Genomic DNA, 56,864 nt, shown 5'->3' on the forward strand with positions numbered 1-56,864 from the left:
GGAATAGCTCAGTTGGTAGAGCACGACCTTGCCAAGGTCGGGGTCGCGAGTTCGAGTCTCGTTTCCCGCTCCAGTTTTCTTATTCACGATTGTTTCCTGCCTGCGGGCGTCATCAGACATTAAGCACTGCTTTTGCTCTTTCTGCAGTCTGCGTTGTTCTGAACATTACACACGCTGTGTCAGCGTCGATATTGCCGATGGTTTGCTGCATACCGCTGCAAGTTATCCACAATTAGCCCGCGCCTGAAAGGCGGCGTTATACCCATCATGCAAAACCCTTTTAAACAGAGTTATCCACAGGCTCTGGCTCGACGCCTGCGCATTATTCAGCAAATATAAGTTTACAAATCACAGTTAACTTACTGGTATTTATATATAAATTAGTATTTCATTATGTTAATGGCCCCTATAGACCACTTGCGCCATTGCGTCACTGTTTTTGTGAAAAAATCTTATGCACAGCGTGTGGACAAGCCTGTGTGCAGCAGATGCGCTCAATCATGCATCACGTGTCAGACCCTTTTCCACGGCGCGGACTAAACGCAGCGTTTTCGCAGGCTGCACCTCAACAACCTCAGCTGCGCGCTTCTGCTGCTGCTGATTCAGCGCCCAGTCAATATGCTCATCCAGCAGCGGATCTTCACCGCGCCGCTGCTGCAGCGCCGCCACGCATTCAGCTGACCAGGGGGCGTTACCCAGCGCTACGGCAATGTTGCGCAGCCAGCGCAGATGACCAATCCGCCGAATCGCCGAGCCTTCCGTCACGCGCAGAAAACGCGCTTCGTCCCAGCCAAACAGCGCGGTCAGCTCTGGCGCATGCAGAACCGCACGCGGTGAAAAGTCCGCTTCATCCGTCAGCTGGCTGTAGCGGTTCCAGGGACAGATCAGCTGGCAGTCATCACAGCCATAAATACGGTTGCCGATTAGCGGACGCAGCGCTTCTGGGATGGCGCCTTCCAGCTCAATGGTGAGATAGGAGATACAGCGCCGTGCATCCACAACATAGGGCTCCACAATGGCCCCGGTCGGGCAGATCGTCATGCAGGCGACGCAGCGGCCACACTGCTCCTCCTGGGGAGCATCCACTGGCAGCGGCAGATCGATCAGCAGTTCACCAAGGAAAAACCATGAGCCCGCTTCACGATTCAGAATCAGTGAATGTTTTCCGGTCCAGCCGAGGCCCGCTTTCGCCGCCAGCTGCCGCTCCATGACGGGAGCGGAATCGACAAACGGGCGAAAATTGAGTTCACTGCAGTGCGCCTGGATCATTTCTCCGAGCTTTTTCAGACGATTGCGCAATACTTTGTGATAGTCGCGACCCAGCGCATAGCGGCTGACGTAGCCAAGCTGAGGATTTTTCAGGGTTTGGGCAAAGGCCGCTTTTGCGGGCAGATAGTTCATGCGGACGCTGATCACCCGCAGCGTGCCGGGCAACAGTTCATGCGGACGCGCACGCATCATGCCGTGGCGCGCCATCCATGCCATCTCACCGTGATACTGCTTGTCCAGCCACGCCTGTAGCTTTGGCTCTTCGGCACGTAAATCGGTATCGCAGATGCCGACCTGCTGAAAGCCGAGGTCGCGCCCCCACTGTTTAATCTGTTGAGCAAGCTGTTGAAGATCGAGAGGGTATGACATGAGAAACCAGGCAGTTGATGCAAACGCGCGCAGTTTACCACACTCTGTCTGGCCTGCGCAGGCCATGGCGCAGCTGGAGCAGGATGCAGCAGACAGCCTGGGGCTGACGCTTTATGAACTGATGCAGCGCGCCGGTCAGGCGAGCTTTACCCTGGCGCGTCAGAGCTGGCCAGAGGCCGGACACTGGCTGATCCTGTGCGGCCACGGCAACAACGGCGGTGATGGCTACGTCATTGCGCGGCTGGCTCAGGCAGCCGGTATGGCGGTCACGCTGCTGGCGTGTGAGGGCAGCAGGCCGCTGCCTGATGAAGCACGGCAGGCGCGTGAAGCCTGGCTGGACGCAGGCGGCGAGATCCATGCCGCAGACAGCCCGTGGCCGGAGCAGGTCGATTTGATTGTGGACGCGCTGCTGGGCACCGGCCTCAGTCGCGCGCCCGCGGCACCTTATGCACCCCTGATTGAAGCGATCAATCAGCACACCGCGCCGGTACTGGCTATCGATGTGCCGTCCGGCTTACTGGCGACGACCGGTGCCACGCCAGGCGCAGCGGTTGTCGCCAGTCGCACGCTGAGCATGATTGCGCTGAAGCCGGGTCTGCTGACGGGGAAAGCACGCGATCATGTCGGTGAGCTGCACTGCGATACGCTGGGCCTTGATGCCTGGCTCAGCGGGCAACAGGCGCCTGTCCGGCGCTATGCAGCGGAGCACCTGACGCGCTGGCTTAAACCGCGCCAGGCGACCTCACATAAAGGCGATCACGGACAGCTGCTGATTATTGGCGGCGACAGCGGTACCGCCGGCGCCATCCGTATGACCGGCGAGGCGGCACTCCGCAGCGGTGCCGGACTGGTGCGCGTGCTGACGCAGGCTGATAATATCGGTCCGCTTATTACCGCACGCCCCGAGCTGATGGCTGATGCATTTACGCGCGAAAAACTGCATAACGCGCTGGCGTGGGCGGACGTCGTGGCGATTGGGCCGGGTATGGGACAACGCGACTGGGCACAGCAGGCGCTGCAGCAGGTCACGGCCTGTGAAAAGCCCATGCTTTGGGATGCAGATGCGCTTAACCTGCTGGCAATCAATCCGGATAACCGTCAGAATCGCATCATTACGCCGCATCCTGGCGAAGCGGCCCGGCTGCTTGGGGTAAAAACCAGTGAAATCGAGCACGATCGCCTGCAGGCCGCGCAGACCCTGGCCCGGCGTTATGGCGGAGTTGTGGTTCTGAAAGGCGCCGGTACGGTCATTGCCAGCGCCGCGGGCGAGATCGCTATTGCTGATGTGGGTAACGCCGGTATGGCGTCGGGCGGCATGGGCGATACGCTGAGCGGTATCATTGCGGCCCTGCTGGGCCAGCAGCTTTCGCTGTTTGAAGCCGCCTGTGCGGGCTGCGTGGTACACGGCGCAGCGGCCGATGCAGTTGCCCGCCAGCACGGAACGCGCGGTATGTTAGCCACTGATTTGTTTGAGCAACTGTGGCAGTTTGTTAATCCAGAGATGATGCAATAATAACGCATGAAAACCTGTGTAATTTCTTTGCCCGATGAGGCGGCAACCCTGAAAATGGGTGCGGAACTGGCTCGCGTTTGCAGCAGCGCGGCGGTTATTTATCTGTATGGCGATCTGGGCGCCGGTAAAACGACGTTCAGCCGCGGCTTTCTGCAGGCGCTCGGTCATCAGGGCAACGTTAAAAGCCCGACCTATACGCTGGTTGAGCCCTATGAAATTGGCGATCGTACCCTCTATCATTTCGACCTCTATCGCCTGGCCGATCCGGAAGAGCTGGAGTTTATGGGTATCCGCGACTATTTCAGCGGTGAGGCGCTCTGTCTGGTTGAATGGCCGCAGCAGGGCGCCGGCTTTCTGCCCGAGCCCGATCTGTCACTGACACTGCGTTATGCAGAAACGGGGCGTGAAGCAGAAATCACGGCGGTTTCTGCGCACGGTGCCGTGCTGCTGGAGCAGATGCAGCAGGGAGATCCGGCATGAAGCCACGGATAAAAAGCATCGTGCTGGCCGTGCTCTGCCTGTTTTCCGCTACGTCATTTGCCGCCACGCTTTCAGATATTAAAGTTGAGAACGGGGCGAATCAGGCAACGGTGACGCTCAGCTTCAACGGCCAGCCGGTATACGGTTTTTTCCCGCTCCATAACCCTGACCGGGTGGTGCTGGATATTCGCCAGAGCGGCACGATCAAAGGGCTGCCGCTCAGCTTCAGCGGTGAAAACATCGTGCAGCGCATTCGCAATAGCCAGCCTAAAGATGCCCAGAGCATCCGGCTGGTGTTTGATTTAAACCAGTCCACCAAAACGCGCGCGGCGACGCAGCGTGACGGCAATAACTATCGCGTGGTGTTTACTCTGCGCGGCACCCGGCCGGTAAACCGCAGCAGTGCCGCAGTCGCGCCGGTTACCGCTGCGCGCCAGAGCGCCAGCGTCGCCAGCAGCCAGGGCAATCCGTTTGATGGCAATCCGGTCACCGCGGTGACCAACAGCAACACCACGATACGTCCGGGCGGTGCAGTTACCCTGAACGATGCGGTGATTGTAGCCATTGACGCCGGTCATGGCGGGCAGGATCCGGGCGCGATGGGGCAGCGCGGGCTGCGGGAAAAAAACGTTACTATCGCCATTGCACGCAAGCTCAAAGCGCTGCTGGATCGGGATCCGATGTTTAAACCGGTGCTGACGCGCAACGGCGATTACTTTATCTCGGTGATGGGACGTTCAGAGGTGGCCCGCAAAGAGAACGCCAATCTGCTGGTCTCTATTCACGCCGATGCTGCGCCAAACCACTCGGCAACCGGCGCTTCCGTCTGGGTGCTGTCAAACCGGCGCGCCAATAATGAAATGGCAAACTGGCTGGAGCAGAAAGAGAAACAGTCTGAGCTGCTGGGCGGAGCGGGCGATCTGCTGGCGAACAGCCAGGCCGATCCCTATCTCAGCCAGGCAGTGCTGGATCTGCAGTTCGGCCACTCACAGCGCGTCGGTTATGACGTAGCGGTCAAAGTTCTGCAGCAGTTACGCGGCATCACGCCGCTGCATAAACGGTTGCCGGAGCACGCCAGCCTTGGCGTATTGCGTTCACCCGATATTCCATCTTTACTGGTTGAAACCGGCTTTATCAGTAACGCCGGGGAGGAGCGGCTGCTTGGCAGCAGTGCGTACCAGGAAAAAATTGCGCTGGCGATCCATAAAGGCCTGCGCAGTTATTTCCTCGCACATCCGTTACAGTCCGTCCCAAAGCAGGAAAACCGGCCGCTGGACAGCGCACCAGCGGTTAGCGTCGCCAGCAATCCGGCCAGCGGAACCGTGCAGTATACGGGCGTGACGCAGCGCCACACGGTCACGCGCGGCGAAACGCTGTCGGGAATTGCCGCCAGGTATGGGGTCAGCATGGCGACGCTGCGCGATCTCAACAACCTGAAGCGCGACGTGGTCTGGGTGGGGCAGCGCCTGAAAGTACCGGCCGGCAGTCGCGTCAGCACCACGGCTGCACGCCCGGCGCGCCACAAAGTGGTTCGTGGTGATTCGCTGACGGCCATTGCCGTGCGTTACGGCGTGAGTCCGAAAGCGATTATGCAGGCCAATAATATGAAGTCAGACAATGTAATGCTGGGGCAGAATTTAAAAATTCCTCAATCCTGATCGCTGGCCTTCGGGCCAGCAAGCTACAAGGATCACCACCATGCCTATACAGATTTTACCGCCGCAGCTGGCAAACCAGATTGCCGCTGGCGAAGTGGTTGAGCGTCCGGCATCGGTTGTAAAAGAGCTGGTGGAGAACAGCCTCGATGCCGGCGCAACGCGTATCGATATCGATATTGAAAAAGGCGGAGCCCGGCTGATTCGCATCCGCGATAACGGCTGCGGTATTCCCAAAGCAGAGCTGGCGATGGCGCTGGCGCGCCACGCCACCAGTAAAATTGCGTCGCTGGACGATCTCGAAGCGATAGCCAGCCTCGGCTTTCGCGGTGAAGCGCTGGCCAGCATCAGTTCGGTTTCCCGTCTGACGCTGACCTCACGCACCGCCGATCAGCAGGAAGCGTGGCAGGCGTATGCCGAAGGGCGTGATATGCAGGTCACCGTTAAGCCGGCGGCCCATCCGGTGGGAACCTCGCTGGAGGTACTGGATCTGTTCTACAACACGCCGGCCCGGCGCAAATTTATGCGCACGGAAAAAACGGAGTTCACCCATATTGATGAAGTGATCCGTCGCATTGCGCTGGCGCGTTTTGACGTCGCGATTTCGCTGACGCACAACGGTAAACTGGTGCGTCAGTACCGCGGCGTGACGCAGACGTCGCAACAGGAACGCCGTCTGGGGGCGATCTGCGGTACGGCATTTATGCAGCATGCGCTGCGTATCGACTGGCAGCATGACGATCTGGCGCTGCGCGGCTGGGTAGCCGATCCGGCTGGCGCGCGGCAAACCCCGGATCTGCAATATTGCTACGTCAACGGGCGTATGATGCGCGACAAGCTGATCAACCATGCTATCCGTCAGGCCTGGCAGGACCAGGGGGGCGACGATCAGCAGCCTGCCTATGTACTCTATCTGGAGATCGACCCGCATCAGGTTGATGTCAACGTTCATCCTGCCAAGCATGAAGTGCGCTTTCACCAGTCGCGACTGGTGCATGACTTTATCTGGCAGGGCGTGATGAGCGTGCTGCAGGCGAGCCGCAGTGCGGAACTGCCGGAAGTCGCGGCAAGAGAGCCTGCTGCACCGTGGCAGCCAGAGAACCGCCAGGCTGCCGGCGGTAACCATTTTGCTCAGCCTGCCGCTGCGCCATCCCGACATGATGACGAAGCCGCCAGCTCGCGCGATCGTGCGCCCGCCCGCAGCGGAAACGCGGGCGCAGGCTGGCAGCATAAAGAACCCGCGTACCGCGCCCGTGAGGGCGCTGCGTATCAGCAGCTGCTGAAAACGCCCTCCGCCGCGCCTGCAGCACCGGCTCCGGCAGCACCACAGAAAACACGCGAGCCTGCAGATGCACCGCTGGCCGCGCACGCGCAGAGTTTTGGTCGCGTGCTCAGCGTCATCCGCGAGCGCTATGCGCTGCTGGAGCGGGGCGCAGTGCTCCAGCTGCTCTCGCTGCCCGTCGCTTCGCGCTGGCTGAAACAGGCGCAGCTTCAGCCGGGGGAGGAGGGGCTGCGGCCGCAGCCGCTGCTGATACCGGTACGCCTGAAAATTGCCGCCAGTGAGCAGGAAGTCATTACCACCCGGACTGCGCTGCTACAGCAGATGGGCATTGATTTACAGCGGGATGGGCAGCATGTCACCCTGCGTGCGGTGCCTTTACCGTTAAGAACACAAAATTTACAAATCTTGATTCCAGAACTGTTAGGCTACCTGGCCCGGCAGCAAGAGGTTTCTGCGTCCATGCTGGCCCAGTGGCTGGCACGTCGTGAGGATGCAGAAGAGCCACACTGGAATCACTCGCAGGCGATTGCGCTACTGGCGGAGCTGGAACGGCTCTGTCCGCAGCTGCTGAAGTCGCCGCCTTCAGGTCTGTTACAGACCTTGGATATTGAGAGCGCTATTAACACGTTGAAGCATGAGTGAACTAAACCAGGCTGGCTGGCCAAAGGCTATTTTTTTGATGGGGCCAACCGCCTCCGGCAAAACCGCGCTGGCCATTGCATTACGTCAGCAGCTGCCGGTAGAGCTGATTAGCGTTGACTCCGCCCTGATCTATCGCGGGATGGATATAGGAACGGCAAAACCTTCAGCTGAGGAGCAGGCGCTGGCTCCTCACCGTCTGCTGGACATACGCGATCCGGCGGAGAGTTATTCTGCCGCTGAATTTCGTCGCGATGCGCTGGCAGAAATGGCGGAGATTACCCGGGAAGGTAAAATTCCGCTGCTTGTTGGTGGAACCATGCTCTACTTTAAGGCGTTGCTTGAAGGATTGTCGCCGCTGCCCCCGGCCGATCCGCAAATACGTCAGCAGATAGAGCAAACGGCGGCTGAACAAGGGTGGGAAACCCTGCACCGCCAGCTGTGTGAAATCGATCCGGTCGCCGGCAGTCGTATTCATCCGAATGATCCGCAGAGACTTTCGCGAGCACTGGAAGTTTTTTTTATTTCGGGTAAAACTTTAACGGAACTGACAAAAACGTCCGGTGAAGCGCTACCCTACGATGTGCACCAGTTTGCGATCGCTCCGGCGCATCGTGAAATGCTGCACCAGCGCATTGCATTGCGTTACGACCAGATGTTAGCGTCAGGCTTTGAGGCGGAGGCTCGTGCCCTTTTTGCGCGAGGTGATTTGCATACGGATATGCCTTCCATTCGTTGTGTCGGTTATCGCCAGATGTGGTCTTATCTTTCAGGCGAAATCAGCTATGACGATATGGTTTATCGGGGAATTTGCGCCACCCGGCAGTTAGCCAAGCGCCAGATGACCTGGTTACGAGGCTGGGAAGGTGTGCACTGGTTAGACAGTGATGCGCCTGAAACAGCTCGCGACACGGTACTTCAGGTAGTTAGTGCTAAGCAGGGCTGATTGTGTACAATTGATCGGTTAGCGTGCGCAAATTTTTACGCAGTTTTTCTGAACCACGGTTCTTAAGTAACAAACAACAAGCATATAAGGAAAAGATAGAATGGCTAAGGGGCAATCATTACAAGACCCGTTTCTGAACGCACTGCGTCGTGAACGTGTTCCGGTTTCGATTTATCTGGTGAACGGCATTAAGCTGCAGGGACAAATTGAGTCTTTCGATCAGTTCGTTATTTTACTGAAAAATACAGTGAGCCAGATGGTGTATAAGCATGCCATTTCTACCGTGGTTCCTTCACGTCCGGTTTCGCATCACAGCAATAATGCGGGCGGCAGCGGTGGCAGCAACTACCACCACGGCGGAAGCAATCAGAGCGCTCAATCGCAGCCACAACAAGACGGCGATAGCGCAGAGTAATTTTGCGTAGCCGTAAAGCCAGGGTCGGGGAGCAGTCGGATTTTCCCGTCCTGGTTATTTTATTTTAGCGAGGTTATAGCTTGTTTGACCGTTATGATGCCGGTGAGCAGGCCGTACTGGTACACATCTGGTTCTCCCAAGACAAAGAGCTGGAAGATTTGCAGGAGTTTGAAACTCTTGTCTCTTCTGCGGGCGTCGATGCACTGCAGGTAATTACCGGCAGTCGTAAAGCGCCACATCCCAAATATTTTGTCGGTGAAGGAAAGGCAGTTGAAATTGCCGATGCGGTAAAAGCGAGTGGAGCATCGGTCGTATTATTCGATCATGCCTTATCTCCTGCTCAGGAACGTAATCTCGAGCGTCTGTGCGAATGTCGTGTTATCGATCGCACCGGCTTAATTCTCGATATCTTTGCCCAGCGCGCCCGTACCCATGAAGGGAAATTACAGGTCGAGCTGGCGCAGTTGCGCCATCTGGCTACCCGCCTGGTGCGCGGCTGGACACACCTTGAACGTCAGAAAGGCGGTATCGGACTGCGCGGACCCGGTGAAACACAGCTGGAAACCGACCGGCGCTTGCTGCGCGGTCGCATCAGTCAGATCCTGTCACGGCTTGAGCGCGTTGAGAAGCAGCGTGAACAGGGGCGTCAGGCGCGTGCTAAAGCCGATGTGCCGACTGTTTCGCTGGTGGGCTACACCAACGCCGGAAAATCTACCCTGTTTAATGCGGTAACCTCTGCCAATGTGTATGCAGCGGATCAGCTGTTTGCCACGCTCGATCCAACCCTGCGCCGTCTTAATGTCGCCGACGTAGGCGAAGTGGTGCTGGCCGATACCGTCGGTTTTATCCGCCATCTTCCGCACGATCTGGTCGCGGCGTTTAAAGCAACGCTGCAGGAGACCCGCCAGGCAACTCTGCTGCTGCACGTCATTGATGCAGCTGATTTACGCGTTACCGACAACATTGACGCCGTAAATGAAGTGCTGGCTGAAATTGAGGCGGATGAGATCCCCTCGCTGCTGGTTATGAACAAAATCGATATGCTGGACGGGTTTGAACCCCGTATCGACCGCGATGAAGAGCAGCGCCCGACGCGCGTGTGGCTCTCAGCGCAAAACGGAGCCGGTCTGGAGCTACTGTGGCAGGCGCTCTCAGAACGGCTGGCAGGTGAGATTGCGCAGTATGAACTGCGTTTGCCGCCTGAAGCAGGACGTCTGCGTAGCCGCTTTTACCAGCTGCAGGCGATAGAAAAAGAGTGGAATGAAGAAGATGGCAGTACGGGTTTGCAGGTGCGTATGCCGATTGTTGACTGGCATCGTTTATGCAAACAGGAGCCGTTGCTAACCAGTTATATTGTTTGATATTGCCCAAACGCCTTTATCTGACACATGAGAATGGTGCTGTAAGTATGACTGCAGGCTGTCTGCGCCGGAACAGAGTTTCGCGGGCGCAACGTCAACTGCGCGCATGACCGGATGCTTACCTCTGTAGCGAATCCGGCGGCGGGCAGGCAGTTCACTACGCGGCGGCAGGCGACGTGAAAGGTAAAACACGTAAATACAATAAATGGAGTAGAAACATGGCGTGGAATCAGCCCGGAAATAACGGACAGGACCGCGACCCGTGGGGAAGCAGCAATAATCAAGGCGGCAACTCTGGGGGGAATAAAGGAGGGCGCGAGCAGGGGCCTCCCGATCTGGATGATATCTTCCGTAAGCTGAGTAAAAAACTCGGCGGACTGGGCGGTGGCAAACAGAACGATAACGGTCAGCGCAGCGGCGGTAGCGGTGGCAAACTGGTTGGCATTGTAGGCGCAGCCGTAGTGATTATCTGGGCGGCGAGCGGGTTCTACACCATCAAAGAGGCAGAACGCGGCGTTGTAACCCGTTTTGGCAAATTCAGTCATCTGGTTGAGCCTGGTCTCAACTGGAAGCCGACATTTATTGATAACGTACGCGCTGTCAACGTTGAAGCCGTGCGCGAGCTGGCTGCATCAGGTGTGATGCTGACATCCGATGAAAACGTGGTACGCGTTGAGATGAACGTCCAGTATCGCGTAACCGATCCGGAGCGCTATCTCTATGCAGTGACCAGCGCCGATGACAGCCTGCGTCAGGCCACTGACAGCGCGCTGCGCGGCGTAATTGGTCGCTCCACTATGGATCGCATTCTGACCGAAGGGCGTACCGTGGTGCGCAGCGATACACAGCGTGAGATTGACGAAACGATTCGTCCCTACAATATGGGGATTACGCTGCTTGACGTAAACTTCCAGGCGGCGCGTCCACCGGAAGAGGTAAAAGCCGCGTTTGACGATGCGATCGCCGCACGTGAAAACCGTGAGCAGTATGTGCGTGAAGCAGAAGCCTATGCCAACGAAGTGCAGCCGCGTGCTAACGGTCAGGCGCAGCGTATTCTGGAAGAAGCGCGAGCGTACAAAGAGCGTACCGTACTGGAAGCGCAGGGTGAGGTTGCCCGTTTTGCGCGTCTGCTGCCGGAATATAAGGCGGCTCCGCAAATCACCAAAGAGCGTCTCTATATCGAAACCATGGAGCGCGTGCTGAGTCATACGCGTAAAGTGCTGGTTAACGATCGCAGCAACAATCTGATGGTACTGCCGCTCGACCAGCTGCTGCGCAACGGCCAGTCAGGCAGCCAGAGCGGTCAGAACAACACTAACCTGATGAAATTGCCTTCGTCGCCAGGCAGCAGTGCCGATCGCAACAGTAACTCATCATATAGTCCGGACAGCGTCATGGACCAGCGTCGCGCAAACGCGCTGCGCAACGATACCCAGCGCGAAGGGAGGGAGTAACCGATGCGTAAGCCAATCATCGCCGTAATTATCGTAGTGCTGGTGGTGCTCTACGCGTCACTGTTTGTTGTGCAGGAAGGCCAGCGCGGTATCGTGCTGCGTTTTGGTAAAGTCCTGCGCGACGACGAGAACAAGCCACAGGTTTATTCGCCGGGTCTGCACTTTAAAATTCCATTCATTGAAACCGTGAAATCGCTGGATGCGCGTATTCAGGCCATGGATAACCAGGCCGATCGCTTTGTCACTAAAGAGAAGAAAGATCTGATCGTTGACTCTTATATCAAGTGGCGTATCAGCGACTTCAGCCGCTACTATCTGGCAACGGGCGGTGGCGATATCTCTCAGGCTGAGGTGCTGCTGAAACGTAAGTTCAGCGACCGTCTGCGTTCAGAAATGGGTCGCCTTGATGTGAAAGATATTGTGACCGATTCGCGTGGCCGTCTGACCACTGACGTGCGCGATGCGCTGAACACGGGCAGCGCGGGTAACGATGATGAAGTCCAGACGCCGGCAGCAGATGATGCCATCGCCAGCGCTGCCGCACGCGTTGAGCGCGAGACCAACAGCAGCGAGCCTGCGCCAAATCCAAACAGTATGGCGGCGCTGGGTATTCAGGTTGTTGATGTGCGTATTAAGCAGATCAACCTGCCAACCGAAGTCTCTGACGCTATCTACAACCGTATGCGCGCCGAGCGTGAAGCGGTTGCGCGTAGCCAGCGTTCGCAGGGGCAGGAAGAGGCAGAAAAGCTGCGTGCGCAGGCTGATTACCAGGTAACCCGTACGCTGGCTGAAGCGCAGCGTCAGGCGCTGATTTCGCGCGGTGAAGGGGATGGTGAAGCCGCCAAGCTGTTTGCGGATGCTTTCAGCCAGGATCCTGACTTCTACGCGTTCATTCGCAGTCTGCGGGCGTATGAAAGCAGCTTTGCAGATAATCAGGATGTCATGGTGCTGAGCCCGGATAGCGATTTCTTCCGCTATATGAAAGCACCGACTAACGTTTCACGATAAGCGCTTATAAAGGCAGGGCCGACACTGATGTCGGCCCTTTTTTTTGGATAACGTATGAATTCAACCATCTGGATGGCGCTTGCGCTGGTGCTGATACTGGAAGGCGCAGGGCCGATGTTAATGCCGCGACTCTGGCGGCGCATGATCCTTTCTCTGACGCAGCTGCCTGACCGTCTGCTGCATCGCTTTGGCGGTGGACTGGTTGTAGCAGGCGTGGTGATTTACTGCCTGTTCAGCCGGCATATGCAGGGATAATCGCGCCGCTTACCGGTTAAATTGTGCCTGCCAGGCTGCGCCTCCCCAACATGTTGTGAGCTGAACAAAAGGCAGGCAAAAAACAGCGCAAACGTGTGCTAAAAGTGCTGAAACTGTGAAAAACCGATGGTAGAATCCATTTTTAAGCAATCGGTGATTTTAGAAATGGGTAAGAACGTCGTCGTACTGGGCACCCAATGGGGTGACGAAGGTAAAGGTAAAATCGTAGACCTTCTGACTGAACGCGCTAATTATGTGGTGCGTTACCAGGGTGGCCACAATGCAGGCCATACACTTGTCATCAACGGTGAAAAAACCGTCCTCCACTTAATTCCTTCTGGCATCCTGCGTGAAAATGTTACCAGCATCATTGGTAACGGAGTTGTACTGTCACCTGAAGCGCTGATGAAAGAGATGAATGGCCTGGAAGCGCGCGGTGTGCCGGTACGTGAACGTCTGCTGATTTCTGAAGCCTGCCCGCTGATTCTGCAATATCACGTTGCAATGGATCTGGCACGCGAAAAAGCGCGCGGTGCCAAAGCGATCGGTACAACGGGCCGCGGTATCGGGCCTGCCTATGAAGATAAAGTGGCGCGTCGCGGCCTGCGGGTCAGCGATCTGTTCAACAAAGAGACCTTTGCAGCCAAGCTGAAAGAGATCGTTGATTTCTACAACTTCCAGCTGGTGAACTACTACAAAACTGACGCCGTTGACTACGAAAAAGTGCTGAGCGATGTGATGGCCGTAGCGGACATCCTGACCAGCATGGTGGTGGACGTGTCTGACCTGCTGGATGGCGCGCGCAAGCGTGGCGATCTGATCATGTTTGAAGGTGCGCAGGGTACGCTGCTGGATATCGACCACGGTACCTACCCCTATGTGACCTCCTCCAACACCACCGCAGGTGGCGTGGCAACCGGCTCCGGTATCGGTCCGCGCTATGTCGACTACGTGCTGGGTATCGTGAAAGCCTACTCTACCCGCGTCGGAGCGGGTCCGTTCCCGACCGAGCTGTTTGATGAGACCGGTGAGTTTCTGTGCAAGCAGGGCAATGAGTTTGGTGCCACTACCGGCCGCCGTCGCCGTACCGGCTGGCTTGATGCGGTCGCTGTACGCCGTGCTGTACAGATTAACTCGCTTTCCGGCTTCTGCATGACCAAACTGGACGTGCTGGATGGCCTGAAAGAGGTTAAAATCTGTGTCGGCTACCGTATGCCGGATGGCCGTGAAATGACCACCACCCCGCTGGCAGCTGAAGGCTGGGAAGGTATCGAACCGATTTACGAAACCCTGCCTGGCTGGAGCGAGACTACCTTTGGTGTTAAAACCGTAGAGGGTCTGCCGCAGGCCGCACGCGATTACATCAAGCGTGTCGAAGAAGTAACCGGTGTGCCGGTTGATATTATCTCAACGGGCCCGGACCGTAGTGAGACCATGATTCTGCGCGATCCGTTCGACGCATAATCTTCTCAGGCCGGACATGTTCCGGCCTCTGTTTATCCGCTGTCTGCTTCCGCTCACTCTGTTTTTTTCGGCTCAGGACCACACGGGCATGAAAAAAGCGCTCCGGGTTTTTCCGCACTGGTTTATCATCATTGTTAATCGAAGCGCGCACCTGGCGCTAAAACTAAAAAATCTGATGGTTTACTGAGGTATATGTGCAGCTAACAAGTTTTACCGATTATGGTCTGCGCGCACTGATCTACATGGCTACGCTGCCTGAGGGCAGGCAGACTAATATTAGTGAAGTCACCGATACTTACGGCGTATCGCGTAACCATATGGTAAAAATCATCAATCAACTGAGCCGGGCCGGCTTTGTAGCTGCTACACGCGGCAAAAACGGCGGAATTCGTTTAGGTATGGACCCGGAAAAAATTATTATTGGCGACGTTGTCAGAAAGATGGAGCCGCTGCAGTTAGTTAACTGTGCCACCTGCGCCATCACCCCGGCCTGCCGCTTACGTAAGGCGCTTAATGACGCCGTGCAGTTATTTTTGCAGGAGCTGGATAACTATACGCTGGCCGATCTGGTAAGAAATAACGATTCGCTCTACCACATCCTATTGTCCGAACCGCCGGTGGCAATCCACTCCAAATGACATCGGAGGAACCTAATGTCAAAAGATCCTTTTCAGGACAGAGAAGCTGAAAAATATGATAACCCGATTCCCAGCCGCGAATTTATTCTCGGGCTGCTGGAGCAGCGGGAAAAACCAGCCAGCCGCGAAGAGATTGCGGGGGCGTTAAACATTACCAGCGAAGAGCAGCTGGAAGCGCTGCGCCGTCGTCTGCGCGCAATGGAGCGTGACGGTCAGCTGGTCTTTACCCGCCGTCAGTGCTATGCGCTGCCGGAACGCCTCGACCTGCTGCGCGGCAAAGTGATTGGTCATCGTGACGGCTACGGCTTTTTACGCGCTGAAGGGCAAAAAGATGACTTCTATCTTTCCGCCGAGCAGATGAAATTTTGCCTGCATGGCGATGTGATCCTGGCGCAGCCAGGCGGAGCCGATCGTAAAGGTCGCCGTGAAGCACGCGTAGTGCGGGTGCTTGAACCGCGCAACAGCCAGATTGTCGGCCGCTACTTTACCGATGCCGGCACGGGCTTCGTGGTGCCGGACGATAGCCGCCTGAGCTTTGATATTCTTATTCCGCAGGACGCAACGCTTGACGCCCGGATGGGCTCTGTTGTCGTGGTCGAGATTGTACAGCGCGCCACGCGCCGCACCAAAGCTATCGGTAAAGTTACCGAAATCCTCGGCGACAATATGGGTACCGGTCTGGCAGTTGATATGGCGCTGCGTACGCATGAAATTCCGCACACCTGGCCGGAAGAGGTCGAAAAAGAGATTGCGAAGCTGAAAGAAGAGGTGCCGGAAGCGGCGAAGCAGGGACGTATCGATCTGCGTCAGCTGCCGCTGGTTACCATTGATGGCGAAGATGCACGCGACTTCGATGATGCTGTCTACTGCGAGAAAAAGCGCGGCGGTGGCTGGCGCCTGTGGGTAGCGATCGCTGACGTAAGTTACTACGTGCGGCCGGGTACGGCGCTGGATGACGAAGCGCATCAGCGCGGAACATCAGTCTACTTCCCGTCGCAGGTCGTGCCGATGCTCCCTGAGATCCTCTCCAACGGCCTCTGCTCGCTGAATCCGCAGGTTGACCGCCTCTGCATGGTCTGTGAGATGACTATCTCTGCCAGCGGTAAACTGACCGGCTATAAGCATTATGAAGCGGTGATGAACTCACACGCGCGACTGACCTATAACAAAGTCTGGAATATTCTGCAGGGGAATCCCGAGCTGCGTGAGCAGTATGCGGCGCAGGTAAAACATCTCGAAGAGCTGCACGCTATGTATGAGGTGCTGGAAACCGCACGCGAGCAGCGCGGTGGCATCTCATTCGAAACGGAAGAAGCGAAATTTATCTTCAACGCTGAGCGCCGTATTGAGCGCGTTGAGCGCACGGTACGTAACGACGCGCATAAACTGATTGAAGAGTGCATGATCCTCGCTAACATCGCGTCTGCCCGCTTTGTGGAGAAACATCAGGAGCCGGCGCTGTTCCGCGATCACGATCGTCCAAGTGAAGACAGCATTACCAGTTTCCGCACCGTACTGAGCGAGCTGGGACTGAGCCTGCCGGGCGGCGCAAAACCGCAGCCTGTGGACTACGCCGAACTGCTGGATCAGATCGCCGAGCGTCCGGATGCTGAGATGCTGCAGACCATGCTGCTGCGCTCCATGAAACAGGCGGTCTACGATCCGGAAAACCGCGGACACTTTGGTCTGGCGCTGGCTTCTTACGCCCACTTTACTTCGCCGATCCGCCGCTATCCGGATCTGCTGCTGCACCGTGCGATTAAATATCTGCTGGCAAAAGAGCAGGGCATGGAAAACGGTATCACTACGCCGAACGGCGGCTACCACTATGATATGCAGCAGATGCTGCAGCTGGGTCAGCACTGTTCGATGACCGAGCGCCGCGCTGATGAAGCGACGCGCGACGTTGCTGACTGGCTGAAGTGCGACTTCATGCAGGATCAGGTGGGCAATGTGTTTAACGGCGTGATCTCCAGCGTGACCGGCTTTGGCTTCTTTGTGCGGCTGAATGATCTGTTCATCGATGGCCTGGTGCATGTCTCCACGCTGGATAACGACTACTATCGCTTTGATGCCGTCGGACAGCGTCTGATCGGCGAATCGGGCGGCCGTACCTATCGTCTTGGCGATGCGGTGGAAGTGCGCGTGGATGCGGTGCACATGGATGAGCGTAAAATCGATTTCGCCCTGATCTCCAGCAAGCGCGTGCCGCGTGGCGAAGGTAAAACCGCGCGGGAACGCGAGAAGCGCAGCGGCAAGCCTGCCACAAAGCGCCGTCGCGACGCGGGTAAAAAAGGTAACTTTGAACCGGATGCGGCTTTCCGCGGTGAAAAGAAACCGGCTGCTGCGCAGAAAAGTGAGAAAAAAGGCAATAAAGTCTCTGAGAAAACCCGTAAAATCGCCGCCGCCACTAAGGCTAAGCGGGCATCAAAGAAAAGCAGCGCGACCTGATGGTCACCGGATTGTCCTGACGGGCAATCCGGGTATGCTTTACGCGCTATACCGGATGCGCCGCCGCGCGCATCCTGAACCCGGATCTCAGCGATCGCTGTTCTAACCCAATCTTGAGCAAAATAATGAGCGAAATAGTTTTTGGCATTCATGCCGTGCAGGCGCTGCTGGAGCGCGACCCCCAGCGTTTTCAGGAAGTTTTCATTCTCAAAGGGCGCGACGATCGCCGCCTGCAGCCGCTGATTGCCGCACTGGAAGCTCAGGGTATTGTGATCCAGCTGGCTAACCGCCAGTGGCTCGATGCTCAGGTAGAGGGCGGCGTGCATCAGGGCATCGTGGCACGTATCAAACCAGGTAAAAATTACCAGGAAGGCGATCTGCCCGATCTGCTGCAGTCGCTGGAGAAACCGTTTCTGCTGATCCTCGACGGCGTAACCGATCCACACAACCTGGGCGCCTGTCTGCGCACTGCTGACGCGGCGGGTGTTCATGCGGTCATCGTGCCGAAAGATCGTGCTGCACCGCTTAACGCCACGGCAAAAAAAGTCGCCAGCGGCGCTGCGGAAAACGTGCCGCTCATTCGTGTCACCAACCTGGCGCGCACGATGCGACTGCTGCAGGAATACAACATCTGGGTGGTTGGCACTGCCGGTGAGGCGGATCATACGGTTTATCAGAGCAAAATGACCGGTCCGCTGGCGCTGGTGATGGGGGCGGAGGGCGAAGGTATGCGCCGCCTGACGCGCGAACACTGCGATGAGCTGATCAGCATTCCGATGGCAGGCAGCGTCTCTTCGCTGAACGTCTCGGTGGCGACCGGCGTCTGCCTGTTTGAAGCCGTGCGTCAGCGCCAGGCGTGATCGGCACCGCAAAATATCAACAAGCGCTTTTCCCTCCTGTACGGCTCTCCTGAATAATTCAGACAGAGCAGGCTGCCAGACGGTTACTCTGCCTGGCAGCCTCGTCGCTATGATGCGTTATCATCAGGAGGCGCTATGTTTCATACCACTCATCACGTATTCAACCAGCCTCATCCTCTCTGCAACAGTAATCTGTTCACCCGCGACAGCGCGCTGTGCGATGCCGTGGTGCGCGAAGGCGCGGCCTGGGACCAGGCGTGGCTGGCGTCGGTTGGTCTGCAGCTTGGCAGCGCGGAATCGCTGGAGCTGGGACGGCTGGCCAATAGTGAACCGCCGGTACTGCAGCGCTATGATGCGCGCGGCGAGCGCATTGACGAGGTGCGGTTTCATCCCGCCTGGCACCTGCTGATGCAGGGCGTCTGTGCCAGCCGCTTACACAATCTCAGCTGGCAGCCTGATGCCCCGGCTCATGCCATGGTAGCGCGTGCGGCGCGCTTTATTCTGCATGCCCAGGCGGAAGCGGGTTCCCTCTGTCCGGTCACCATGACGCACGCCGCACTTTCTCTGCTGCAGGCGCATCTGCCCGCAGCCTATGTGGACTGGCGCGCTGGCCTGCTGAGCGACCGCTACGACGCCCATCACCTGCCAGGCGGTCAAAAGCGCGGGCTGCTGATTGGCATGGGGATGACTGAAAAGCAGGGCGGTACTGACGTGCTGACTAACACCACGCGCGCTGAACCACTCGGGGAGCGTGCGCCGGGCGAGCCCTGGCGCATTACCGGTCATAAATGGTTTTTCTCTGTGCCGCAAAGCGATGCGCATCTGATCCTGGCTCATACCTCACGCGGTCTGAGCTGTTTTTTTCTGCCGCGACTGCTGCCTGACGGCACGCGCAATGCGCTGCGCATTGAGCAGCTCAAGGAGAAGCTGGGCAATCGCTCCAATGCCAGCGCTGAAGTGGAGTTTCAGGATGCCACCGGCTGGCTGATGGGCGAAGAGGGTGAAGGCGTCCGGCTGCTGTTACGCATGGGCGGCATGACGCGCTTCGACTGCGCGCTCGGCAGCCACGGCCTGATGCGCCGTGCGCTGTCGGTGGCGCTGCATCATGCACAGCAGCGACAGGTTATGGGCAAACCGCTCAGCGAGCAGCCGCTGATGCGCCTCCAGCTGGCACGACAGGCGCTGCAGCTTGAAGCGCAGACTGCACTGCTGCTGCGGCTCGCCCGGGCGTGGTCAGCGCCAGCCAGCGAGGCGGAGCGGCTCTATGCCCGGCTGTTTACGCCGGTAGCGAAGTTTGCCATCTGCCGGGCTGGTATGCCGTTTGTCGCGGAGAGTATGGAGGTGCTGGGCGGCATCGGCTACTGCGAACAGAGTGAACTGCCGCGGCTGTATCGCGAAATGCCGGTTAACAGCATCTGGGAAGGATCGGGCAATGTTATGTGTCTGGATATTCTGCGTGTACTGCAGCGCTATCCCGCATGCCATGCGCTGCTGCAGCAGGAGTTTGAGGCGGTGAGAGGCGCTAATCGGCATGTTGACCGCAGCTGGCGTCAGCTGCGTCTGCGGCTGCGTCATCCGCATGAAGCGCAGGCGCGTGACCTGGCGCAGGAGCTTTTCTGGCTGGCGAGCGCGGCGATACTGCTGAAAGTCGCAGAACCGCCGCTGGCCGATGCGTGGTGTGCGCTTGCGCTTGACGGGCGCGGCGCACGTGGCCCGGATGAGACGCTGGCCGCGCGTCTGCTACTGCGCGCCGGCGCTGCCTGAAGGCGCGCCGTAGAGAATCGCAGTGGCGTACCACAGGCCGGGAAAGGAGGTTTCATCCAGCATCACAATCTGATAATAGACAGCCCCCGCCTGGCTGGCGCGTGCGGCGATCGCGCGCTGTGCATCATCCGGTGAACCGCGCGTCGACGCGCTGATATTGCCCAGCTTCGGCAGCCCGGCGCTCTGCGCGCGCGAAATCTCCTGGGGCTGTGAGGCGGGCGGCGGCGGCGCCTGCGGGGTCGACTGCAGCGTTGAACATCCACACAGCACCAGACTCAACAGCAGTAACAGACGGGACATAACGGCTCCGGAAGTGCAGGGAAGATAGCTAAAGTGTAAGCCATCTTCCCGCAATCATCAGCTGTTGAGCCTGAACAGGCTGACCAGCGCCGTAAGATGATGCCCTTTCTCGCTCAGATGCCGGGCGGTGCTCTCGGACTGCATAACCATATCGCTGCTCTGATGCGTCGCCTGACCAATATGGTTCATCGCCAGATTAACCTGACCGATACCCGCCGCCTGCTCCTGCGCCGCGATATTGATCTCATCCATCAGCGTTTTGACCTGCTCAAAATGCGTCACAATGTGGCTCATATTATCGCGCGTCTGCTCAGAGAGCGCATGGCCCGCCGCCACCCGCTCAATGGATCGGGCGATCAGCGTATCGATCTCTTTTGCTGCGCTGGCGCTGCGTTGCGCCAGCGCCCGCACTTCGGCGGCGACCACGGCAAAGCCGCGCCCGTGTTCGCCGGCGCGCGCGGCTTCTACGGCCGCGTTCAGCGCCAGAATATTGGTCTGGAACGCTATTGACTCGATCACATGCGTGATATCGGCAATACTCTGCGACGCAACCCGGATCTCCGCCATGGTTTCCGCTGAGCGTGCGACAGTGGCACCGCCCTGACTGACGGTACCGGCAGCTTCGCTCATCAACGCCATCGCCTGACGTACGTTAGCCGCGGTCTGTGCCACCGTGGCGCCAAACTGCTCCATGCTGGCGGAAGTCTCTTCCACGCTGCTCGCCTGACGGCCAATCTGCTCGCTGATGGTCGCGCTGCCGGCCGCAATCGTATCGGTGCCGTCACTGATCTCCTGAGCGGCGCCCCGCACCTGGCGCACCACTTTTTCCAGCCCGTCGCCAATGCCGTTGATGGCAGCCACCAGCTGGCCAACCTCATCGCGTCGCGCTGAGTTAAGATGCGCCTGCAGGTTACCCGCCGCATACTCTTCGGCCAGATGGATCACCTGCTGCAGCGGGCGGGTAAGGGCGTGACGACAGTAAAAAACAAAGCCGGCAGCAAACAGCAGCACCAGCGCCAGGCCGATAGCCATAAACAGGTTGCGACTCTGCGTAACCGGCGCCAGCAGCGCGGCACGGCTGACCTCACCGGCAATAACCCAGTCCCAGCCCGGCAGCTGCTGCCACGCCAGCAGCCGGGTCTCACCGGCGTCCTCAAAGCTGAGCAGCCCGGCGGGCTGAGTCAGCAGCCGCTGCTGTACCGCCTCACTCCAGCGCGGCTGCTGACCCTCAGCGTGGCGGTCAAACAGGTAGGTGCCCTGTTTGCTGCCCGGCGTACCGTTCAGCACAAAGAAACTGCCGCTGTCACCGAGATGGCGCGCCAGCACTTTGTCGCGCATCAGCGCATACTGGGTATCGATTTTTACGCCGACAAATAGAATCGCAATGACGCTGCCGCTTTCATCACGCACCGGCTCATACTGGGTGATATAGCGATGCCCGAACAGCGTAGCCAGCCCGCGCCATGTGGTGCCTTGCTGCACGCTGCGCCAGGCGGCGCTGCTGCGATCCAGCCGGGTGCCAATGGCGCGGCTGCCATCCTCTTTTTTCAGCGACGTCGCGATACGCACGTAGTCATCGCCGTCGCGGACAAAGATGGTTGTCACCGCGCCGGTGCGCTCAAAAAAGTCATCCACGGCAAGCTGATCGAGATTGAGCGTTTTCAGACCGGCACGCAGCACCGGCGTGCTCAGCTCGCCGGTCTGAACGCGGGTGCTCTCGTCACGGCTGAAACGTTTAGGTAAAAAGCTCTGGAACAGTCTGGTGTAGTTTGCCACCTCTTCGGAGAGCGTAGCGTTAAACAGCGTGGCCATTTCACTGATGCCCTGCACCTGATTGGTCATATCGTCGGTTGCCAGCTGTTCCAGCTGACGGGCGGCGTTATGGCTCAGGGTGAATGTCAGGACAAACAGTACGACGGCGACGCTGAAAGACGTCAATACAGACAGCCTGACGCCAAGGCTCAGGGCGCTGAGAGAAAGACGCTTCATAAAATACCTGTTATTTAGAATGGGGGAGAACGATCAACGGCAAAAACCGGCAAAGGTTTAGGGTGAAAAAGCAGCGACGTTAATCTGCTAACGCGCCGGCAGAGAACAGGTACACTCGGTATCAGATGCACGCTATTCAGGAGCGCTACCGTGATTGAACTGACAACAGAGACTCTGGCAGGAATCGAGTGTATTCATGCCGCACCCGCCGGTCAGCGGCAGACTCCGCTGCCCACCATTCTCTTTTACCATGGCTTTACCTCATCAAAAGAGGTTTACAGCTACTTTGCTGTGGCGCTGGCGCAGGCAGGATTTCGCGTTATCATGCCCGATGCAGAGATGCACGGGGCGCGTTATCAGGGCGACAGCGCGCTGCGCATGACGCGCTTCTGGGAAATTTTGCGTCAGAATATTGATGAGCTGCCGCAGCTGGAGCGCGCGCTGCGTGACAACCGCTGGATTGCCGGTGAACGTTTTGCGGTGGCGGGGGCCTCAATGGGCGGGATGACGGCGCTGGGAGCCATGGCGCGCTACCCGCATATTCAGAGTGTCGGCTGTCTGATGGGATCCGGCTATTTCCGGCAGCTCAGCGAGCAGCTCTTCCCGCCGCTGGTGCCGAAAACCGCTGAGCAGCAGCTGCTGCTTGCCGCGCGCCTGGCGCCGCTGAGCGCTTACGATCCCGCCACAAAGCTGGCCCGGCTTGCCAGCCGGCCGCTGCTGCTCTGGCACGGCGAAGCGGATGAGGTGGTGCCCTTTGCTGAGACGCAGCGCCTTGCAGAGGCGCTACGCGCCACAGAGCAGGATGGTCAGCTTACATTTTTGTCTGAACCGCAAATCGGGCATAAAATTACGCCCGCCGCGCTGACCGCGCTGGTGGCGTTTTTTACGCGTTCCTTCTGAGCAGCCGCCAGCGGTGGCTTCAGCGCTGCCCGGAGAGTCGATCGGCGGGGCGCTGCGCAGCGGTAAATGGGTTATCAGCCGGCGCATCCAGCCGGTTAACATAGATATAGCCTGAAGCCGCTTTGCTGCTGCTTCTCATCTGCTGCGCAGAGTCAGTAACGCTGGCCATGGCGGGGGAAGAGAGAAAGAGACTCAGTAAAGTGGCGACAATGACAGCTTTCATGATCGACTCCTCACCTGTGATACTTCATCAATCGCGCGCCCGGTGCATTGTTCAGGGTGCTTTTACAGAGTTTAGTTTTTAACCAGCGCAGCGCCAGCACGGCTTTTTGAACGCGTAGCTCAATATTTTTGAAAAAACCCACGTAACAGGCTGAAGTGGCACGCTTAGCACAAAAAGGCGCGCTGGCTGGCACGCCTGCGCAAAACAGGCGAAATGTGCGCTTGTGTTTAGCCCCTGAGGCCAGTATGATTACGCGTCAATTTTTCAGCTGCATTCAGAGGTGTGTGTCATTTAACGATGATATGCAACCTATAACGTTCCTTGCTTCCATGGGCCGCAGCTGACCCTGACAGGAGGCTGAATAATCCGTAAGGAGCTATCGATGCGTCATTACGAAATCGTATTTATGGTCCATCCTGACCAGAGCGAACAGGTTCCGGGCATGATCGAGCGTTACACTGGTGCTATCACTGGTGCACAGGGCACGATCCACCGTCTGGAAGACTGGGGCCGCCGTCAGCTGGCTTACCCGATCAACAAACTGCACAAAGCTCACTATGTTCTGCTGAACGTAGAAGCGCCGCAGGAAGTGATCGACGAGCTGGAAACTAACTTCCGCTTCAACGACGCCGTTATCCGCAGCATGGTTATGCGCGTTAAGCACGCGGTAACTGAAGCTTCTCCGATGGTTAAAGCGAAAGACGAGCGTCGTGAGCGCCGCGAAGATTTCGCTAACGAATCGGCAGAAGAGTCAGATGCTGGGGATTCTGAAGAGTAATTCCCGATGACGGCAAATCAGCTGCGTCTGTCTGGCACTGTGTGCAAGACGCCAGTTAGAAAAGTCAGTCCGTCAGGGATCCCACACTGCCAGTTCATGCTTGAGCATCGTTCTGTGCAGGAGGAGGCCGGGTTTCACCGGCAAGCCTGGTGTCAGATGCCGGTGATTATCAGCGGCAGCGCCCATCAGGCGATTACTCAACATATAACGGTCGGCACGCAACTCACGCTCTCAGGTTTTATTAGCTGCCATCAGGCACGCAATGGCCAGAGCAAACTTGTGTTACATGCCGAGCAGATTGAATTGATAGATTCTGGAGACTAGCCAAATGGCACGTTATTTCCGTCGTCGCAAGTTCTGCCGTTTCACCGCGGAAGGCGTTCAAGAGATCGATTATAAAGATATCGCAACGCTGAAAAACTACATCACTGAAAGCGGCAAGATTGTTCCAAGCCGTATCACCGGTACTCGTGCTAAATACCAGCGTCAGCTGGCTCGTGCTATCAAGCGCGCGCGTTACCTGTCTCTGCTGCCGTACACTGATCGTCATCAGTAATCGGCAACTGTCCATTAACGACTTTAAGAGGATAAGGTAATGCAAGTTATTCTGCTTGATAAAGTAGCAAACCTGGGCAGCCTGGGTGACCAGGTTAACGTTAAAGCGGGCTACGCTCGTAACTTCCTGGTACCACAGGGCAAAGCTGTTCCTGCTACCAAGAAAAACGTTGAGTTCTTTGAAACTCGTCGTGCTGAACTGGAAGCCAAACTGGCTGACGTTCTGGCAGCTGCCAACGCACGCGCTGAGAAAATCAGCGGCCTGGGCACCGTTACCATCGCGTCTAAAGCAGGCGACGAAGGTAAACTGTTCGGTTCTATCGGTACCCGCGACATCGCTGATGCAGTTTCTGCAGCAGGTGTTGAGGTGTCTAAGAGCGAAGTTCGCCTGCCGAACGGCGTTCTGCGCACCACCGGTGAGCATGAAGTTGACTTCCAGGTTCATAGCGAAGTTTTCGCTAAACTGGTTGTGAATGTAGTTGCTGCATAATCTTATGCAGTGATGCGAAAACGCCGGCCCTGTGCCGGCGTTTTTGTTTCCGGCGCTTACTGAGCGCGGATAAAGGTGCCGTCGGGCTGACGGGTAAAGAGCACCGGACCGTTACTGCCATCAACGGTAAGACCGGTCACCACGCCATCACCATTCTGCCGAATTTTCACCTGCTGACCGCTCTGCAGCGAGCTCAGCGGCGAGCCTTCACCCTCTACGCGCGCCATAGCGAACACATCATTAACCGGCAGATTATTGTCCCGGAACAGCTGCGCCAGCGTCTGACCCGAGGCTACGCTGTAGCTGCGCCAGGTGCCCTGCGCATCAATAGCCGGCTGGCGGTTTTGCGGCGCAGAAGCGCTATCCTGATTACCAGAAAGCTCCGCCTGCATTGGCACCTCTTTCGGCTGACTCTCAACCGAACGTTCAACCGGATATTTTCCGTTGCTGGTCGGCCAGAGAAACGCCAGCAGCACAATGATCAGGGCAATAACGATGCCGCGGCGATGAAGCGGCGGCAGGGGATCCATCCAGCGTACATCATCCAGCAGGTGCCAGACGCGCTGCAGGGCAGCAGGCATGCGGGACGGGGTATCTGTGGCCATAGGTGAATCCTCCTCGCCAGCGGTTTTATGCATTCTGGCTGGCAGCCAGCGTTGCAGCCAGGGTAACAGCGTTCGCGTGGTGCGCGTCCGGCGACGTCGCGGGGCAATCTGGCCCATGTTATCTCTCTTGTTTTACAGTATGGGCAATGACAGCAGGAAGTGCCCGCCAGCATTGAAAAATTTGACCTGCGTATTGTTTCTGTTTCGTCGCCAAATGTCATCACGCACCGCGTGAGATTTTACGCCAGCCGCGTGCGCTGCTATGCTGCCGGTTCACTTTTATCCGGGATTAAGGAATCAAGATGACGACCCCTTCATTTGACAGCGTCGAATCACAAGCAAGTTACGGTATCGGTTTACAGGTTGGTCAGCAGCTGCAGGAGTCTGGACTGCAGGGTCTGCAGCCTGAAGCACTGCTGGCAGGTCTGCGCGACGCGCTGGAAGGGAACTCACCGGCGGTTCCGGTTGATGTGGTACACCGCGCGCTGCGCGAAGTACACGAGCGTGCAGAAGGCGTGCGCCGCGAGCGCACCGAAGCGATGGCCGCACAGGGTCAGCAGTTCCTGGAGCAGAATGCTCAGCGCGAAGGCGTGAGCACGACGGAGTCAGGTCTGCAGTTTAGCGTAATCAAGCAGGGCGATGGCCCAATCCCGTCACGTCAGGATCGCGTACGCGTGCACTACACCGGTAAGCTGATCGACGGCAGCGTGTTCGACAGCTCCGTTGCCCGCGGTGAGCCAGCAGAGTTTCCGGTTACCGGTGTTATCGCTGGCTGGATCGAAGCATTAACGCTGATGCCGGTTGGCTCAAAATGGGAGCTGACTATCCCGCACAACCTCGCCTACGGTGAGCGTGGTGCCGGCGCCTCAATCCCGCCATTCAGCACCCTGATTTTTGAAGTTGAGCTGCTGGAAATCCTGTAACAGCTCCGCCGCCAGGGGCGCCATTTATGGCGCCCTTGTTGCGTGCGGGATTGAAACCAGGGGCGCATTAATGCGCCCCCTACGGGCGGGCCGATGCAGGGGCGCCATTAATGGCGCCCTGGTTACGTGCGGGGCTGGAACCAGGGGCGCATAAATGCGCCCCCTACGGGTAGGCCGATGTAGGGGCGCCATTAATGGCGCCCTTATTGCGTACAGGGGCTGGAACCAGGGACGCATTAATGCGCCCCCTACGGGTGGGCCGGTGTAGGGGCTGAAACCAGGGGCGCATTAATGCGCCCCTTACGGGTAGGCCGATGCAGGGGCGCCATTAATGGCGCCCTGGTGACAGGCGGGGTCAGGGATGCTGCAGGTTGACCTGCCAGATAGCAAAGCCCGTCGCGTCTGTGCTCACCGGCTTCATCGGATAGTCAGCATACTGGTTTATAAACTGCGTTGCTTTACTGCCCGGTGCCGTTTCAAAACGAATATCCAGCGGCGTCTCGCTCTTTATGGGCGCTAAACGCCAGTTATGATCTGCCTGCGGCTGCACGGCGCCCTGTTGCTTGCTTTGGCTGCTGATATAGGCTGCCACCACGGCGCGATTCTCATCCGGTGAGGCAAAGGCGACAAACGGTTCGCCGGTACCAGCAAACTTACCGCCCCAGGCGCGATAATTATTGGTTGCCACAAGGAAGGTTGCCGCGGGATCAACCGGTTTACCCTGCCACGTAAGCTGGCGGATACGTGACGCATTTTGATTAATCAGGGCACATTCGCTGTCATAGCGGGCGGGCTGCGTCACGTCAATCTGATAATTCACACCATCTATCACGTCAAAATTGTAGGTGCGAAAATCCCAGTTAATCAGCGACTGCGGCTTGCTGCTGTGCGGGTCAATCTGATTAAACTGCCCGGCTGAGCACTCCAGCCACTCTTTAACCTGAGCGCCACTCACCTTCATTACAACCAGCGTATTGGGGTAGAGATACAGATCGGCGGCGTTGCGAAACGTCAGCTCACCTTTCTCAACCTCTACATAGCTTGCGGGATCGTTTTTGCGGCCGCCGACTTTAAACGGAGCGGCTGCCGACAGCACCGGCAGATCTCCCAGATCGGGATCGCCCTGAATAAAGCGTTCGGTATAGGCGCGCTGCGCGTTATTCACAATCTGCACGGTAGGATCGTCCTGCACCAGCGCCAGATAGCTGTACATCACATCGGCCGATTTGCCGATCGGTTTGGCGACAAACTCGCGCGTGGCGCGATGATCTTCCGCCAGTACCGCCACCAGCGCGGGATCTTCTGCCGCCAGCGATCGCTTCGCCGCTGCGTCATAAATCGGCCGGGCAGCGGCGTTTCCCTGCGTCACCTGCCACGGCCCGCGATCGTTGCTCAGCACCAGATCGACGACGCCAAGATGATCGCCCCACATCCCCGGCATCACCGCGGGGATGCCGTTCAGCGTCCCCTGAGTGATATCCGCGCCTTTAATGGCAGCAAACTCTTTAGAGGGAAATATGGCATGTGCATGACCGAACATAATCGCGTTGATACCCGGTACCTGGCTCAGATACCACACCGAGTTTTCCGCCATCGCATGATAGGGCTCACTGCTCAGGCCGGAGTGGGGAATGGCAACAATAATGTCAGCACCTTTAGCGCGCATTTCCGGCACATAGCGTTTGGCGGTTGCGGTAATGTCATCAACCCGCACTTTACCCTGCAGATTATTGCGATCCCATACCATAATCTGCGGAGGCACAAAGCCGATATAGCCAATTTTAAGCGTGTGCTGAGCGCCGCTGCGATCGGTTACCAGGGTCTCTTTAATCAGATAGGGCGTAAACAGAGGCTTACCGCTGGCTTCATCAATGATATTGGCATTGACGTAAGGAAACCGTGCGCCTGCCAGCGCGCGCTGCAGATAAGGGAGGCCGTAGTTGAACTCGTGGTTACCCAGATTACCGACCGCATAATCGAGCGTGTTCAGCGCCTTATAAACCGGATGCACTTCACCCGGCTGCAGCCCTTTTGCCGCCATATAATCGCCAAGCGGGCTGCCCTGGATGATATCGCCATTATCGACCAGCACGCTGTTTTTGCGCTCGGTGCGCGCCTGCTGAATCAGCGTGGCGGTACGCACCAGGCCAAACTTCTCCGTGGATTTATCTTTGTAATAATCAAAATCCATCATATTGCTGTGCAGATCGGTGGTTTCCAGAATACGCAGATCCACAGTTGCAGCCTGAGCGGTAGCGGCTGCCAGACACAGCGCCAGTAACGACATGTTCATTCTGAACACGGCTCTCTCCTTGTTTATCTAATAGGCTTCTCAAAATAATGTAAAACCGTGACAAATTATCAGTTCAATTTGTGATAGATATCGGGGTTTTACTTTTTTTCCGCCACCGCAGGCGATTCAGCAATGCGCCATAGTTACCCTTTGCAATCTATGGTATTGATAATACGATCTATTATTGAATACGATGCCGGCAACAGACAGGCGGGTCTTTACCTGCCAGACTCTGAAGAGCAGCACTCCGGGTCGGAAAGCGCATTTCTGCGAAAATGAGGTGAAGCATGTTAGATAAAATTTGCCAGCTGGCGCGCGAAGCAGGCGATGCAATTATGCAGGTCTATGATGGCGCACAGCCGATGGACGTGACCCGTAAAGCGGATGATTCACCCGTTACCGCGGCGGATCTGGCCGCACATGATGTGATCATGCAGGGCTTAAAAACGATCGCGCCCGATCTGCCGGTCCTGTCTGAAGAGGATCCGCCAGCCTGGACGATCCGCCAGCAGTGGCAGCGCTACTGGCTGGTCGATCCGCTGGATGGCACCAAAGAGTTTATCAAGCGTAACGGCGAATTTACCGTCAACATTGCCCTGATCGACCAGGGTAAGCCGGTGATGGGTGTCGTCTATGCGCCAGCGCTGGGCGTGCTCTATTCAGCGGCAGAGGGTAAAGCGTGGAAAGAGGAGGCGGGGCAGACTACCCGCATTCACGTACTGGATGCGCGGCCACCGCTGGTCGTCGTCAGCCGCTCGCACGCTGACAACGATCCGGAGCTGAAGGAGTACCTGACGCAGCTGGGCGAACACCAGACTACGGCTATCGGCTCATCGCTAAAGTTCTGCCTTGTGGCTGAAGGTAAAGCGCAGCTCTATCCGCGCTTCGGGCCTACCAATATCTGGGATACCGGCGCAGGCCATGCGGTTGCGCTGGCGGCGGGAGCCCACGTGCATGACTGGCAGGGGCGTACGCTTGACTATACGCCGCGCGAATCCTTCCTGAATCCCGGTTTCCGCGTTTCTCTGTTTTAATGCATCGGGAGGCGCACGCCTCCCGTTCTTTACGGCTGCAGCAGAGAGCGAAGCAGCGTTATCACCTCTTTAACTTCATCCTGCGTCAGCGCGCCCTCTTTTGCAAAACGGATATGTGCCGTTTTATCCAGCACCACTACGGTCGAGCCCCCTTTTCCCAGCTGCCAGGCTTTTCGCGCGCTGCCGTTGCTGTCGATAATGAACTGCGACCACGGGAACTGCGCTTTGTTACTTTCAATGCTATTGCGCACAAACATACCGGTCCCCGGAATGGCATCGTCGGTATCGACCAGCGTGGTGGTCTGATAGCGATCGTGCGGTAGCTGGGCTGCCTTGATCGCCTCAATCAGCGCCGCATTTTGCTCTTTAGCTGAGATGCGTCCGGCGAGATGCAGGATCACCCGTACTTTGCCGCTGAGCTGAGCGCTGTTCCACGGCTGATAGCTGAACTTATCCTGCTGATAGATCAGCTCGCCCCGGTCGGCAATGCCGACCGGCGGCACGCGTTCGCCGGTTTTAAAAGCGTGTGCTGCTGCCAGGCCAGGCAACAGCAGGGCGATCGCAAGCAGAGGAAGGGCCAGACGCATAGAGTGCTCCTTAGTGATCAGACCAGTTGGTCATATTTTTGTCATGGTAAGCGCGGATGATGCGCCTGTCGCGAAAACCTGGCAGCTTTGCAACCTGCGCCACAAATCTGTAACCAACAAAGGTTTATACTGGATTTTGTGAGCTGAATGACAGAGTTGTCTGTAATGATGTGTCAATTCAGTAAAAAATTCATGTTTCCGGAACCCGGATCAAAAATCCTGTTCTATATTTAGGCCTCATTTGCGCTTCATGAGTTCGTACCCATTTGGCAACGGCGAAGCGTATTACATCTGTTCAGGAGTTAAACAGCATGAAGATCTTCCAGCGATATAATCCGCTGCAAATTGCGAAATATGTGAAAACGCTATTTAAAGGAAGGTTGTATATCAAGGATGTTGGCGCGTTTGAGTTTGATAAAGGCAAAGTGATTTTGCCACGCGTTAAAGATAAACAGCACCTCAGCGTGATGTCAGAAATCAATCGTCAGGTGCTGCGACTGCAGGCTGAGTATAACTAAACGTTAAAATCAGGCAGTAAAAAGGGCGCCGCTGGCGCCCTTGATGTTTCTGTTTTAGCGCTGCGGCTTCATGGCCATGCGCTTATCGATCAGGAGAGGGATGGATTTTCATCATCGCTGGTTTTCACGCTGAGCGCCGGCGGGCGTTCGTCAATACGCGTTACCAGCAGCTGGTCGATACGGTAACTGTCGATATCCACTACCTCAAACTTATAGCCGGAGAACTTCACAAAGTCGGTGCGCTTCGGGATTTTGCGCAGCATATACATCATAAAACCACCGATGGTCTCATAGTTGCCGGACTGCGGAAATTCATCGATATCCAGCACGCGCATAACATCATCAATCGGGGTGCCCCCTTCGACCAGCCAGGAGTTCTCGTCGCGCGCGACAATCTGTTCTTCCAGCCCCTGACCCACCAGGTCACCCATCAGCGTGGTCATCACGTCATTCAGCGTGATGATACCTACCACCAGCGCATACTCATTCATGATCACAGCAAAGTCTTCGCCGGCGGTTTTAAAACTCTCCAGCGCTTCCGACAGCGTCAGCGTATCCGGCACAATCAGCGCCGAGCGGATCTGGACACCGCTGTTGAGCGCCATGCTCTGATTACCCAGCACGCGCAGCAGCAGCTCTTTGGAGTCAACGTAGCCGACGATATGATCGATATCGCCGTCGCACACCAGGAACTTTGAGTGCGGATGCTGGGCGATTTTGGTTTTCAGGCTCAGTTCATCTTCACGCAGATCGAACCAGACGATGTTCTCGCGTGAGGTCATGGAAGAGGGAACGGTGCGCGACTCCAGCTCAAACACATTCTCAATCAGCTCATGCTCCTGCTTGCGCAGCACGCCAGCCAGCGCACCCGCCTCTACCACCGCATAGATATCGTCAGAGGTAATATCATCTTTGCGTACCATCGGCAGCTTGAAGAGACGGAAAAAGACGTTGGCGAGGCCGTTGAACAGCCAGACCAGCGGCCGCATGACCAGCAGGCAAAAGCGCATCGGATTGATGATACGCAGCGCGACGGCTTCCGGAGCGATCATGCCGACGCGCTTGGGCGTCAGGTCAGCAAACAGAATGAACAGGCTGGTCACGATGGTAAAGGAGCAGATAAAGCTGAGCTTCTCTGCCAGCTCAGGCTCCACAAAGCGGTTGAACAGGCTGCTGAAAGCGGGGGAGAACGCAGCGTCGCCAACGATACCGCCCAGAATCGCGACCGCGTTCAGGCCGATCTGCACCACGGTAAAGAACATGCCGGGCTGTTCCTGCATCTTCAGCACGCGCTGCGCGTTGATATTGCCTTCATCAGCCAGCAGTTTGAGTTTGATCTTACGGGCGGCCGCCAGCGAGATCTCCGAAAGAGAAAAAAAGGAACTGATGACAATCAGTAAAAGTATGACAAGCAGGCTATCTAGCATAAAAGATCCGTTGAGTTAATCACTTGTCATTTTTGGCCTGGGCAGCGCGAAGAGGGGTACGTCCGGTACACACCAGTCTGACAGGGCTATCCGTGCCAAAAATGTCTGCGCCAGTTCGACAATAGAAAGTAACGTCGGGGCAGAATTGAACGCAGGCAGGGCCTGCTGGTCGGTGATTATAGCAGCAGCGCCTGTCATGCCGCCAGAGGCACGATCGGTGACATCAGATTTATCCGACAGCAGCGCAGCGGTGCACAGAAGCACGGCATCCCGGTTGTATCACCGCGACCAATTACCGACAATAGCTATCAATTTGGCTTAGTCGTGGGTTTAACGTAGCCGCTTGTCCTAAAAGATGGCTATGCTGATGGGTAAATGGGGGAAGTGAAACCCTGCCTGACTGATTAACGCCCCTGCGGAAGGGGGGCAGGCATTGATAACAGGAGTACGCGTGCCGCGATTTCATGCTTATTGTTTGGCCAGCCTGCTGCTTGCTGCGCCTGCCGTTGAGGCAGCGAAAGTGCGACTGCAGGTAGAAGGTCTTACCGGGGATTTAGAAAAAAATGTCAGGGCGCGCCTGTCCACCATTGGCAGCGATGAAGTCTCCAGTGACGGGCGCTTTCAGGCGCGGGTCTCAAATGCCATTAAAGAGGGACTGCGCGCGCTCGGCTACTATGAACCGCAGATTGACTTTGAATCACGTCCGCCCCCGCCACAGGGCGGTCGTCCGGTTCTGATTGCCCATGTGACAGCCGGCGAACCGGTGAAAATTGGCGGCAGCACCATTGTGATCGAGGGCGAAGCGAAAGACGATCCGGACTACCAGGCGTGGGTAAAGCAGGGCAGGCCAAAAGTGGGATCGCAGCTGAACCACGGCACCTACGATAAATTCAAAAGCGGTTTCTCTAACCTGGCGCTGCGTAACGGCTATTTTGATGGTGATTTCAAAAAGAGCCAGCTCGGCGTCTCTGCAGAGCGGCGGCTGGCTTTCTGGGATATCGATTACGACAGCGGCCCGCGCTACCGCTTTGGCGACGTCAGCTTTGAAGGCTCGCAGATAGATGAAGCCTACCTCCATAATCTGGTGCCGTTTAAGAAAGGCGATCCCTACAGTTCACGCGAGCTGGCCGAGCTGAACCGCCGGCTTTCCGCCACCGGCTGGTTTAACTCTGTCGTGGTGGCACCGGAGTTTGATAAAGGGCGTAAAACCAAAGTGCTGCCGCTCAGCGCTGCACTTTCGCCGCGCGTGGAAAATACCATCGAAACCGGCGTAGGCTACTCCACTGACGTCGGCCCGCGCCTGAAAGGCACCTGGCGAAAACCCTGGGTTAACGATCGCGGCCACAGTCTTGCGGCCAGCGCCTATATCTCCGCGCCGGAGCAGCAGCTCGATCTCAGCTATAAAGTGCCGCTGCTGAAAAGTCCGCTGGAGCAGTACTACACCTTTTCCGGCGGCCTGAAGCGTACCGACCTCAACGATACGAAATCGGATACCACAACGCTGGCGATGTCGCGTAACTGGGACAGCAGCTCCGGCTGGCAGAAAGCGGTTAACCTGCGCTGGAGTCTCGATCACTTTACCCAGGGTAACGTGACCAACACCACCATGCTGCTCTATCCGGGCCTGAGCCTGAACCGCACGCGGTCGCGCGGCGGGCTGATGCCCACGTGGGGCGATTCACAGCGCTATTCGGTCGACGTTTCTGACACCACCTGGGGTTCCGATGTCGACTTCCTGATCCTGCAGGCGCAGAACGTCTGGATCCGTACGCTGGCGGATAAACACCGCTTTGTCGCACGCGGCAACCTGGGCTGGATTGAAACCAATAATTTTGAAAAAGTGCCGCCCGACCTGCGTTTCTTTGCCGGCGGAGACCGCAGCATCCGCGGCTATAAATATAAAAATATTTCACCGCGCGATGAAGAGGGCAAGCTGACCGGTGCCTCGAAACTGGCAACCGGATCGCTGGAGTATCAGTACAACGTTTCCGGCAAGTGGTGGGGCGCGGTATTTATCGACTCCGGGGAAGCGGTTAATGATATTAAGCAGAGCAACTTCAAGACGGGTGCAGGCGTAGGCGTGCGCTGGTCTTCGCCGGTCGGGCCCATTAAGTTTGATATCGCCCGGCCTGTTGGCGATGACAAGGAGCATGGATTGCAATTTTATGTCGGACTGGGGCCGGAACTATGAAGCTGTGGAAAAAGGTCCTGATTGGCCTGATTATTTTTCTGGTCGTTCTGCTGGGCAGCGTGGCGCTGCTGGTTGGCACGACGCCGGGTCTGCATCTGCTGCTGAAAGGGGCTGACCGCTGGGTGCCTGGTCTCTCAATCGGCAAGGTTGACGGCGGCTGGCGCAATCTGACGCTGAATAATGTGAAATATGAGATGCCGGGCGTCAGCGTGGATGCCGGGCGCTTTCATCTCGCACTGGATCTCAACTGCCTGCTGCACTCGTCGGTCTGCGTCAACGCACTCGCGCTGCAGGATGTCAGTGTGGTGGTCGACAGCAAAAAAATGACGCCGGCCAGCGAGCCGCCGCCAGAGGAGTCGGGCAGTACCAATCTCAGCACGCCTTACCCGATCGCGCTGCGGAATGTCGCGCTGCACAATATCAACGTTAAGGTTGATGATACGGCGATTTCACTGCTCGATTTCAGCACCGGTCTGCAGTGGCAGGATCGGGCGCTGACGCTCTATCCTACCCGTATCCAGAGCCTGCTGATTGCGCTGCCAAAAGCGGCTCAGGTGGCGAATGAAGAGATTGTTCAGCCGAAAGTTCAGCAGCCGCAGCCGGATGAAAAACCGCTGGGCGAAACGCTGCAGGCGCTGTTTGCCAAACCGCTGCTGCCGGAGCTGCCTGACTTCCGCCTGCCGCTGGATATCACCATCCAGTCGCTGCTCGGCGAGCAGCTGCGCATTACCGGGGATACGGATCTCACCCTCTCGCGCCTGCTGGTAAAAGCCAAAACGGCAGATACGCATCTGCAGCTGGAGACGTTTGATATCGATTCACCCCAGGGCCAGGTGAGCGCCCGCGGTGACGCGCAGCTGGCGGGCAACTGGCCGGTTAACTTCACGCTGAACGGCGCGCTGAATATCGATCCGGTTAAAGGCGAAAAAGTGAAGCTGACGCTGGGCGGTGAAATGCGCGACGAGCTGCAGCTGGGGCTGAACCTCTCCGGACCGGTGCGCGCACAGCTTGCGGCGACGGCACAACCTGCCGTCGCTGAACTGCCGCTGTCGCTGACGCTGACCAGCCCGCAGCTGCGCTGGCCGCTGACCGGACCGGTGCAGTACCAGGCAGATAATTTCGACTATCAGTTCAAAGGCAAAGCTACCGACTATGTGATGTCGCTGCGTACGGCGGTAAAAGGCGAGGCGATCCCACCGGCAACGATTACGCTTGATGGCAACGGCAATGAGCAGCAGTTTACGCTGGATAAACTGCGCGTTGCCGCGCTGCAGGGCAACATCGATCTCTCGGCGCTGGTGGACTGGCGCAAAGCGATCAGCTGGCGCAGCGAGCTGACGCTGGCCGGTATCAATACCGCGAAGCAGTATCCTGACTGGCCTGCGAAGCTGGATGGCAAAATCACCACGCGCGGCAGCCTTTACGGCGGCAGCTGGCAGCTGCGCGTACCGCAGCTGGAGCTTAACGGTAACGTGAAGCAGAATGCCGTACGCGCGCAAGGCTCCCTGAGCGGTAATAGCTACAACCAGTGGAAAATTCCGGGCCTGAATGTGGCGCTGGGACGTAACTATCTGGATGTAAAAGGCGAGCTGGGCGATACGCTGAATCTGGATGCAATTGTGGATGCACCGCGTCTCGACAATGCGCTGCCGGGCCTTGGCGGCGTCGTCAAAGGGGCTATCAACGCGCGCGGCACGCTGCAGGCGCCGCAGCTGCTGGCCGATCTTACCGCTACCGGCCTGCGCTGGCAGCAGCTGCTGATTCGCCGCGCCACGCTGCAGAGCGACATTAAATCGGGTGAGCAGGTGGCCGGCAAGCTGCAGCTGCGCGTGGAACAGCTGCAGCAGGAGGCGCTGAAAATCAACCTGCTGACGCTGAACGCCGACGGCAGCGAGAAACAGCATCAGCTGAAACTCAATGTTCAGGGTGAGCCGGTTTCAGGTCAGCTGGCGCTGAACGGCAGCTTTGATCGCCAGGCTGGCCGCTGGCAGGGGTCGCTGAATAATACCCGCTTTGATACGCCGGTCGGTGAGTGGCGCCTGACGCGCGCTATGGCAATTGACTATCTCAACAGCAAGCAGAGCGCAACCATTGGCCCGCACTGCTGGCAAAACCCCAATGCGCAGCTCTGCGTACCGGAACCGATTGAGGCGGGCGCGAGCGGCCGGGCGCACGTTGTGCTGAATCGCTTTGATCTGGCGATGGTGAAGCCGTTTCTGACCGATGCCACCCGGCTTAGCGGTCTGTTCAGCGGAGATGTGCGCGTTAACTGGAGTGCGGACGGCGCGCTGCCAACCGGCACCGTGGCGCTGAAAGGCAGTGGCGTAAAAGTGGTGCAGGATGTGCAGGGCAATGCGCTGCCGATAGCGTTCGATACGCTGAACCTCAACGCGGCACTGCGTGACGGACGCGCGCAGCTCGACTGGCTGATCCGTATTGCTAACAATGGCCAGCTTAACGGCAACGTGCAGATCAACGATCCGCAGAACCGTAGACAGCTCTCCGGTAACATCGGCATCAGCAACATCTCCCTGGCGATGCTGAATCCGGCGCTGTCGCAGGGCGAGAAAGTGCAGGGCAGGCTCAACAGCAATCTGCGGCTGGGCGGGACGCTGCAGCGTCCGCAGGTGTTTGGCCAGCTCGGCCTGAGCGATGTCAACGCTCAGGCAAGCTTTATGCCGGTGACGCTGACGTCAGCTAACCTGAACATGGTATTCAACGGCATGAGCTCTACGCTGAATGGTCTGATTCAGACGCAGCAGGGCAGCCTGAATCTGGGCGGGAACGCTGACTGGAGCCAGCTCGATAACTGGCGTGCGCGTGTCACAGCGCAGGGCAGCCGCATTCGCGTTACCGTGCCGCCGATGGTGCGCATGGATGTCTCGCCGGATCTGGTTTTTGAGGCGACGCCTGCCGCGTTCAGCCTGGACGGGAAAGTGGATGTGCCGTGGGCGCGTATCACCGTACAGGAGGTGCCGGCGAGCGCTACCGGCGTCTCATCAGATGAGGTGATGCTGGATGAGAACCTCAAACCCATAGCGCCAAAAACGGCCGCTATCCCGATCAACAGTAATCTGGTGATCCACGTCGGTAATGATGTGCGCCTCTCCGCGTTTGGCCTGAAAGCGCGCCTCAGCGGCGACCTGAAGCTGGTACAGGATAAAACCGGGCTCGGCCTTAACGGGCAGATCAATATTCCGTCAGGCCGTTTCCACGCCTACGGGCAGGATCTGATCGTCCGCAAAGGTGAGCTGCAGTTTGCCGGCCCGCCGGATCAGCCGTATGTTAATCTGGAAGCGATCCGCAACCCGGATGCCACTGAAGATGACGTCACGGCGGGTCTGCGCGTGACCGGTCTGGCGGATGAGCCGAAAGTGGAAGTGTTCTCCGATCCGGCCATGTCGCAGCAGGAAGCACTTTCTTACCTGTTACGCGGTCAGGGACTGAACAGCGACGGCGACAGCAACGCATTAACCTCCGCGCTGGTGGGTCTGGGGGTTGCACAAAGTGGGCAGGTTGTGGGTAAAATCGGTGAGACGTTTGGCGTCAGTAATCTTGCGCTTGATACCACAGGCGTAGGTGACAGCCAGCAGGTTCAGGTCAGCGGCTATGTGCTACCGGGACTGCAGGTGAAATATGGCGTAGGTATCTTTGACTCACTGGCGACCCTGACCCTGCGTTATCGCCTGATGCCAAAACTCTATTTGGAAGCCGTGTCTGGTCTCGATCAGGCGCTGGATTTGCTCTATCAGTTTGAGTTCTAGCAATGCGAATAATTGTCTACGGCAGTTTACGGCGCAAGCAGGGAAATAGTCACTGGATGACCAATGCGCAGTGGCTCGGCGAGCACCAGATTAAGGGGTTTGACCTCTATAATCTGGGGCTTTACCCGGGTGTGGTGGAGGGCGACGGAACCGTCCTGGGTGAGGTATACCGCATTGATGCCAGCACGCTCGGTGAGCTGGATGCCCTGCGCTGCAAGAACGGCGAGTATAAGCGTCAGCTTATTCAGACGCCTTACGGCAGCGCCTGGCTGTACGTCTACCAGCGCTCAGTCGCGGGGCGACCGCACATTGCCAGCGGCGACTGGCTGCAACGCGATAACGTTGCAGATGCATAAATAAAAACACCGCCGTAAAGGCGGTGTTTTTTTATCGGTAACGCGCATCTCTGCCGGTCTGCCCGGCAAAGATTATTTCTGCTGCGCGCGCTCGAAAGAGGTGATGATTTCAGCTTTAGCCGCTTCTGCGTTATCCCAGCCGTCAACCTTCACCCATTTGCCTTTTTCCAGATCTTTGTAGTGCTCAAAGAAGTGGGTGATCTGCGCTTTCAGCAGCTCTGGCAGGTCGTTCACATCTTTAATGTGATCGTACTCTTTGCTCAGTTTGGTATGCGGCACCGCCACCAGTTTGGCATCTTCGCCAGACTCATCGGTCATCTTCAGAACGCCAACCGGACGGCAGCGGATCACTGAACCCGGCACCAGCGGATAAGGGGTTGGCACCAGCACGTCAACCGGGTCACCATCCAGTGACAGCGTGTTGTTGATGTAGCCGTAGTTGCACGGATAGAACATGGCGGTAGACATAAAGCGGTCTACAAACAGGGCGCCAGACTCTTTATCCACTTCATATTTGATCGGATCGGCATTCGCCGGGATCTCAATAATTACATAGATATCTTCTGGCAGATCTTTACCTGCAGGCACCTGGTTCAGACTCATCTGGCTTTCCTTCATTAGTCGTATGTTGAGTGACGGCTATTATAGCCAACTGACTCTGAAAGTATGCCCCCTTTTTGGCGTTTCGGAATGCTCCAAGCCCGCTACTTCGCCGTCACAAATAGCGAGACAATGCCTGCCGCAATCAGCGGCCCTACCGGCACGCCGCGAAAGAACGCCACGCCAATCACGGTGCCAATCAGCAGCCCGGCAACCACCGATGGCTGAATGCTCATAAAGCTGACGCCGCGCCCGCCGAGCCACGCAACAAATACACCAACCAGAATCGCCACGATGGACTGCCAGCTGGCAAATGATTTCAGCAGGGCGCTCACCGGCAGAGTGCCGCTCGCCAGCGGGGCCATGACGGCGACGGTCAGAATAATAATCCCCATCTGAATACCCTGTTTCTCCACGTAAGGAAAAAACTGCGCCAGCGGCGTGAGCTTGATGGCCAGCAGGATCAGAATCGAAATCGTCACAGCGCTGTTATGAACAAAATAACTCAGTATGGCGAGACAGATAAGGATCAGCGTTGAGGCGTAGGGGGCCATGATTTCTCCATAAATAATCAGCAGGCTGACAATGAGCCGTGCAACGGTTTGTCCGCTTTCCTTTATCAACCATCAGAAAAAATGGCGCAACCGGCTTATGCATAATTATCTCTGCTGCAGTAAAGAAAATTCACAGCATGAGCGATCATCATTCGCCCGATCGTCAGGCACCGGTAAAGTTTCCGCACGTCACAGCCGATAATTTCTTCGTTTAGGGTCACTGGATTCTCCCTTTTTTACCGCATACGGGAATTATCATGATTGCTCAGCTCTCGCTTCGCACTGCCTTACTTTCGCTGCTTATCTGCATGACGCTGCTGCTGCTGGCCGTCAGCGGCATGGGCATTTACGCCATCAATGCCGGTAATCAGTCGCTTAATGCCATCAATCGTATTCAGGGAATTGAACTGAACAGCCTTTATCAGAGCAACGCCGACCTGATGCGCGCACGCGCCAGCGCCGCGCTGGCGGTGCGTAAAATTGAGATTGGTCTGCTGGATGAGGGGACGGCCGTCACGAAGCAGGCCGCCGCGGACGTCGCCAGCTCGCAACGGCATCTGCAGGCGTTTATCGACGCCGGCACGGTGACGGCTCACGGCAAAACGCTGGCGGAGGCGATCGCCGCCGCCTATAAAGCGTATCAGCAGGGTGCGGTTGCGCCGATGATGGCCGCGCTGGAAAAGCAGTATACCGATGAATATTACCAGGTACTGGAGGGCAATGTATCGCAGCTTGCTACCCGCTATGCCGGCGCGGTTAACGCATTCAGCCTCTATGCCGATGAGGTCTCTGCCGCACGGCTGGCGCAGGCGGCGCATAATGAGTGGCAGATGAAAATCCTGATCGGCATTGCGGTGGCGCTCACCCTGCTGCTGACCGGCCTGGCCTGGCTGCTGCTGCGTCAGGCGCTGCTGCGTCCGCTGGAGAGCGCCGTCCGGCATCTGGAGCAGGTGGCAGCAGGCGATCTCTCGCAGCCGCTGCCGGCTGCCGGGCACAATGAGATTGGCCGTCTGAATCAGGCGCTGGCCGCTATGCAGCGCGCGCTGCGCCACTCGGTGAGTCAGGTGCGCGAAGCGAGCCTGCAGATCGATACCGGCAGCCGCGAACTGACGGCCGGTACGGTGCATCTCTCACAGCGTACCGAGGAGTCTGCCGCCTCACTGGAGCAGACTGCTGCCAGCATGGAACAGCTCACCGCCACCGTGCGGCTCAACGCCGTTAATGCGCAGCAGGCAAATCAGCTCGCCAGCAGCGTCTCTGACACCGCCGGCCGCGGTGCCGAAGTGGTCTGCTACGTCATGGAGAAGATGCAGGAGATCACGCAGAGTTCCAACCGCATCGCGGATATCCTCAGCGTGATTGACGGTATTGCCTTTCAGACTAATATTCTGGCGCTTAACGCCTCGGTAGAAGCGGCGCGCGCTGGCGAGCAGGGCCGGGGCTTTGCCGTAGTGGCGAATGAAGTACGTACGCTGGCAGGACGCAGCGCCAGCGCGGCGAAAGAGATCCGGACATTGATCAGCGAGTCGCAGACGCGAGTGAAAGAGGGCAGTGAAATGGCGACGCGCGCGGGGGCGACCATGGATGAGATCGCCGGTGAAGTGATGCGCGTAACGACACTGATGAAAGAGATCTCCGGTGCATCTGACGAGCAGAGTCGCGGTATTGAGCAGGTCAATATGGCGGTAACGCAGATGGATGAAGCGGCGCAGCAGAACGCGGCGCTGGTGGAGCAGGCGGGAGCCGCCACCCGCCTGCTGGAAGCGCAATCGCAGCAGCTGCAGGCCTCAATGGCGCAGTTCCGCATCGCTGCGGCGTAAGCGCAAACCATAAAAAACCCGCTCAGCGGCGGGTTTTTTTATGGTCCGGCACGGCTCAGGCGCCGTGGTTATCCGGGTATTCGCGGATAAAGCGCTCAACATCATCGACCATCGCTTCGTTACCACAGAAGAACGGGCAGCGCTGGTGCAGCGTTTCAGGCTGCAGGTCAAGGATACGGTTTTTACCGTCGCTGGCTTTACCGCCCGCCTGCTCGGCGAGAAACGCCATCGGGTTGCACTCATACAGCAGGCGCAGCTTGCCGTTGGGATGGCTGGCGGTGCTTGGGTAGAGGTAGATGCCGCCTTTCAGCAGGTTACGGTGGAAGTCTGCCACCAGCGAACCGATATAGCGCGAGGTATAAGGACGATGCGTGTCGATATCCTCTTCCTGGCAAAACTTCAGGTATTTCTTCACGCCCTGCGGGAAGCGAATGTAGTTACCTTCGTTAATGGAGTAGGTGTAGCCCTTTGCCGGATAGGTCATGCGCTCGTGACTCAGGCAGAAAACGCCGAGCGACGGGTCATAGGTAAAGGCGTGCACGCCGACGCCGGTGGTATAGACCATCATGGTTGAGGAGCCATATACCACATAACCTGCAGCCACCTGCTGATTCCCCGGCTGCATAAAGTCCGCTTCCGTGATCGGCGTACCGGGTTCACTGATGCGGTGATAGATAGAGAAAATGGTGCCGACAGAAACGTTTACGTCGATGTTGGATGAGCCATCCAGCGGATCCATCAGTACCACATATTTGCCATCTTCTGAGCCTTCAAAGATAACAAACTCATCCTCTTCTTCAGAGGCGATGCCGGCAACCACACCACGCGCTTTCAGGGCAGCTTTCAGTTTTTCATTCGCGAAGAGGTCCAGCTTCATCTGCTGTTCGCCCTGCACGTTTTCCACGCCGCTGGCACCCAGAATATCCACCAGACCCGCTTTATTGATATCGCGGTGAATGATTTTAGCGCCCAGCTTGATGGAGGAAATCAGCGCCGTCAGTTCACCTGTGGCGTGAGGAAAGTCGTGTTGCTTCTCGACGATGAATTCGCCTAACGTTTTCATAACACATTCCCTGAATCTACGATGGAGTGGCAGCAGCTGTAACAAACTGCCAACGTATGCGTACGCAGTTTAGCCGATTGAACTTTAAAAACCATAGTCCTAATCCGTTTCTTCCCTTCAGACTCGGGGTTACACTGTGCGCCGAACTTTCAGTTAATGGATCTATTTATGCGCATTCACATCCTCGGCATTTGTGGCACTTTTATGGGCGGCCTGGCTATGCTGGCGCGTTCGCTGGGACATCAGGTAACCGGCTCGGACGCAAATGTTTACCCGCCGATGAGTACGCTGCTTGAGCAGCAAGGCATTGAATTAACTGAGGGTTACGAGGCGTCGCAGCTCGATCCGGCGCCAGACCTGGTGATTATCGGTAACGCCATGACGCGCGGTAATCCCTGTGTTGAAGCCGTGCTGGAGCGCAACATTCCCTACCTCTCCGGGCCGCAGTGGCTGCACGATTTTGTACTGCGCGATCGCTGGGTGCTGGCCGTAGCCGGAACGCACGGTAAAACCACCACGGCCGGCATGGCAGCGTGGATCCTTGAGGCGTGCGGCCTCGAACCAGGCTTTATTATCGGTGGCGTGCCGGGTAACTTCGACGTCTCGGCAAAATTAGGAAAAAGCCCATTCTTTGTCATTGAAGCGGATGAGTATGACAGCGCCTTCTTCGACAAGCGCTCCAAATTTGTGCACTACTGCCCGCGTACGCTGATCCTCAATAACCTTGAGTTTGATCACGCAGATATCTTCGACGACCTGCGCGCTATCCAGAAGCAGTTTCATCATCTGATCCGCATCATACCCGGTCAGGGCAAAATCCTGCTGCCGGAACACGATCATAACCTGAAGCAGGTGATGGCGATGGGCTGCTGGAGCGAGCAGGAGACCACAGGCGAACATGGCCACTGGCAGGCGAAAAAGCTGACGCCAGACGCCGCCCGCTGGGAAGTCTGGCTGGAGGGGGAGAAAGTGGCCGAGGTGAACTGGGGACTGGTCGGCGAACACAATATGCATAACGGCCTGATGGCGATTGCCGCCGCGCGTCACGTGGGTGTCAAACCGGCAGATGCGGGCGAGGCGCTCAGCAGCTTTATCAATGCGCGCCGCCGCCTGGAGCTGCGCGGTGAGGTCAACGGTATCAAGGTCTATGACGATTTTGCCCACCACCCGACGGCGATACACGCCACGCTGGCGGCGCTGCGCAGTAAAGTGGGCGGCAGGGCGCGCATCCTCGCGGTACTGGAGCCCCGCTCCAACACCATGAAAATGGGCGTCAGTAAAAACGATCTGGCGCCGTCGCTGGGCCGGGCAGACAAGGTCTTTCTGCTCCAGCCGCACCATATTCCGTGGCAGGTCTCCGACGTGGCAGACGCCTGTATTCCGCCTGCGCAGTGGAGTGCGGACGTCGATACGCTGACGGAAATGATTGTGAAAGAGGCGCAGCCAGGCGACTCAATTCTGGTGATGAGCAACGGCGGTTTTGGCGGGATCCATCAGAAACTGCTGGAGCGACTGGGACGCTAAGGCCGTGGCGTCCTGCAGGACGCCTCCGGAGAGAGTGCGGCCGGCAGGCCGCCTCTTACGCTTCAGCCAGCTCGCGCAGATACTGGAAGATCTGCCGGGCTGCTTTTGGCGTTTTATTCGCCGCCTTCTCTTTCTGCGCGTTGCGGATCATACTGCGCAGCTGCTGCCGATCGGCCTGCGGATAGAGCGTGATCACCTCGGTCATCGCGTCGTCACCCTGATCGATCAGGCGATCGCGCAGATGCTCCAGCTTGTGGAACAGCGCCACCTGCTGGTTGTGACGGTTTTTTAGCTTATCCAGCGCCTGACGGATCGGATCTTCATCGCGCTGGCGCAGCATTTTACCAATCAGCTGCAGCTGGCGACGGCGACCCTCTTTCTTAATACGCTGCGCCAGCTCAATCGCGTTGCGCAGATCCTCATCGAGCGGGATCTTATCCAGGGAGTTTTTCCCCAGATCAACCAGCTCGGCACCGAGGCGTTTCAGCTCTTCGGCGTCACGTTTAATTTCACTTTTGCTGACCCAGATAATCTCTTCATCTTCTTCTTCCTGATTATCCGGTACATCGTCGAGCCAGTCTTCGGGCTGCCTGGTCATCTCTTGGCTCCTTAAAAAAAGAGGCTAATCCTACCAGTTTATCGGGCGACTGCGAAATTGTTCTCTGAGTCTGATAGACTCAACAGATTCATACTTAAGATTAGACGGCAGGTCGATGAACGTATCTACTCAGGTTGCAGAACAACGTAAAGCGCTGGAACAGGCTGTCGCCCAGGCGCTGGAACTCGCTAAAGCCCACACCGATGGTGCTGAAGTTGCGGTGACAAAAACCACCGGCATCGGCGTCAGCACGCGCTATGGTGAAGTGGAAAACGTCGAATTCAACAGCGACGGTGCGCTTGGTATCACCGTCTATCATCAAAACCGCAAAGGCAGCGCCTCATCGACCGATCTCAGTCCCGATGCCATAAAAAGCACCGTGCAGGCAGCGATCGACATTGCGCGCTACACCTCACCCGATCCTTACGCTGCACCGGCAGAGCGTGAACTGCTGGCGTTTGATGCGCCCGATCTTGATCTCTACCATCCGTGGGAGCTCGATGCCGATCGCGCCATCGAGCTGGCCGCGCGTGCTGAACAGGCGTCGCTGCAGGCGGACAAGCGCATCACCAATACGGAAGGTGGCAGCTTCAACAGCCACGTTGGCATCAAAGTGTTTGGTAACAGTCACGGCATGCTGCAGAGCTACTGCTCCAGCCGCCATTCGCTGTCGAGCTGTGTCATTGCCGAGCAGGATGGCGATATGGAGCGTGACTACGCCTACACCATCGGCCGCTCGATAGACGATCTGCAGAGCGCAGAGTGGGTCGGTAACGAGTGCGCCCGCCGCGTGCTGGCCCGCCTTGCCCCGCGCAAGCTGCCAACCATGAAAGCACCGGTGCTGTTTGCACCTGAGGTCGCCACCGGATTGTTTGGTCATCTGGTTGGTATGATTAGCGGCAGCAGCGTCTATCGCAAATCGACGTTTCTGCTCGACTCGCTGGGCCAGCAGATCCTGCCCTCATGGCTGACGATTCAGGAGCAGCCGCATCTGCTGAAAGGGCTCGCCTCGACGCCGTTTGACAGTGAAGGCGTGCGAACCGAAGCGCGCGATATTATCAAAGAGGGTGTGCTGCAGAACTGGCTGCTGACCAGCTATTCAGCGCGCAAGCTTGGCCTGCAGAGCACCGGCCACGCGGGCGGCATCCATAACTGGCGTATCGCTGGTCAGGGCCACAGCTTTGATGACCTCGTTAAACAGATGGGACGCGGCCTGATTGTCACTGAACTGATGGGCCAGAGCGTCAGCGCCATGACCGGCGACTACTCGCGCGGCGCGGCGGGCTTCTGGGTTGAAAACGGCGAAATTCAGTATCCTGTGAGCGAAGTCACAATTGCAGGAAACCTTAAAGAGATGTGGCGCAATATGGTTACGGTCGGTAACGACATTGAAACCCGCAGCAATATACAATGCGGATCGGTGCTGCTACCGGAGATGAAAATCGCCGGACAATAACGACATCGCTTCCAGAAAGCAGCCGGCAAGGCTGCTTTTTTTTGCCCGATAATAATTAAAAGGAACACGTCATGCGTAAGCATTTGATTGCAATGTTGTCTCTGTCGTTACTGCTCTCCTCTGCCAGCGTGCTGGCAGCAGATCTTGAACAGGATATGGATACGCTGAAAGAGAACCTGAGCGTAGTGAAGAAAACGGATGACGCGCAGGAGATGCATACTGCGCTCGGTAAAATGCGCCAGGCCGCGCAGGATGCCAAACAGTCAACGCCGGACAAGCTGGAAGGGCAGCCGGCGGATAGCGCACAGATCAAAGATTATCACGCCGGCCTTGACGCGCTGATTGCGCAGATTGACGTGGTCGACAAGCTCGCTCAGGCCAGCAAGCTGGATGAGGCAAAAGCCGAAGCGAAAAAACTGGAAGATATCCGCAACGCCAACCATAAGAAATTCCGCTGATACTCCGGGCCAGCCTGCGTGCTGGCCCGCTTTACCGATCCTTCCCTGCACGCTCCTCCGTAAATATATAACTTTTCCGCACGCCTGATGCATGCAAGCCGCCGGCATGCGCGATATGTGCTGTCTGCGATCTGACGCACCGCACGTTGCCACATTTCCGTTTCAGGGCGGAAAAAGTGCGTCTCCACACGGCCGGACGGAACGCGTAGTTTGTTTTTTAACGCGAATTATCTGCCGTAAAACAGGAGTAGAAGGGTGAGGAGTGATGCTGTCCCGCTGAACGCAGAAGCCGTTCAGGCGCTGGCGGATCGCATATTAAGTCAAATCGCGATCCTCTATACCGCGCACCAGATTAGCCCCACACCGGTGCAGCAGCAGATGCTGAATTCGCACGTTCAGGCGATGGCCAGCCGCTCGCTAAGCGGCGAGGCGCTGCCGGAGGTAGAAGCGGAGCTGTTTGATGATATTCCGCCTGACAGCCTGCAGCTGGCGCAACAGATTGTCGATCTGTTCGGCAATCTGCCGATGGAAGAGGCCTGGCTGCTCTCGGTGCATATTGAAGTGGCGAAAAGTAACGACGCATAAACAGAGAGGAAGTGAACATGGTGACAGTGGTGATTGGCGATCGTCTGGGTAAAGGTCAGAAAGTGGCTGCCGGCATTGAAAAAGCGGGTGGACGCGCGGTGGTGGTGCCGGGCGTGGCAGCCGATATGAAGCTGGGTGATGTGATGAAAGCGGAAAACGCTGATTTCGGCATCTCTTTCTGCGGCAGCGGTGGTGCGGGTGCTATCACCGCGCAGAACAAATATGGCTACCGGGCGAAACATGGCATGCGCTCGGTAGACGAGGGCGTAACGGCGATTAACGAAGGGGCAACCGTGCTGGGCTTTGGTTTTATGGACAAAGAGGAGCTGGGCGAACGGCTGGTGCAGGCCTGGAACAAGAAGCACGGCAGCTGACGTATGAAACAGCACTATGAGACGCAGGTTATCGTGCAGGGAAAAGGCGATACCAAAGCAAAAGCCTTTGCCGATGCGCTCAGCAGCGTGCAGCAGCAGGTATTGCGCAACAGCCAGAAGCTGCTGCTGCGCATTGAGCCGCTGGATGTGCGGGTGCTGCACGCCAGGGTGCGTACCCGGCGGGAAAAGTTTCTGTTTTTTTTCCTGGCGCGCGAGCGGCATCACTACAGCGTTGAACTGGAAATCAGCGTCAGCGTCACCGTTATCGATATGGAAAGCGTGACATTTACGGCGACACCCTGAACGCGCTGGTCTGGTCGTTATCCCGCCAGGAGAGCAGGCTTGCCCGGCGCAACAATGACAATAAAGGGTACAACACTATGTTCCTCATCATTTTGTTTAAGTCGTTAATTATCGGCGGGCTGGTCGGCGTCGGGGTGGGAGCCGGCGCGGCGCGCATGTTCCACGCACCGGTCACGCAGGGCATGGGTGCATTTCGTACTCTGGGCGAGCTTAACTCGTGCGAAGGCGATCCCGCTTCCCATTTCTCTTTTGGTCTCGGCTTCTTTTTCAACGCCTGGGCATCCTCTGTGGCGGCTGGCTCCTTCACGCAGGATGTGGATCACCGCATTCTGCCGAACTGGGGTGCTGCGGCGCTGATGGTCAAAAATCGCAATGTGGCAGAGACGCTGCATAACCCGAAGCGTATGGCGATAGCGTGCGGCATCATCGGCATGATCGTCGTGGCTTTTCTGAACAGCACCGCCTCAGCCGTGCCGGCTGCGCTGCAGGTGACGGCAGTCAAGGTGCTGGTGCCGGCGGCTAACCTGCTGGTAAACACCGTCATGCCGGTCATTTTCTGGCTGGCAGCCATCGACGCCGGCAAAAAATCGGGCTTCTGGGCCACCATCTTTGGCGGCCTGGCGCAGCTGATTATGGGTAATGCCGTACCGGGGCTGGTGCTGGGGATCCTGATTGGGAAAGGGGTAGAGGAGAGCGGCTGGAACCGGGTGACGAAAGTCATGATGGCGGCGATTGTGCTGCTGTTTGTACTGAGCGGCTTCTTCCGCGGGTTCGATATGAAACTGCTGCAATCTTTCCAGCTCGGCGTCCCTGGCTGGCTTGACATGATCCACAACAGCCTGAGCGGCAAATAAGGAGCCATCCATGAACGAACATGAAAATCGCGGCTTCTGGTATGCCGACTGGTCCTTTCCGATTTTTGTCGGTCTGCTCTCATCCGGCGTATTTGCCGGTACGCACATGTACTACCTCTACGGTATCGGCGCCTTTAACGAAGTGGCGTTTGTATCGATGCTACGCGCCGGCATGGAGACCGGCGTCTATGGCGCGGTCGCCGCGTTTGGCGCCAGCTTTCTGTTTGCCCGCATTATTGAAGGCTCGCTGGTGGGTATTCTGGATATCGGCGGTGCGATCCAGACCGGCGTCGGGCTGGGCGTGCCGGCGCTGCTGCTGGGGGCAGGCATTGTCTTTCCGGTCGCGAACTTTGCGGCTTCGCTGGTAACCGGTCTGGTGATCGGGGTGGCGATTGGTTACGTCATTATTCTGGCGCGCAAATTTACCATCAACCAGAGCGATTCCACCTATGGCGCCGATGTGATGATGGGCGCAGGCAACGCCTCAGGACGCTTTCTCGGTCCGCTGATTATTCTGTCGGCGATGGCAGCCTCTATTCCGATTGGCCTGGGCTCGCTCGCTGGCGCCCTGCTGTTCTACCTGTGGAACAAGCCGATTACCGGCGGCGCAATTCTTGGCGCCATGGTGCTGGGCGCGATGTTCCCGATTTCGCTGTAACAGGGCGGGCGCCATGAATGGCGCCCCTACAGTAAAGATGTAGGAGGCGCATTCATGCGCCCCTGGCCGCAAACGCAGTAAGGAGTAACCATGTTTGATCTGATTCTGCGCCGCGCACGCCTGTGCGACGAGCAGCTGGTGGATATCGCCCTTCGCGACGGCAAAATCGCCGTCGTCGGCAACGTCACCGGCACCGCGCAGCAGGAGCGCGATCTGGCCGGGCGCTGGTACGTCAGCGCAGGCTGGATAGACAGCCACGTGCACTGCTATGCAAAATCGCCGGTCTACCACGATGAAGCGGACGCTGTCGGCGTTGCGCAGGGCGTCACCACCGTGGTGGATGCCGGCAGCACCGGCGCCGACCAGATTGATGACTTCCGGCAGCTGACGCGCCACGCCGCCACCGACGTCAGGGCGCTGATCAACGTTGCCCGCACCGGGATCGTCACCCAGAACGAACTGGCGGATATGCGACAGATTGATGAAGCGGCGGTGGTGCAGGCGGTCACGCGCCATCCCGGTTTCATTGTCGGTCTGAAAGCGCGCATGAGCAGCAGCGTGGTCGGGGAAAACGGCATTGCACCGCTGATCCGCGCCAAAGCGATCCAGCACGCTGCCGGCGATCTGCCGCTGATGGTACATATCGGTAACGATCCGCCGGTGCTGGAGGAGATCGCTGAGCGGCTGACCGCCGGCGATATCATAACCCACTGCTTTAACGGCAAACCTAACCGCATTCTCTCCGCGCAGGGTGAGCTGAAGGCGGCGGTCAGTCAGGCGCTGGCGCGCGGTGTCACGCTCGATATCGGGCACGGCAGCGCCAGCTTCAGCTTTGCGGTGGCGCGGCAGGCGATCGCCCGCGGCATTCTGCCCGATACCATCAGCTCCGATATCTACTGTCGCAATCGCCTGCACGGACCGGTACACAGCCTCGCGCACGTGATGTCTAAGTTCCTTGCGCTGGGCATGACGCTGCCGCAGGTGATCGCCTGCGTGACAACCCAGGCAGCGGCGGCGCTGCGCCTCAGCGGCAAAGGCGATCTGACGCCGGGCAGCGATGCCGATCTGACTATTTTCAGTGTGAATCAGGAGACCCGTCCGTTTACCGATGCAGAAGGCGAACAGGTGGCGGGAGAGCACCATTTTTTGCCGGTGGCTGTGACAGTGGCAGGCCAGTGGCATCTGACCGAAGAGGGAAAGCGTCATCATGTCTTCAGTTTATGAAAAATATCACCTGAAACAGGTGATTAACGCATCAGGCCGTATGACTATTCTGGGCGTCTCGACGCCGGCACCGGAGGTGGTGGAAAGCGTCAGCTATGGCCTGAACCACTACTTTGAAATGAAAGATCTGGTCAACCATACCGGTGACTACATTGCCGGACTGCTGCAGGCAGAAAGCGCCGTCGTGGTCTCCTGCGCCTCGGCGGGCATCGCTCAGTGTGTGGCCGGGGTCATTGTGAAAGATAACGCCTGGCTGCTGGATAACCTGCACGCGGCGCCGCTCACGGTTCCCCATGAGATCGTCGTGCCTAAAGGGCACAACGTGAACTACGGCGCGCCGGTCGGCACCATGGTCGCGCTGGGCGGTGGCCGGCTGGTGGAAGCGGGCTACAGCAACGAGTGTTCCGCCGCGCAGCTGGCAGCGGCGATCACGCCGGCGACGGCAGCGCTGCTCTACGTAAAGTCGCACCACTGCGTGCAAAAAAGCCACCTCAGCGTGGCGCAGGCGGCAGAAGTCGCGCAGCAGCATGGCATCCCGCTGATTGTGGATGCGGCGGCAGAAGAAGATCTGCGCTGCTACTACCAGATGGGAGCCGATCTGGTGATCTACAGCGGGGCCAAGGCGATAGAGGGGCCCTCCAGCGGACTGGTGGTAGGGCGCAGCCGCTATGTCGAATGGGTAAAACGGCAGAGCAACGGCATCGGTCGTGCAATGAAAGTGGGCAAAGAGGGGATCCTGGGCCTGACGCAGGCTATTGAGCGCTACCTGTCGCAGCCAAAAACCAGCGGCAGCGAGATGGTTCAGCACATGACGCCATTTATCGACCAGCTTAACCAGCTGCCGGGCGTCACCGCGCGGGTGGTGTGGGACAGCGCCGGGCGCGACATTGCGCGTACAGAAGTTCATTTCGATGAAGCGCTGACCGGCTGGGCCACCGGCGATCTTGTCCAGGCGCTGAAAAGCGGCGACATCGCTATCTATTTTCGCGGCTATAAGGCGAATGAAAGCATTATCGAAGCCGACGTGCGCAGCGTCACTGCCGCGCAGCTGCAGACTATCTTCAGCCGTATTGACGCGCTGCTGGCAGAAAGGAACAACGCATGAAGCTGACCCCCGGTTTTTATCAGGATCGTCTCTGTCTCAACGTACTGGCGGGCACAAAGCAGAACGCACGCGACATCTGGCTGGCGGCAGAAGGACATGTTCTGGTTGGCGTGCTGTCAAAAAATTACGCCAGCCACGACGCGGCGCTGGCTGACATGCGCGATTACGCCGCGCTGATTGATAACGCGCTCTCTATCGGTCTGGGGGCTGGCGATCCGCGTCAGTCTGCTATGGTGAGCGAACTGGCAGCGGTGCTGCAGCCGCAGCATGTCAATCAGGTGTTTACCGGAGTCGCGACCAGCCGCGCACTGCTCGGGCAGTCGCAGACGGTGGTAAATGGTCTGGTTTCCCCCAGCGGGACGCCAGGGAAAGTGAAGATCTCAACCGGTCCGCTAAGCTCACAGGCAGCGGAAGCGATTGTGCCGATCGACAGCGCCATCGCCATGCTGCAGGACATGGGCGGCAGCTCGGTAAAATATTTTCCAATGGGCGGTCTGAGCGCGGTGGCGGAGTATCGCGCGGTCGCAGAGGCGTGCGCCCGGCGCGATTTCTGGCTGGAGCCCACCGGCGGTATCGATCTGCATAATTTTGCGGAGATCGTGCAGATTGCGCTGGAGGCGGGCGTCAGTAAAGTGATCCCGCACGTTTACAGCTCAATTATCGACAGCGCAAGCGGCGAGACGCGCATTGACGATGTGCGCCAGCTTCTGGCAACGTGCAAGGCACTGCTGCAATAACTTCGTTACGGGTGAGGCTTTGTGAGATTTCCTAATCAGCGTCTGGCGCAGCTGTTTGCCGCACTGCAGCATGAAACGCTGCCGCAGGATGAGCTGGCACGGCGTTTCTCGGTCTCTACGCGCACGGTGCGCACCGACATTGCGGCGCTGAACGCGCTGCTGGAGCAGCACGGCGCACAGTTTGTGCTGGCGCGCGGCGCCGGCTATCAGCTGCAGGTGGCCGACGCGGCACGCTTTGATTCGCTGCAGCAGCAAAGCAGCGCGCCGCTGCGGGTGCCGCGCACCTCGCAGGAGCGGGTTCGCTATCTGCTCAGCCGCTTTCTTACCGCGGCCTGGTCACTGCGGCTGGAAGATCTCTCAGAAGAGTGGTTTGTCAGTCGCGCCACGCTGCAGGGGTATATGGCGGAGGTGCGGGAGTGGCTGGGTCGCTATCATCTGCATATCGAAACTAAACCGCGCTACGGCATGAAGCTGTTTGGCAGCGAGACGGCTATCCGCACCTGCCTTACCGATCTGCTGTGGCAGATCGATCAGGAGACGCCCGACAGTCCGCTGCTGAGTATTGAAGTACTGCGCAGTGATATGCTGACGCAGCTGCAGCCGCTGCTGCAGCACTGCCTCAGCCGTTACGCTATCCGTCTCAGCGATGAGGGCGAGCGCTACCTGCTGATCTACTGCGCGGTGGCGGTACGCCGCATCAGCGAAGGCTTTCCGCTCAGCGATCCGGGCGCAGAAGAGGTGGGCGAAGAGGTGCGTGAGGCGGCGCACGCGCTGGTGCATCAGCTGCAACCGCTTACCGGCAAAACCTTATCGCGGGCGGAGGAGAACTGGCTGCGCGTCAATATCGCCGCGCGCCAGATCCAGGCGCTGGAGCCAAGCACCATCAATGCAGATGACGCTGACGCGCTGGTGAGCTGGCTGCTGAGTTATATCAATACGCATTATGCCTACCAGCTGCAGCACGATGAGCAGCTGCGTGCCGATCTGCTTACCCATATCAAATCGATGATCACCCGGGTGCGCTATCAGATCCATATTCCCAATCCGCTGCTGAGCAACATCAAACAGCACTATCCGCTGGCGTGGGATGTGACGCTGGCTGCCGTCAGCAGCTGGAGCAAATATACCCCTTATACGCTGAGCGAAAATGAGATTGGTTTTCTGGTGCTCCATATTGGCGTTGGGCTGGAGCGGCACTATGACGTCGGCTATCAGCGCCATCCGCGCGTACTGCTGGTGTGCGATAGCGGAACCTCAACGCTGCGGATGATTGAGGCGCTGCTGCTGCGCAAATATCCGCAGCTGGTGGTCACTGCCCGGCTGACACAGCGCGACTACGCGCTGCGCGAGCGGATTGAAGAAGATTTTGTTATCTCTACGGTGCGGCTGCATGAAAAGAACCGGCCGGTGGTGGTGATGTCACCCTTTCCGACCGGCTTTCAGCTGGAGCAGCTTGGCAAACTGGTGCTGGTGGATCGCACCCGGCCGTGGATGCTGGAAAAATATTTCTCCGCGCAGCATTTTATGGTGCTGGATCAGCCGCTGACGCAGCAGGCGCTCTTTCAGCTGCTGTGCGATCGCCTGCAGGAGCAGGGCTTTGTTGCAGCAGACTTTTACCCGTCCGTGGTTGAGCGTGAAGCGATTGTCAGCACGCTGCTCGGAGATGGCATTGCGTTGCCGCACGCGCTCGGCCTGCTGGCGCAGAAAACCGCGGTCTATACCGTGATTGCGCCGCATGGCGTCAGCTGGGGGGATGAGACCGCCTGTGTGATCTTTCTGCTGGCCATCAGCAAACGTGAATATGAAGAGGCGATGGCGCTCTACGATCTGTTTGTCACCTTTTTGCGCGAACGTGCCATGCCGCGCCTGCGGGAGTGCCGTGACTTCGACCATTTTAAAACCGTGGCGATAGAGTGCCTGAGCCGCCCCTGACTAGGCCTGATTGCGCTTAGCCAGCAGCTTCGGGATTTCACGCAGGCACCAGGCTTTGGCTTCACCCATGCTGTCGCGACGCCAGGCCATAATAATATCCACTTCCCGCGTATACTCAGCGCTGACCACGCGCAGCCGGCCCTCGGCAATATCTTTCTCTACCATCGGATAAGGCATGGTGGCAACGCCCAGTCCCGCCAGCAGCGCCCGCCGTTTGTCATCCATGCTGCTGACCGTAAGACGCTGCTGCTTATCCAGCAGCTGTACCGTCAGCACCGGACGTTCACGCGCCGTGTCAGCGACGGCAATGCCGCGATATTTCACACGCGTGACTTCCGAAAGCGGCTCTGCCTCCTGATGAATAGGGTGGTCAGGACTGGCGACATAGACGCTCATAATGGTGTAGAGCTTGCGGGTGTTGATCTCGCTGGAGGCGCGGAAGTGCAGGTCAGGTGCGATGACGATATCCGCCCGGCCCTGCTCCAGACGTTCCCACGCGCCCGCCAGCACTTCAGTGATCAGAGATATCTGCGTATTGGCTTTTTCTGACAGCTTGCTGACCAGCGGAAACAGCAGGTCGGTGGGGATGAGGGCCTCTGCTACGATAGTCAGCTGCGTTTCCCAGCCGCGCGCCAGCGCTTCTGCGTCGGTGGTCAGCTTATCTGCGGCCTCCAGCAGGACGCGACCGCGCTCCAGCAGCATCCGGCCCACGTTAGTGAATTTGGTGCGATGACCGGAGCGGTCAAACAGCACCACATCCAGCTCCTCTTCCAGCTTCTGCATGGTATAGCTCAGCGCAGAGGGAACGCGACCCAGCTCATCTGCTGCGGCGGCAAAGCTGCCACGCCGATCGATCGCATCCATCACCCGTAACGCTTCTAACGTTAATGCACGCTCTTTAGCCATACTGATTCTCTGTCAGTAAATTTGAATATGCCAGGCAGATTAACTGGCTAACATTCCGCCGTCCAGCCTTTTACCATAAACCGATTAAGCCTGCAGTGAGCCTCTTCTGCAGTGCACCGGAGGTAGAGCATGATGACAACCCGCTGCGCGTCCGCATGTGGCCAGGCTGATTTTGGCTGGTTGCAGGCGCGCTATAGCTTCTCTTTTGGCCACTATTTTGATCCCAAACTGATGGGATACGCCGCGCTGCGCGTGCTGAACCAGGAGGTGCTGGCGCCGGGTGCCGCTTTTCAGCCCCGCACCTATCCGCAGGTTGATGTGTTAAATCTGGTGCTGCAGGGTGAGGCGGAGTATCGCGACAGCGAGGGACAGCGGCTGACCATACGGGCAGGTGAGGCGATGCTGCTGTCTGCGCGGCAGGGCGTAAGCTACAGCGAGATAAACCTCAGCAAAGATCGGCCGCTGACGCGCCTGCAGCTCTGGCTGAGCGCCTGTCCGGAACGGGAAAACCCGCTGCAGCAGCGGATGACGCTCAATGGCGCATCGCCGCTGCTGCTGGCTTCGCCTGATGGGGCAGACCAGAGTTTGCAGCTGCGGCAGGATGCGAGAGTGTATCAGGTGACGTTAGCGCCGGGAGAGGAGCAGATTGTGCAGCTGCGCGGCGCGCGCGCGTATCTGCAGTCGATTCACGGCACGCTGGATGTGCGCAGCAGCAGCGCGAATCAGCAGCGGCTGCAGTGCGGCGACGGTGCATTTATTCGTGATGAGCAGCAGCTTATCCTGCAGGCAGAGACGCCGCTGCGTGCGCTGGTGATCGATTTACCGGCATAAAAAAGGGCGGCCAGCGCCGCCCTCACAGTAAGAATGAAGATTATTTCAGAATGGTAAAGGCGGTTGTTACGTGCTTCACGCCGCTGACCCGGCTGGCAACGTCTGCCGCCGCCGTGGCTTCTTCCTGCGTGACCAGTCCCAGCAGGAAGACTTCTCCGTTTTCCGTTGTCACTTTCACGTTAGACGATTTGACCTGATCGCTGCCCAGCAGCTGCGAACGGATCTTGGTCGTGATCCAGGTATCGGAAGAAGAGGTGCCAAGGCTGACCTTCTCTCCGGTGCGGATCTCATTGTAGACCTCTGTTGCGCCGTCGACGCCCATAGCGATCTGTTTGGCTCGGCTGGCGAGATCGGCGGACGGTGCCTGGCCGGTCAGCAGCACTTTGCCCTGATAAGCGGTAACAATGACCCGCGCCTGCTTCTTAATCTGTTCATCTTTTGCCAGCGCGTTAGAGACGCGCAGCTCCAGCGTGCCGTCATCAACCTGCGTACCCACGGTGCGCGGGTCAGTGGCGGTTTTGGTGGC

At 57.7% G+C, this 56,864-nt stretch carries 54 protein-coding genes (1 of these 54 running past the window's edge); 40 read left to right on the top strand and 14 right to left on the bottom strand.

From position 1 onward, the window contains the following. Positions 1-498: 498 nt before the first annotated feature. On the bottom strand, positions 499-1,638 hold the full coding sequence (gene queG / locus AC2CF9_RS12605) for a tRNA epoxyqueuosine(34) reductase QueG (RefSeq protein ID WP_150018104.1): 1,140 nt from the start codon (positions 1,636-1,638) through the stop codon (positions 499-501). Here queG and nnr point away from each other — a divergent pair. The 15 genes from nnr (at position 1,637) to AC2CF9_RS12680 (ending at position 19,823) form a co-directional block, all read left to right on the top strand. Then, complete coding sequence (gene nnr / locus AC2CF9_RS12610) at positions 1,637-3,151, top strand: bifunctional ADP-dependent NAD(P)H-hydrate dehydratase/NAD(P)H-hydrate epimerase (protein WP_484557158.1); 1,515 nt, start codon at positions 1,637-1,639, stop codon at positions 3,149-3,151. The two genes, queG and nnr, sit on opposite strands and share 2 nt — an antisense overlap. A 6-nt stretch (positions 3,152-3,157) precedes the next feature. Continuing rightward, the gene (tsaE, locus tag AC2CF9_RS12615) at positions 3,158-3,631 is read left to right on the top strand and encodes a tRNA (adenosine(37)-N6)-threonylcarbamoyltransferase complex ATPase subunit type 1 TsaE (protein WP_108569958.1); all 474 of its coding nucleotides are present in this window, start codon (positions 3,158-3,160) and stop codon (positions 3,629-3,631) included. After that, positions 3,628-5,289: an N-acetylmuramoyl-L-alanine amidase AmiB gene (amiB, locus tag AC2CF9_RS12620; RefSeq protein WP_150018102.1), complete on the top strand. Its 1,662-nt coding sequence runs from the start codon at positions 3,628-3,630 to the stop codon at positions 5,287-5,289. The genes tsaE and amiB overlap by 4 nt, the downstream gene beginning before the upstream one ends. A gap of 40 nt (positions 5,290-5,329) precedes the next feature. Then, positions 5,330-7,210, top strand: a complete 1,881-nt coding sequence (mutL, locus tag AC2CF9_RS12625) for a DNA mismatch repair endonuclease MutL (RefSeq protein WP_150018101.1) — start codon at positions 5,330-5,332, stop codon at positions 7,208-7,210. Further along, entirely contained in the window at positions 7,203-8,153 is a 951-nt protein-coding gene (gene miaA / locus AC2CF9_RS12630; RefSeq protein WP_484557159.1) for a tRNA (adenosine(37)-N6)-dimethylallyltransferase MiaA, read from the top strand. The genes mutL and miaA overlap by 8 nt, the downstream gene beginning before the upstream one ends. A gap of 100 nt (positions 8,154-8,253) precedes the next feature. Continuing rightward, positions 8,254-8,568: an RNA chaperone Hfq gene (gene hfq, locus AC2CF9_RS12635; RefSeq protein ID WP_150018099.1), complete on the top strand. Its 315-nt coding sequence runs from the start codon at positions 8,254-8,256 to the stop codon at positions 8,566-8,568. 80 nt (positions 8,569-8,648) lie between these two features. Then, a complete protein-coding gene (hflX, locus tag AC2CF9_RS12640; RefSeq protein ID WP_150018098.1) occupies positions 8,649-9,929 on the top strand; it encodes a ribosome rescue GTPase HflX in 1,281 nt (426 codons plus the stop codon). Between the two features lie 218 nt (positions 9,930-10,147). Then, complete coding sequence (gene hflK, locus AC2CF9_RS12645; protein WP_150018097.1) at positions 10,148-11,383, top strand: FtsH protease activity modulator HflK; 1,236 nt, start codon at positions 10,148-10,150, stop codon at positions 11,381-11,383. Between the two features lie 3 nt (positions 11,384-11,386). Further along, positions 11,387-12,391 (top strand): protease modulator HflC, encoded by a 1,005-nt coding sequence (hflC, locus tag AC2CF9_RS12650; protein ID WP_484557160.1) that lies wholly within the window; start codon positions 11,387-11,389, stop codon positions 12,389-12,391. Between the two features lie 54 nt (positions 12,392-12,445). After that, the gene (locus AC2CF9_RS12655) at positions 12,446-12,646 is read left to right on the top strand and encodes a DUF2065 domain-containing protein (protein ID WP_484557161.1); all 201 of its coding nucleotides are present in this window, start codon (positions 12,446-12,448) and stop codon (positions 12,644-12,646) included. Between the two features lie 165 nt (positions 12,647-12,811). Further along, complete coding sequence (locus AC2CF9_RS12660; RefSeq protein WP_071669175.1) at positions 12,812-14,110, top strand: adenylosuccinate synthase; 1,299 nt, start codon at positions 12,812-12,814, stop codon at positions 14,108-14,110. Between the two features lie 194 nt (positions 14,111-14,304). Continuing rightward, positions 14,305-14,748, top strand: a complete 444-nt coding sequence (gene nsrR, locus AC2CF9_RS12665; RefSeq protein WP_150018094.1) for a nitric oxide-sensing transcriptional repressor NsrR — start codon at positions 14,305-14,307, stop codon at positions 14,746-14,748. A 15-nt stretch (positions 14,749-14,763) separates the two neighbouring features. Continuing rightward, positions 14,764-17,199 carry a ribonuclease R gene (gene rnr / locus AC2CF9_RS12670; RefSeq protein WP_150018093.1) on the top strand — a complete coding sequence of 812 codons (2,436 nt, stop codon included), beginning with the start codon at positions 14,764-14,766 and terminating at the stop codon, positions 17,197-17,199. 125 nt (positions 17,200-17,324) lie between these two features. Beyond that, on the top strand, positions 17,325-18,059 hold the full coding sequence (rlmB, locus tag AC2CF9_RS12675; protein WP_484557162.1) for a 23S rRNA (guanosine(2251)-2'-O)-methyltransferase RlmB: 735 nt from the start codon (positions 17,325-17,327) through the stop codon (positions 18,057-18,059). A gap of 135 nt (positions 18,060-18,194) precedes the next feature. Next, positions 18,195-19,823, top strand: coding sequence for an isovaleryl-CoA dehydrogenase (locus AC2CF9_RS12680; RefSeq protein ID WP_484557163.1), 1,629 nt, complete (start codon positions 18,195-18,197; stop codon positions 19,821-19,823). Here AC2CF9_RS12680 and bsmA read toward each other — a convergent pair. Both bsmA and AC2CF9_RS12690 read right to left on the bottom strand, forming a co-directional pair. Further along, positions 19,800-20,123 carry a biofilm peroxide resistance protein BsmA gene (gene bsmA / locus AC2CF9_RS12685; RefSeq protein ID WP_039380612.1) on the bottom strand — a complete coding sequence of 108 codons (324 nt, stop codon included), beginning with the start codon at positions 20,121-20,123 and terminating at the stop codon, positions 19,800-19,802. The two genes, AC2CF9_RS12680 and bsmA, sit on opposite strands and share 24 nt — an antisense overlap. Before the next feature lie 57 nt (positions 20,124-20,180). Next, positions 20,181-22,112: a methyl-accepting chemotaxis protein gene (locus AC2CF9_RS12690; RefSeq protein ID WP_484557164.1), complete on the bottom strand. Its 1,932-nt coding sequence runs from the start codon at positions 22,110-22,112 to the stop codon at positions 20,181-20,183. A 150-nt stretch (positions 22,113-22,262) separates the two neighbouring features. Here AC2CF9_RS12690 and yjfP point away from each other — a divergent pair, with 150 nt between their 5' ends. Further along, a complete protein-coding gene (yjfP, locus tag AC2CF9_RS12695; protein WP_150018089.1) occupies positions 22,263-23,012 on the top strand; it encodes an esterase in 750 nt (249 codons plus the stop codon). 19 nt (positions 23,013-23,031) lie between these two features. Here yjfP and AC2CF9_RS12700 read toward each other — a convergent pair whose 3' ends face one another. Further along, positions 23,032-23,235, bottom strand: coding sequence for a hypothetical protein (locus tag AC2CF9_RS12700; protein ID WP_150018088.1), 204 nt, complete (start codon positions 23,233-23,235; stop codon positions 23,032-23,034). A gap of 382 nt (positions 23,236-23,617) precedes the next feature. Here AC2CF9_RS12700 and rpsF point away from each other — a divergent pair, with 382 nt between their 5' ends. From rpsF to rplI, 4 genes are read left to right on the top strand one after another with little or no spacing between them, the layout of a single operon-like run. After that, positions 23,618-24,013, top strand: coding sequence for a 30S ribosomal protein S6 (rpsF, locus tag AC2CF9_RS12705; RefSeq protein ID WP_039380603.1), 396 nt, complete (start codon positions 23,618-23,620; stop codon positions 24,011-24,013). 6 nt (positions 24,014-24,019) lie between these two features. Next, entirely contained in the window at positions 24,020-24,337 is a 318-nt protein-coding gene (gene priB / locus AC2CF9_RS12710; RefSeq protein ID WP_484557165.1) for a primosomal replication protein N, read from the top strand. A 4-nt stretch (positions 24,338-24,341) separates the two neighbouring features. Then, positions 24,342-24,569, top strand: a complete 228-nt coding sequence (gene rpsR / locus AC2CF9_RS12715; RefSeq protein ID WP_000135199.1) for a 30S ribosomal protein S18 — start codon at positions 24,342-24,344, stop codon at positions 24,567-24,569. A 39-nt stretch (positions 24,570-24,608) separates the two neighbouring features. Then, on the top strand, positions 24,609-25,058 hold the full coding sequence (rplI, locus tag AC2CF9_RS12720; protein ID WP_065648101.1) for a 50S ribosomal protein L9: 450 nt from the start codon (positions 24,609-24,611) through the stop codon (positions 25,056-25,058). A gap of 56 nt (positions 25,059-25,114) precedes the next feature. Here rplI and AC2CF9_RS12725 read toward each other — a convergent pair whose 3' ends face one another. Beyond that, a complete protein-coding gene (locus AC2CF9_RS12725; RefSeq protein ID WP_150018086.1) occupies positions 25,115-25,780 on the bottom strand; it encodes an OapA family protein in 666 nt (221 codons plus the stop codon). Positions 25,781-25,965: 185 nt separating this feature from the next. On the opposite strand from AC2CF9_RS12725, the gene bamJ reads away from it, so the two are divergent. After that, the gene (gene bamJ / locus AC2CF9_RS12730) at positions 25,966-26,586 is read left to right on the top strand and encodes a BamJ family beta-barrel-assembly machinery protein (RefSeq protein ID WP_071669180.1); all 621 of its coding nucleotides are present in this window, start codon (positions 25,966-25,968) and stop codon (positions 26,584-26,586) included. Positions 26,587-26,941: 355 nt separating this feature from the next. On the opposite strand, the gene AC2CF9_RS12735 is transcribed toward bamJ, so the two are convergent. Further along, positions 26,942-28,879, bottom strand: a complete 1,938-nt coding sequence (locus AC2CF9_RS12735) for a bifunctional 2',3'-cyclic-nucleotide 2'-phosphodiesterase/3'-nucleotidase (RefSeq protein WP_484557239.1) — start codon at positions 28,877-28,879, stop codon at positions 26,942-26,944. 287 nt (positions 28,880-29,166) lie between these two features. Here AC2CF9_RS12735 and cysQ point away from each other — a divergent pair, with 287 nt between their 5' ends. Then, positions 29,167-29,913 carry a 3'(2'),5'-bisphosphate nucleotidase CysQ gene (gene cysQ / locus AC2CF9_RS12740; RefSeq protein ID WP_150018084.1) on the top strand — a complete coding sequence of 249 codons (747 nt, stop codon included), beginning with the start codon at positions 29,167-29,169 and terminating at the stop codon, positions 29,911-29,913. 29 nt (positions 29,914-29,942) lie between these two features. On the opposite strand, the gene AC2CF9_RS12745 is transcribed toward cysQ, so the two are convergent. Next, on the bottom strand, positions 29,943-30,500 hold the full coding sequence (locus AC2CF9_RS12745) for a YtfJ family protein (protein ID WP_150018083.1): 558 nt from the start codon (positions 30,498-30,500) through the stop codon (positions 29,943-29,945). A gap of 311 nt (positions 30,501-30,811) precedes the next feature. On the opposite strand from AC2CF9_RS12745, the gene AC2CF9_RS12750 reads away from it, so the two are divergent. Beyond that, a complete protein-coding gene (locus AC2CF9_RS12750; protein ID WP_039380586.1) occupies positions 30,812-31,018 on the top strand; it encodes a DUF1107 domain-containing protein in 207 nt (68 codons plus the stop codon). A gap of 89 nt (positions 31,019-31,107) precedes the next feature. On the opposite strand, the gene paeA is transcribed toward AC2CF9_RS12750, so the two are convergent. After that, positions 31,108-32,445 (bottom strand): polyamine export protein PaeA, encoded by a 1,338-nt coding sequence (paeA, locus tag AC2CF9_RS12755; protein WP_039380584.1) that lies wholly within the window; start codon positions 32,443-32,445, stop codon positions 31,108-31,110. Positions 32,446-32,896: 451 nt separating this feature from the next. Here paeA and tamA point away from each other — a divergent pair, with 451 nt between their 5' ends. The 3 genes from tamA to AC2CF9_RS12770 are packed head-to-tail and all read left to right on the top strand — an operon-like array spanning position 32,897 to position 38,756. Further along, positions 32,897-34,636: an autotransporter assembly complex protein TamA gene (gene tamA, locus AC2CF9_RS12760; protein WP_484557166.1), complete on the top strand. Its 1,740-nt coding sequence runs from the start codon at positions 32,897-32,899 to the stop codon at positions 34,634-34,636. Continuing rightward, positions 34,633-38,400 (top strand): autotransporter assembly complex protein TamB, encoded by a 3,768-nt coding sequence (gene tamB, locus AC2CF9_RS12765; RefSeq protein ID WP_484557167.1) that lies wholly within the window; start codon positions 34,633-34,635, stop codon positions 38,398-38,400. The genes tamA and tamB overlap by 4 nt, the downstream gene beginning before the upstream one ends. 2 nt (positions 38,401-38,402) lie before the next feature. After that, entirely contained in the window at positions 38,403-38,756 is a 354-nt protein-coding gene (locus AC2CF9_RS12770; RefSeq protein WP_484557168.1) for a gamma-glutamylcyclotransferase family protein, read from the top strand. A gap of 72 nt (positions 38,757-38,828) precedes the next feature. Here the strand turns inward: AC2CF9_RS12770 and ppa are convergent, their stop codons facing one another. Together ppa and AC2CF9_RS12780 are read right to left on the bottom strand one after the other, a co-directional pair. Then, complete coding sequence (gene ppa, locus AC2CF9_RS12775; protein ID WP_039380576.1) at positions 38,829-39,359, bottom strand: inorganic diphosphatase; 531 nt, start codon at positions 39,357-39,359, stop codon at positions 38,829-38,831. A gap of 101 nt (positions 39,360-39,460) precedes the next feature. Continuing rightward, the gene (locus AC2CF9_RS12780; protein ID WP_039380575.1) at positions 39,461-39,910 is read right to left on the bottom strand and encodes a DUF441 domain-containing protein; all 450 of its coding nucleotides are present in this window, start codon (positions 39,908-39,910) and stop codon (positions 39,461-39,463) included. Positions 39,911-40,170: 260 nt separating this feature from the next. On the opposite strand from AC2CF9_RS12780, the gene AC2CF9_RS12785 reads away from it, so the two are divergent. Beyond that, positions 40,171-41,730 (top strand): methyl-accepting chemotaxis protein, encoded by a 1,560-nt coding sequence (locus AC2CF9_RS12785; protein WP_484557240.1) that lies wholly within the window; start codon positions 40,171-40,173, stop codon positions 41,728-41,730. A gap of 55 nt (positions 41,731-41,785) precedes the next feature. Here AC2CF9_RS12785 and fbp read toward each other — a convergent pair whose 3' ends face one another. After that, a complete protein-coding gene (fbp, locus tag AC2CF9_RS12790; RefSeq protein ID WP_039380574.1) occupies positions 41,786-42,793 on the bottom strand; it encodes a class 1 fructose-bisphosphatase in 1,008 nt (335 codons plus the stop codon). A 168-nt stretch (positions 42,794-42,961) separates the two neighbouring features. Here fbp and mpl point away from each other — a divergent pair, with 168 nt between their 5' ends. After that, on the top strand, positions 42,962-44,317 hold the full coding sequence (gene mpl / locus AC2CF9_RS12795; RefSeq protein ID WP_150018079.1) for a UDP-N-acetylmuramate:L-alanyl-gamma-D-glutamyl-meso-diaminopimelate ligase: 1,356 nt from the start codon (positions 42,962-42,964) through the stop codon (positions 44,315-44,317). Positions 44,318-44,372: 55 nt separating this feature from the next. Here mpl and yjgA read toward each other — a convergent pair whose 3' ends face one another. Then, positions 44,373-44,915 (bottom strand): ribosome biogenesis factor YjgA, encoded by a 543-nt coding sequence (gene yjgA, locus AC2CF9_RS12800; RefSeq protein ID WP_065648113.1) that lies wholly within the window; start codon positions 44,913-44,915, stop codon positions 44,373-44,375. A gap of 115 nt (positions 44,916-45,030) precedes the next feature. Here yjgA and pmbA point away from each other — a divergent pair, with 115 nt between their 5' ends. The 11 genes from pmbA to AC2CF9_RS12855 all read left to right on the top strand — a co-directional run bounded on the left by pmbA (position 45,031) and on the right by AC2CF9_RS12855 (position 54,601). Continuing rightward, complete coding sequence (gene pmbA / locus AC2CF9_RS12805) at positions 45,031-46,371, top strand: metalloprotease PmbA (protein ID WP_484557169.1); 1,341 nt, start codon at positions 45,031-45,033, stop codon at positions 46,369-46,371. A gap of 71 nt (positions 46,372-46,442) precedes the next feature. After that, the gene (gene cybC / locus AC2CF9_RS12810) at positions 46,443-46,829 is read left to right on the top strand and encodes a cytochrome b562 (protein ID WP_484557170.1); all 387 of its coding nucleotides are present in this window, start codon (positions 46,443-46,445) and stop codon (positions 46,827-46,829) included. A 255-nt stretch (positions 46,830-47,084) separates the two neighbouring features. Next, positions 47,085-47,414 carry a glycine dehydrogenase gene (locus AC2CF9_RS12815; RefSeq protein ID WP_484557171.1) on the top strand — a complete coding sequence of 110 codons (330 nt, stop codon included), beginning with the start codon at positions 47,085-47,087 and terminating at the stop codon, positions 47,412-47,414. Between the two features lie 17 nt (positions 47,415-47,431). Beyond that, the gene (locus tag AC2CF9_RS12820; protein WP_039380562.1) at positions 47,432-47,788 is read left to right on the top strand and encodes an SFCGS family glycine-rich protein; all 357 of its coding nucleotides are present in this window, start codon (positions 47,432-47,434) and stop codon (positions 47,786-47,788) included. Between the two features lie 3 nt (positions 47,789-47,791). Continuing rightward, the gene (locus AC2CF9_RS12825; RefSeq protein ID WP_071669186.1) at positions 47,792-48,091 is read left to right on the top strand and encodes a DUF4312 family protein; all 300 of its coding nucleotides are present in this window, start codon (positions 47,792-47,794) and stop codon (positions 48,089-48,091) included. 77 nt (positions 48,092-48,168) lie between these two features. Then, complete coding sequence (locus AC2CF9_RS12830; RefSeq protein ID WP_071669187.1) at positions 48,169-48,945, top strand: DUF4311 domain-containing protein; 777 nt, start codon at positions 48,169-48,171, stop codon at positions 48,943-48,945. 10 nt (positions 48,946-48,955) lie between these two features. Next, positions 48,956-49,603 carry a DUF4310 family protein gene (locus tag AC2CF9_RS12835; protein WP_039380556.1) on the top strand — a complete coding sequence of 216 codons (648 nt, stop codon included), beginning with the start codon at positions 48,956-48,958 and terminating at the stop codon, positions 49,601-49,603. A gap of 90 nt (positions 49,604-49,693) precedes the next feature. Beyond that, positions 49,694-50,827, top strand: coding sequence for an amidohydrolase/deacetylase family metallohydrolase (locus AC2CF9_RS12840; RefSeq protein WP_150018076.1), 1,134 nt, complete (start codon positions 49,694-49,696; stop codon positions 50,825-50,827). Beyond that, complete coding sequence (locus AC2CF9_RS12845) at positions 50,811-51,932, top strand: DgaE family pyridoxal phosphate-dependent ammonia lyase (RefSeq protein WP_484557172.1); 1,122 nt, start codon at positions 50,811-50,813, stop codon at positions 51,930-51,932. The genes AC2CF9_RS12840 and AC2CF9_RS12845 overlap by 17 nt, the downstream gene beginning before the upstream one ends. Beyond that, on the top strand, positions 51,929-52,669 hold the full coding sequence (gene dagF, locus AC2CF9_RS12850; protein ID WP_484557173.1) for a 2-dehydro-3-deoxy-phosphogluconate aldolase: 741 nt from the start codon (positions 51,929-51,931) through the stop codon (positions 52,667-52,669). Before AC2CF9_RS12845 ends, dagF begins: the two co-directional genes overlap by 4 nt. A 21-nt stretch (positions 52,670-52,690) precedes the next feature. After that, positions 52,691-54,601, top strand: a complete 1,911-nt coding sequence (locus AC2CF9_RS12855) for a BglG family transcription antiterminator (RefSeq protein ID WP_484557174.1) — start codon at positions 52,691-52,693, stop codon at positions 54,599-54,601. On the opposite strand, the gene AC2CF9_RS12860 is transcribed toward AC2CF9_RS12855, so the two are convergent. Continuing rightward, entirely contained in the window at positions 54,602-55,507 is a 906-nt protein-coding gene (locus AC2CF9_RS12860) for a LysR family transcriptional regulator (RefSeq protein WP_039380543.1), read from the bottom strand. Positions 55,508-55,636: 129 nt separating this feature from the next. On the opposite strand from AC2CF9_RS12860, the gene AC2CF9_RS12865 reads away from it, so the two are divergent. Next, the gene (locus AC2CF9_RS12865) at positions 55,637-56,338 is read left to right on the top strand and encodes a pirin family protein (RefSeq protein ID WP_484557175.1); all 702 of its coding nucleotides are present in this window, start codon (positions 55,637-55,639) and stop codon (positions 56,336-56,338) included. Between the two features lie 40 nt (positions 56,339-56,378). Here AC2CF9_RS12865 and dolP read toward each other — a convergent pair whose 3' ends face one another. Then, positions 56,379-56,864, bottom strand: partial view of a division/outer membrane stress-associated lipid-binding lipoprotein gene (gene dolP / locus AC2CF9_RS12870; RefSeq protein ID WP_039380536.1) — the 3' portion only. Its footprint extends 87 nt past the window's final position; the window shows 486 of its 573 coding nt (coding positions 88-573); the start codon falls outside the window, past its right edge — the gene reads right to left on this strand; the stop codon is at positions 56,379-56,381.

This window comes from Pantoea sp. SYBGC1 (assembly GCF_057197005.1).

Excerpts from the sequence above, each read along its gene's own strand:
- nnr (WP_484557158.1), top strand. The coding sequence starts at position 1,637 with ATGAGAAACCAGGCAGTTGATGCAAACGCGCGCAGTTTACCACACTCT.
- queG (WP_150018104.1), bottom strand. The coding sequence starts at position 1,638 with ATGTCATACCCTCTCGATCTTCAACAGCTTGCTCAACAGATTAAACAG.
- tsaE (WP_108569958.1), top strand. The coding sequence starts at position 3,158 with ATGAAAACCTGTGTAATTTCTTTGCCCGATGAGGCGGCAACCCTGAAA.
- amiB (WP_150018102.1), top strand. The coding sequence starts at position 3,628 with ATGAAGCCACGGATAAAAAGCATCGTGCTGGCCGTGCTCTGCCTGTTT.
- mutL (WP_150018101.1), top strand. The coding sequence starts at position 5,330 with ATGCCTATACAGATTTTACCGCCGCAGCTGGCAAACCAGATTGCCGCT.
- miaA (WP_484557159.1), top strand. The coding sequence starts at position 7,203 with ATGAGTGAACTAAACCAGGCTGGCTGGCCAAAGGCTATTTTTTTGATG.
- hfq (WP_150018099.1), top strand. The coding sequence starts at position 8,254 with ATGGCTAAGGGGCAATCATTACAAGACCCGTTTCTGAACGCACTGCGT.
- hflK (WP_150018097.1), top strand. The coding sequence starts at position 10,148 with ATGGCGTGGAATCAGCCCGGAAATAACGGACAGGACCGCGACCCGTGG.
- hflC (WP_484557160.1), top strand. The coding sequence starts at position 11,387 with ATGCGTAAGCCAATCATCGCCGTAATTATCGTAGTGCTGGTGGTGCTC.
- AC2CF9_RS12655 (WP_484557161.1), top strand. The coding sequence starts at position 12,446 with ATGAATTCAACCATCTGGATGGCGCTTGCGCTGGTGCTGATACTGGAA.
- AC2CF9_RS12660 (WP_071669175.1), top strand. The coding sequence starts at position 12,812 with ATGGGTAAGAACGTCGTCGTACTGGGCACCCAATGGGGTGACGAAGGT.
- rnr (WP_150018093.1), top strand. The coding sequence starts at position 14,764 with ATGTCAAAAGATCCTTTTCAGGACAGAGAAGCTGAAAAATATGATAAC.
- rlmB (WP_484557162.1), top strand. The coding sequence starts at position 17,325 with ATGAGCGAAATAGTTTTTGGCATTCATGCCGTGCAGGCGCTGCTGGAG.
- AC2CF9_RS12680 (WP_484557163.1), top strand. The coding sequence starts at position 18,195 with ATGTTTCATACCACTCATCACGTATTCAACCAGCCTCATCCTCTCTGC.
- bsmA (WP_039380612.1), bottom strand. The coding sequence starts at position 20,123 with ATGTCCCGTCTGTTACTGCTGTTGAGTCTGGTGCTGTGTGGATGTTCA.
- AC2CF9_RS12690 (WP_484557164.1), bottom strand. The coding sequence starts at position 22,112 with ATGAAGCGTCTTTCTCTCAGCGCCCTGAGCCTTGGCGTCAGGCTGTCT.
- AC2CF9_RS12700 (WP_150018088.1), bottom strand. The coding sequence starts at position 23,235 with ATGAAAGCTGTCATTGTCGCCACTTTACTGAGTCTCTTTCTCTCTTCC.
- rpsF (WP_039380603.1), top strand. The coding sequence starts at position 23,618 with ATGCGTCATTACGAAATCGTATTTATGGTCCATCCTGACCAGAGCGAA.
- priB (WP_484557165.1), top strand. The coding sequence starts at position 24,020 with ATGACGGCAAATCAGCTGCGTCTGTCTGGCACTGTGTGCAAGACGCCA.
- rpsR (WP_000135199.1), top strand. The coding sequence starts at position 24,342 with ATGGCACGTTATTTCCGTCGTCGCAAGTTCTGCCGTTTCACCGCGGAA.
- rplI (WP_065648101.1), top strand. The coding sequence starts at position 24,609 with ATGCAAGTTATTCTGCTTGATAAAGTAGCAAACCTGGGCAGCCTGGGT.
- AC2CF9_RS12725 (WP_150018086.1), bottom strand. The coding sequence starts at position 25,780 with ATGGGCCAGATTGCCCCGCGACGTCGCCGGACGCGCACCACGCGAACG.
- bamJ (WP_071669180.1), top strand. The coding sequence starts at position 25,966 with ATGACGACCCCTTCATTTGACAGCGTCGAATCACAAGCAAGTTACGGT.
- AC2CF9_RS12735 (WP_484557239.1), bottom strand. The coding sequence starts at position 28,879 with ATGAACATGTCGTTACTGGCGCTGTGTCTGGCAGCCGCTACCGCTCAG.
- cysQ (WP_150018084.1), top strand. The coding sequence starts at position 29,167 with ATGTTAGATAAAATTTGCCAGCTGGCGCGCGAAGCAGGCGATGCAATT.
- AC2CF9_RS12745 (WP_150018083.1), bottom strand. The coding sequence starts at position 30,500 with ATGCGTCTGGCCCTTCCTCTGCTTGCGATCGCCCTGCTGTTGCCTGGC.
- AC2CF9_RS12750 (WP_039380586.1), top strand. The coding sequence starts at position 30,812 with ATGAAGATCTTCCAGCGATATAATCCGCTGCAAATTGCGAAATATGTG.
- paeA (WP_039380584.1), bottom strand. The coding sequence starts at position 32,445 with ATGCTAGATAGCCTGCTTGTCATACTTTTACTGATTGTCATCAGTTCC.
- tamB (WP_484557167.1), top strand. The coding sequence starts at position 34,633 with ATGAAGCTGTGGAAAAAGGTCCTGATTGGCCTGATTATTTTTCTGGTC.
- AC2CF9_RS12770 (WP_484557168.1), top strand. The coding sequence starts at position 38,403 with ATGCGAATAATTGTCTACGGCAGTTTACGGCGCAAGCAGGGAAATAGT.
- ppa (WP_039380576.1), bottom strand. The coding sequence starts at position 39,359 with ATGAGTCTGAACCAGGTGCCTGCAGGTAAAGATCTGCCAGAAGATATC.
- AC2CF9_RS12780 (WP_039380575.1), bottom strand. The coding sequence starts at position 39,910 with ATGGCCCCCTACGCCTCAACGCTGATCCTTATCTGTCTCGCCATACTG.
- fbp (WP_039380574.1), bottom strand. The coding sequence starts at position 42,793 with ATGAAAACGTTAGGCGAATTCATCGTCGAGAAGCAACACGACTTTCCT.
- mpl (WP_150018079.1), top strand. The coding sequence starts at position 42,962 with ATGCGCATTCACATCCTCGGCATTTGTGGCACTTTTATGGGCGGCCTG.
- yjgA (WP_065648113.1), bottom strand. The coding sequence starts at position 44,915 with ATGACCAGGCAGCCCGAAGACTGGCTCGACGATGTACCGGATAATCAG.
- pmbA (WP_484557169.1), top strand. The coding sequence starts at position 45,031 with ATGAACGTATCTACTCAGGTTGCAGAACAACGTAAAGCGCTGGAACAG.
- cybC (WP_484557170.1), top strand. The coding sequence starts at position 46,443 with ATGCGTAAGCATTTGATTGCAATGTTGTCTCTGTCGTTACTGCTCTCC.
- AC2CF9_RS12820 (WP_039380562.1), top strand. The coding sequence starts at position 47,432 with ATGGTGACAGTGGTGATTGGCGATCGTCTGGGTAAAGGTCAGAAAGTG.
- AC2CF9_RS12825 (WP_071669186.1), top strand. The coding sequence starts at position 47,792 with ATGAAACAGCACTATGAGACGCAGGTTATCGTGCAGGGAAAAGGCGAT.
- AC2CF9_RS12830 (WP_071669187.1), top strand. The coding sequence starts at position 48,169 with ATGTTCCTCATCATTTTGTTTAAGTCGTTAATTATCGGCGGGCTGGTC.
- AC2CF9_RS12835 (WP_039380556.1), top strand. The coding sequence starts at position 48,956 with ATGAACGAACATGAAAATCGCGGCTTCTGGTATGCCGACTGGTCCTTT.
- AC2CF9_RS12840 (WP_150018076.1), top strand. The coding sequence starts at position 49,694 with ATGTTTGATCTGATTCTGCGCCGCGCACGCCTGTGCGACGAGCAGCTG.
- AC2CF9_RS12845 (WP_484557172.1), top strand. The coding sequence starts at position 50,811 with ATGTCTTCAGTTTATGAAAAATATCACCTGAAACAGGTGATTAACGCA.
- dagF (WP_484557173.1), top strand. The coding sequence starts at position 51,929 with ATGAAGCTGACCCCCGGTTTTTATCAGGATCGTCTCTGTCTCAACGTA.
- AC2CF9_RS12860 (WP_039380543.1), bottom strand. The coding sequence starts at position 55,507 with ATGGCTAAAGAGCGTGCATTAACGTTAGAAGCGTTACGGGTGATGGAT.
- AC2CF9_RS12865 (WP_484557175.1), top strand. The coding sequence starts at position 55,637 with ATGATGACAACCCGCTGCGCGTCCGCATGTGGCCAGGCTGATTTTGGC.